Here is a 57671-nt window from a genome sequence, read left to right as displayed (position 1 = left end):
TAAAAATAGCAGTACCACGGAGAAGACCATGGATATGACCGACAATACCCTGGCAGCCACGCTGTCGCAACAAAAAGCCGCCTACCTGGCCCAGCCCGCCCCCACCCTGGCCGAACGCCGGCGCGACCTGCTGGCCCTGCAGCGCTTTATCCGCGACCACAAGGTGGCCCTGTGCGAGGCGATCAGCGCCGACTATGGCAACCGCTCCAGCCACGAAACCTTGCTGACGGAAATCTTTCCCGCCATCGATGGCATCGACCATGTCTTGAAGCATTTACGGAGCTGGATGAAGCCGCAGCGGCGGGCCGTGGACTGGCGCAACTTTTTGGGCGCGCGCAACCGCGTGATACCGCAGGCGCTGGGCGTGGTGGGCGTGATCGTGCCATGGAATTTCCCGCTGAACCTGAGCTTGATACCGCTGACCTACATCTTTGCCGCAGGCAACCGCGCCATGGTCAAGATGAGCGAGAATTCGCGCCACCTGGCCAGGCTGCTGATCGACAAAATGCCAGCCTACTTTCCACCGGAAAAGCTGCAATTTTTCGATGAAACGGGCGGCGTGGGCATTGCGTTTTCGCAACTACCGTTCGATCACTTATTATTTACTGGCTCGGGCCAGACGGGCCGCGCCGTGATGGCGGCCGCGGCGCGCAATCTGTGCCCCGTCACCCTGGAGCTGGGCGGCAAGGCGCCGGCCATCGTCTGTGATGACTTCCCGCTGCGCACGGCTGCCGAACGCATCCTGTTCGTCAAGTATTTGAATGCCGGCCAGATCTGCACCACCGTCGATCACGCCTGGCTGCCGGCAGGCAGCATCGATGAATTTGTGCGGCATGCGCGCGAGATCGTGCCGGCCCGCTATCCGCAGCTGGAGACGCCAGATTACACGTCCATCATCGACCAGCCTTCGTTCGAGCGGCTGCTGCAGGCGCTGGACGATGCACGCGAACGTGGGGCGCGAGTGATTTCCTTGCTGCCGGGAGCGGCGTTTGACCATGCCAGCCGCAAGATCGCACCGCATATCGTGATCGACGCCCCGCCAGACAGCGTGCTGCTGACGCGTGAAATCTTTGGCCCGATCTTGCCGCTACGCAGCTATACGGCCATGGAAACAGTGATCGACAGTATCAATGCCGGGCCGCGTCCGCTGGCCATCTATCCGTTCAGCAACAAGCAAGAGACGGTGCAGACCTTGATCACGCGCGTGATGTCGGGCGGCGTATCCGTCAACGACGCCCTGTTCCATGTCGGCCAGCACGACTTGCCGTTCGGCGGCGTGGGCGATTCCGGCATGGGCCATTATCACGGCCGCGAAGGGTTTATCACCTTCTCCAAGCTGCGGCCCGTGTTTTACCAGGCCCGCTTTAGTACCTTGAAATTCCTGTGGCCGCCGTATGGCAAGCTGGCCAGCCGTGTGCTGGCCTTCCTGACCCGCTGATTAAAAGGGCTCTGTCCTCATTAAATAGGGGAACCTGCCTGCAAGGCTGAGGTCTGACTGATCAGAGCAGTCAACCAGGGAGGCCGCCATGCTACAACCGCAATGGCAGATATTGATCGCGCAGTTCGCCAAGCTTTCTCGACATCAACGCCTGGAGGGAATAAAACTGCTGGGCGGCGCGCCGCCCGGGCAGGAAGCCGCCGCGCTGATCGAACGCACGGCCCAGGCACGCCTATGTTGCCCGGCGTGCCACTCGCGGCATCTGCACCTGCACGGCCGCGCCAACGATCTGCAGCGTTATCGCTGTGTGCCTTGCGGCAAGACATTCAATGCGCTGACGGGCACGCCCCTGGCGCATCTGCGTCACAAAGCCTTGTGGCTGCAGTATGCCGATTGCCTGTTGAACTCGGATTCTGTGCGCAAGGCTGCGCAGCAACTGGGCATTCACCGCAATACCAGCTTTCGCTGGCGCCACCGTTTTTTAGCATTGGCAAAAACCGACCGCCCGCGCTGCCTGCATGGCATCACCGAGGCCGATGAGCTGTATCTGCTGGAATCGGAGAAAGGGGCGCGGCATTTGCGGCGTCCGGCACGCCGGCGTGGTGGATCTGCCCGCCAACGCGGCATTTCCAGCGAACAGGTCTGCATCCTGGTGGCGCGCGACCGCACCGGGCAAACCATCGACTTCGTCACCGGCAAGGGCCAACTGACGAAGAAGCAACTTTTACATTGCTTGCCGCCCGTGATCGACCGCGACATCCTGCTGGTGACCGATGGCCATGCTGCCTACGCCGCGTTTGCCCGGGAAACGGGCATCAGCCATCAGGCAGTCAACTTGCGCGCTGGCATCCGCGTGCGCGGCGCGGTCCACGTACAGAACGTGAACGCTTATCACAGCCGCTTGCGCGGATGGCTGCGCATCTTTCATGGCGTGGCCACGCGTTATCTACCGAATTACCTGGGCTGGCGCTGGATACTCGATGCCAGGCGCATCCTGTCCGCTGAAACATTATTGAAGGCAACCTTGGGAGAGTTCCCACACCTGACGGTGACATAGCCATTAAAAGAACAGTGAAGCGGCAATCGCCCACATCACCAGCGCAATAATGCCGTCCAGCACGCGCCAGGCCATGGGCTTGGCGAACACGGGCGCCAGGTAGCGCGCGCCAAAACCCAGCAGGAAGAACCACAGGGCCGACGCCATGATCGCGCCGCCGGCAAAGTAGAAACGGCCGATGCCTTCATGCTGGCCACCGATGGAGCCCAGCAGGATTACCGTATCGAGGAAGGCGTGCGGGTTCAGCAGGCTGAACGCCAGCGCCGCGCCGATCACGGCCCAGTAACCTTCCGGCGCCTTGGCGGCCGAGGCCGTCAGGGACGAGGGACGCCAGGCCGATTTGGCGGCGCGCAAGCCATAGGCAATCAGGAAGGTGGCGCCGCCAGCCTTGGCCCATAGCAAGAAGTTGGGATTGTCGGCAATCACGCTCCCCATGCCGGCCACGCCGGCCGTAATCAGCATGGCGTCGCACAGCAGGCACACCAGGATGCAGGTGAGCACGTAATGGCGCTTCAAGCCCTGTTTCAGCAAGAAGGCGTTTTGTGTGCCAATGGCAACGATCAAGCTCGCGCCCAGACCCATGCCTTTCAAGAAAATTGTACTGTCCATATCGATTCCTTTATTGTTGCTTTCCAGATTGCGCACGGCCGCCCGCTCTCGGCCGGCAAACGCTCGGCAGAGCAATAAGAAGAAGGTGTGGACGGTACGGCGGAACCTGGTCGTCCAGGCTGCGCGGCAATGTGGAGTGGTTATCCTATGACGCTAGTGTAAAGAAAATGTAAATATAAGTATAATGAATGATTCTAACCATACATAAGAGAAACTTATGCGCCTAGTAGATTACCGGGGCCTCGCTGCACTCGACGCCGTGATCGGCCTGGGCAGCTTTGAAAAGGCGGCCCAAGCGTTGATGATCAGCCAGCCGGCCGTGTCGCAACGCATCCGCACCCTGGAAAACCTGGAAGGCACTTTATTGATCATCCGCAGCCAGCCACCCACCCCGACCGAGGCGGGCCAGCGCCTGATCGCCCATTACCGGCAAGTCAAGCTGCTCGAAGCGGCGCTGGACGCCCAACCCGGTCCCACCACGCAATTGCCGGAACTGGCTATCGCCGTCAACGCCGACAGCGCCGCCACCTGGATTCCGGAAGCGCTGGGGCCGCTGCTGACGCCGCCGTCCTGCCTGCTCGACATCCGCCTCGACGACCAGGACCATACCTTGAGCCAACTGCGCGAAGGCCGCGTGTTTGCCTGCGTCACCAGCGCTTCCGACCTGGTGGCGGGCACGACCGCGACACCACTGGGCGCCATGCGCTACCTGTGCGTGGCGTCGCCCGCATTTGCCGCGCAATGGTTTCCCGATGGTTTTACGGTCGAGGCCGTCAGCCAGGCGCCCGCCATCACCTTCGGCAGCAAGGATGCGCTGCACGAACGCTACCTGGAGCACCGGCTGGGCTACACGGGCCGCTACCCGCACCACGTGCTCGGTTCGGCGCGCGACTTCGTGCGCTTTATCGAGGCTGGCTATGCCTATGGCATGGTGCCGCTGCTGCAGGCGGAAACCGCGCTGGCCAGCGGACGACTGATGGACGTGGCGGCCGGCCAGGCGCTGGACGTGCCGTTGACCTGGCATGCCTGGGATATCCAGACACCGCTCACGCGCACCTTGTCAGACGCCGTCATTGCCACGGCGCGCAAATGGCTGCTGCAAAATGGCTCCACCTTGACGGGACTGGCAGGGGTGACCGAGACGGATGCGGGACAAGCCTGAATGCATCTAGCCATACACAAGTCTGCGCATGCTAATCGATGCATATCCACATCATTTTTACGGCACCCCGCGAATACTTTACCACGCCTAACAAAACCGTAACGAGCGGATGGAAGTTGTGGCTGAGAAGCGGAGCTGTGCTTGCACGGGGCCGCCGAGGTAGTGAGCATCGCAGGCCGCAAATCGCGACGCGCAGTAGGTTTTGATAGGCGTTCTTAGTTCGAGCCAGATAGTCTTCACGCCAAGTGTAGCATCGCCTTGCGCGCTTGAAAATCTGAGAGCCATGCACTTTGAAGCAGCACTTTGAAATGAAAATTACATGCATTTCATAACCAGTTCGTCATCAGCGAAGCACTGATTACTTCAGTCCCGGGAAGTTCGCTGCCATAAAAATCAAAAAACTTCCGTGACACTCAAGTGGAAATTCGAATTAATCGGCAGTTCTCAGCACTTAAATTATCAAAAAATTTCATTTGAGATAAAGTATCAACTCCATGAACTAAAACTACGCACCCCCAGGTTTTTTTCTACGTTCGACGCGAATAGTGGCATTGTCCGAATAGACATCCTTAGATGTCAATAGATAATCCCATTTAATCATATGGATAAGAAGTTGATGTCTTGATTGAATACGGATTTTATTCTCAGGCGGCAACAAGTTAGTCTCTAACAAAACATCGCCATCATCTATTCCAATGAGCTTTAAAGTTAATTCACTTTCTTTACTAGCCCATTTTCCTCGCCCTTGCCTACCATCTTGGGTTGAAAATGTACCATCCACAAAGAAGTCTAGAGTGTCTATTGGAAACCATATTGCAGCAGCCTGGCGAAGTCGGTCTTCCTGCTGTGAAATGAGCACCATATTTTCTTCTTTTAGCTTTAAGTTTTCTTTTTTTGCTTCCACCAGCAATTGTTGCATTTGGTCGAGATTCCTGGATGATTCTTCGCGGAAAGTCTTAAGTTCGGCAGTCACTTTTCTCAACTCGTCCGAACCAAATCCAAATTCTTTCCCATAAATGGTAAATGGCTGATTACGCAAATAGCTAATTCCAAACAGCGCTACCATGAGCAAAAAAATGATCAGCAAAATAGCTATGATAGTTTTTTCTGATAACCTACCAAGAACAAACACTATATCTCTCTCCTATGATTTAACACTTGCATCATCCAAGTCACCGGATGATTTATGATGTTATCGTGCCACAAAAAATATATTTATTCAATGTTAATTGTCAATATGAAATATTATTATACCTATGCATTATAGATAATGTATATTTAAGCAATATTGTGCATATTCTCACGCACGGCGATACAACTTCAATCGGCATCAATTTCACTATTCAAGCTCTACACAGAGTCACCTACACCAAACTCTTAATTCAGCAGAAAAGTAGAAACACCTTTGCCTCAAACTGAGTAGATCAAATTTCGCAACATCAACCGCTAGGCCATACACCAATAGCAGAACTTGGAAAATACTCATAACTCATCTTGAATAAAATTTCCTGCGCAATCAATCTGCAGTCGGTCTTATACATAAAGGGGGCACTTAAATGAACACACATCCACAGCGCGCACCAAGGCAGGAAAATCATAACTGTCTTACACTAGCGCAACCATCCTACGCCGGAGAACACCATGACGATCGCGCACACCGCCCTGTTCTCCCTGCTGGCCATGATCCCGCTGGCGGGCGGCCTGATCGCCTGTTCGCCACTGACGGCGATTAACGCCCTGTCATCGGGCCGCGCCTCGCGCGTCACGCCCGACCTGGCGTATGGACCGCTGCCACGGCAAAAACTCGATATCTATGCACCGAAAAACCATGCCGGGCCAGTCCCCGTGGTGGTCTTTTTCTATGGCGGCAACTGGGTGTCGGGCGAGCGCAAGGATTACGCCTTCGTCGGCCATGCGCTGGCATCGCGCGGCTATCTTGCCGTAATCGCCGACTATCGCTTATATCCGGACGTGCATTATCCCGAGGTTTTGCAGGATGCCGCCAGGGCCGTTGCCTGGGCCGCCATGGAAGCGGGCCGCTACGGCGGCGACACGACACGGCTATTTGTAATGGGGCATAGTGCGGGCGCCTACAACGCCGCCATGGTGGCGCTTGATCCCAGCCTGCTGGCCCGGCACGGCATGCGCCCGCAAGACTTGCGCGGCTGGATAGGCCTGGCCGGTCCCTACGATTTCCTGCCGATCGAAAACCCCACCACCCGCCCGGTATTCTTTTTTCCGGAGACGCCCGCCTCGTCGCAACCGATCCACCATGTGACGGCCGACGCGCCGCCCGCCCTGCTGATCGCACCGCAGCCCGGCAAGGACAAGCTGGTCAATCCGCAGCGCAATACCGGCGGCCTGGCAGCCGCCCTGCGCGCCCAGCAACGCCCCGTCACGGAAATCTACCTGGACGGCGTCAGCCATACCACCCTGGTCGCCTCGCTGGCTGGCCCCTTGCGCATGCTGGCGCCCACCCTGGACCGGGTCAGCGCCTTTATCGATCAGCTTAGCCACCTGCCCGCTGCAAAGGAGCCGCAAGATGCCCAGGGTGTGCAACAGCAGATTCCAGCACCAGTACAAGCTGCGACAAACGCGGCCTATAACGTAAAAACGCCCATCCGGTAAGGGATAGGCGTCGTATTGCAGTCAAAACAAGCGTTACGCATCTGACTTGACCAGCCCATCCGGGTCTCGGTCCCCGGGCAGGCTCAGCAAGCCAAGCCGCGAAGCTCTTGCTTCTTGGAGATTACTCCTTGCGGCTGGCGCTACCGCTGGTTTTGCTTTGCGCTGCGCTAGCGGCAGTCTGCCCGGCGCCCGATTCAGCGCTGCCCGACTGCTGGCTACCCTGGTGGCTGGCGCTTTGCAGGCTTTCGCCAGCGCGGCTTTGCGCTTGGCCCTGCGCACCGCGCTGGTCACGGCTGGTGCCGTTATGGAAGGCCTGGAACGGTTCAGAAATGCGCTGAATCGCGTCTTGCTGTTTGCGCACGTTTTTCTCCGTTTCCTCGGAAGCCGTGCGCGCTACTTCTTCGGCCAGTGCTTTGGCCGTGCGGCTCGTTTCAGAGACATGCTTCTCTGCCACGCTGGCCAGGTCAACTTGCGCATCGGCCGCCAGGCGCGATGCCTGCTGCTGATAAATACGCAATTGTTCGGCCACCGGCTGGCTTGACGCGGCCGCCGCCTGGAAGAGATCTTCCGCGCGATCGACCGTGATCAGATGCTGGCCAGCAATCGTGGACTCCTCCAGCAAGCCTTGCGCAAATTGCAGATTCAGGTCGCTGAATTGCTGCACCGAACGGAACAGCGATTTCGAGATACCGTTGAAAAACGACAGTTGCGCTTCCAGATGGCTTTTGGCAGCAGGGCTGACACTACGTGAATATGGATACATAGAATTTCCTCATGAAAATGCGGTGGAATGAAAGACCTGTACGGCCAGGCACTGCATCGATGTGACACTAACTATCCATCCCATATCCATCAAACAGGCCAGGCCGCGCTACGCGAAGAACATATCCGTTTTGCCGAGAGATGCTTTGCAACGCGAGTTTCAAGGCTACGTGAGCATCGATCTGGAGGGATGATATGGATCAAAGGTGTGAGAGGTGGCGGACAAAATAAGGCGCCTGCCCTGAAGAGGCCCGGCACAGGCTGCTTTCACAAAGAAAGTCGATGCGCTTATGCAGTATCAGGCAACGCGTGCGTAACCACGGCGCCGCAGCGACGCCACCAGCCAGCGGTTGCCATACCAGCCGCGCAGCAGGAAATAGCCCAGTTCGGCAACCAGCACCAGCAGCATCAAGGGAAAGATGCGCAGGTTGACGGCCAGCTGGCTGCCAAACCACAGGCACGCCTCCACCGCCAGCATGGGCAGCAAAAACCACCAGCGGCGCTTGGCGACGGCCCACAGGGGCCCCAGAAAGAAGGCCGGCCAGGAAAAGCCTTCATGCACATAGGCATAATGACCGGCGGCATCCATCAACAAAGCGGGATTGCGTTTCATCGGTTCAGGTTTTTTCAGGCTTCCGGGGCGTGGCAGACGGCTTCGATATTGTGACCATCGGGGCCGATCACGAAAGCGCCGTAATAATCGGGGTGATAGATGGCGCGGATGCCGGGCGGGCCATTGTCCTGGCCGCCGGCGGCCAGTGCGGCCGCATAAAAGTCGCGCACCTGGGCCCGGTTGGCGGCCTTGAACGCCAGATGCATGGGCGCATGTGCCTGGGCGCCGGCGCCGAACCAGAAGTCGGGCTTGCCATCCTTGCCGTAGCCCACCCAGCCATGCACTTCCGTCACCAGGGCCACGCCCAAGGGGGCCAGTGCAGCCGAAAAAAACGCCTTGCTCGCTTGCGTATCGCTGACGTTCACACCGATATGATCGAAAATCATGATGAATATTTTGCAGTGGCTCAAGAAGAACTGCAGTATGCCGCAAGCTTATACAACAGACAAGCAAATGCGGCAGGCCCGATACAAAAAACAGGCCTGCCGCACGCCGCGAGTTAACGCAGATTACCCGTATGACCCAGCGAGTAGCGGCCCGGTTGCGGCCAGACGGTCAAACCGTGCGGCTCCTGGCCGACTTTCACTTGCGTTACGGAACCGTTGTTCGTGTCGATGCGGTAAACCACGTCGTCGAAACGGCCCGACAGCCACAGATACTTGCCATCGGCGCTGACGTTGCCCATGTCGGGGCTGCCGCCGCCCGGGATCGGCCATTGCGCGACCACTTTTTCGGTGGCGAAATCGATCACGCTGACGCTGCCCTTGCCCTTGCGCTTGCCGTGGATGCGGTGCGTGCCGCGGTTGGCGACATACAGCTTCTTGCCATCGCGGCTGGGGTACAGGCCGTGCGTGCCCACGCCCGTCTGGATGAAGCCGATTTCCTTGAGGGTGGCGCCATCGACCACGTGCACGCCATCGGCGTCCATGTCGGCGATATAGAACTTCTTGCCGTCCGGCGAAATGCGTATGTCTTGCGGCATGCCCTTCTTGACGCTGCAGATTTCATCGGCAGGGCCGCCCACGGGACCGGACTCGGCGAAACGTTTATTCGGCATCTGCAGTTTCAGATAACCATCGACCTTGCGGTTCACCATGTCGATCTTGGCGATGGTGCCGTCGAATTCGCAGGTAAAGATGGCGTAGCGGCCATCGTTCGAGAAATCGGCGTGGTTGATGCCGCCGCACTGCGGCGTATCGATCGAATACTGCACCGTCATCGTCTTCGGATCCCTGAAGTCCAGGCGATGGCGCGCTTCGGCCACCACGATGGCCGACTTGCCGTCCGGCGTGTAATACATATTATAAGGATCATCGACCGGCACTTCCTTGCCCGGCTTGCCCGTCAGGGGATCGATCGGGGTCAGACTGCCCTTGTTGGTGCGCTCGGCGTTATTCGCCACCCACAGGGTGGACAGGTCCCACGATGGCACGACGTGCTGCGGGCCGCTGCCGACCTTGAACTTGTCGACCACTTTCAGGCTTTCCTGGTCGATCACATACACGTCGTTCGAACGCAGATTGGGCACATACACGCGGTGCAGATGGTCCTTGACCACCGGGCTCATATTGCTGCTGCCGATGCTGCCATACACGTTTTTCGGATCGACCAGCGGCGGCATGCCCGGCAGTGGCGAGTACGCAGCGGCGGCGGGCGCGGCCGGGGCGCTGGCGCCGATGACCTGGCTGGCCACGCCGAGGCCGGCAGCGGCCGCGGCAATGGCGGATAAGGTGACGATAGTGCGTCGTTGAGGTTTTTTCATGGATTTTCGCATGTTTTCGTTGCAAATACCGGCACGTTGACAAACGGCCGGCGTGGTATCAGTGTCGAGGGTATTAACGTTGCAGCAATTTCTTGATGGCCGCCACCGAGGTATCGACCTGCAGCTTGACGCCGATCTCGCCCAGCTCGGCCGTGGCGCGCGTCGCATCGCCGCGCACGCCATCGGCCACGCCAGGCTTGGGCCCGTGCGCCATGGCGTCGCTGCGCACCAGCGACGGGTCGGTCGCCAGCATCAGCGCAGCGTCTGCCAGGCCTGCGTGCAGGCCGATCTCGGCCGTGCTATAGCCGCGCTTCTGCAATTCGGCAATATACGCCGTTTGCGTAATGTCATAGTAATCGAGCAAGGCGTGCGCGCGCGCATCCGCCGCCGCTGGCTTGCTTACGCTGGACTTGCTCCAGGCATGATTGAGCTTGTTGGCCACGTTTTGTTCATTCTTTTGGTAGCCGCCATGGTCGCCCACGAAAACGATGTCGCGGAAACCATGCTGGCGCAGGCTGGACGCCGTGCCTTCCAGGATCGCTTCGAAAGCGGCGGGCGGGATCGAAATCGTGCCCGCATGGCGCATATGGCCGGCCGGTGGATTAATACTGCCTTCCGGCACGTAGGAAACGACGGGGGCGACAATGGTATTGCCCAGCTTTTGCGCGATCTGGCGCGCCAGGATGCCGGCGCGCACATTGTGCTTGCCCAGCGCAATATACGGGCCGCTTTGCTCCACCCCGCCGATCGGCACGATCACCGTGGTGGCGCCGTGGTCGATACGGCTGCGCAATTCGGTGCTGGTCAAGTCTTCCAGCATCACGCTATTGCCGGCAGAGGCCGCCATCACGGGCGCGCTGGCGATCAGGCAAGACAAGCCCAGGGCCAGCATGGCGCCCACGGCTTTGAACGGCATACGGGGCGCGGATGGCGCAAGGGTAGCGGGGGGCGCGATGCGCAGAGGCAACTGCTGTGTCATAGGCAAACATCTTTCCGTGATCATCAAGGGTGACGCCGTGCCTGGACTAACCAGGCAAGCTGGCTGCCACGCGGGAATTGTATTCCATCGAGACAGGATCGGCACGTTAATTTGTCGCGCTACTTGATTACGGGAAATTGTTTTGCAAGGACGATAAAACAAGGGGCCGGCATGCTGTGGCATCCGGCCCCTGGCTTCACGCTGTCAAGTCATCAACCGAGCATGCGGCGGGCAGGCGCCGGCAGGCGGCGCGAGGAAGCCGAGGCTGCAGGCAAGCCGCCAGCCGCTTTCAGGTTCGCCTGTTTCGCTTCGCCACGCAGGCGGAACACGGCCACCACATCGACCAGCTCCACTGCGCGGTCTTGCAGCGAGGCAGCGGCGGCGGCCGCCTCTTCCACCAGCGCCGCGTTTTGCTGCGTGACCTGGTCCATCTGCGAAATCGCCTGGTTGACTTGCTCGATGCCGGCGCTTTGCTCGTGGCTGGCGTTGGCGATGTCACCCATGATGTCGGTCACGCGCTTGATGCTGGCGACGATTTCTTCCATCGTCGCGCCCGCTTCATCGACCAGCACCGTACCGGCATTGACCTTGTCGACCGAATCGCCGATCAAGTCCTTGATTTCCTTGGCCGCTGCGGCAGAGCGTTGCGCCAGGTTGCGCACCTCGGTTGCCACCACGGCAAAACCACGGCCCTGCTCACCGGCACGGGCTGCTTCCACGGCCGCGTTCAGCGCCAGGATATTGGTCTGGAAGGCGATGCCGTCGATCACGCCGATGATGTCGGCAATCTTCTTGGCCGATTCATTGATCGAGCCCATGGTGCCCACCACTTGCGCCACCACCGCGCCGCCCTTGCGGGCCACGTCCGAGGCGGACACGGCCAGGGTATTGGCCTGGCGCGCATTGTCCGTATTCTGGCGCACGGCCGAGGTCAGCTCTTCCAGGCTGGAGGCGGTTTCTTCCAGCGACGAAGCCTGCTGTTCGGTACGCACGGACAGGTCCGCATTGCCGGCCGAAATCTGTGCGGCCGCCACGCTGACCGTATCGGCCGAAGCGCGCACGGTGGCGATCACTTCCACGATGCGGTCGAGGAATTTATTGAAGGCGGTCGCCGTGCGGCCCACTTCATCCATATTGGCGACCGGCATGGCCGCCGACAGGTCCAGCGAGACGCTGACTTTTTCCAGCGTATGCTGGATATTGCCCAGGCCGCCGCTGATGGTGCGGTAGATATGCAGCGCCAGCGCGCCCGTCAGCAGCACCGCCACGCCCAGCACGGCCAGCATGGTGTTGAAGGCCGTATCATAGGCGGCCAGGCTTTCTGCCTTCACGTCATCGACCAGCTTGTTGTTATAGGCCAGGTGGTCGTCCATGCTTTTCTTGGCGGCGGCGGCCGTGATGGCCAGCGGCGTGCCAGCGAGCAAGGTGGCGCGCACGCCATCCATGTCGCCCGCATAGGCGGCGGCAAAGAACGGTTTCAGTGCCTGGCGATACGCTTCCATGGCGGCCTGGTCGGCGTCGAGCATCTTGCGGTCGGTTTCGTCATAGATGCGCTCGGCGCGGTACTTGGCGATGATGTCGTCGAAATCCTTGTTGGCGGCAGCCAGCGCGTTATCGAGCGCCGTCTTGTCGGCCAGGTTGGAAAACACGGACAAACGGTAGCCGGCCAGGCGCGAATCGGCCAGCGAAGCCTTGGCGGCATGCAGCCCCTGGATACTCGGGATGATGCGGTTCTGCACGGTGTCAAAGCGCTCTTGCGAGCGCTGCAGCTGCCATGCGCCGCCGGCGCCCAGCAATAGCAAGGCCAGCAAGGCGATGGTCAGGGTCAGTATAAGTTGCTTGGTGATATTCATTGATGTACTCAGCAAATGGAAAAAGCAGCCCGCAGCGTCATGCCGGGCTGCAGGGCCTGGCAAGGCCAGGTACTACATACGGTAGGCTGTCAGGCAGCCAGGGGAGCGGCGTCCTCGGCTTTCGGGCGGCGCAGCAAGTCGCCATGTTCGCGGGCAAAGGTGATACCCGCCTTGTAGCCCACGTCGAACAGCAGTTGCATGTTCGAACTGGACCAGTCGAGCGTATCGGGCCAATGCTCTTCCGGAATCCCGCCCATCAGGTCGAGCTTCAGCAGGCGGCGCTTGGGCTGGCCCGTCGCCGCATCCGTGTTGTGCTCGAGTTCGAACAGGCGCATCTCGCTCTTGGAAATTTTCACCAGCGGCGTGATGATGGAGCGCACCCAGGCGTCATACAGGTTGCGCGGCTTGCGCAGCAGGCGCTCGTCGCCCAGGATATCGAGGATGACCAGGGTATCGGCGTCGTGATGCTCGCCCTTGCCTTCGATAAAGGGATCGAAATTGAGCGTATCGAGCGCCGCGCCCTCGATGTAATCGCTGCCATTGATGGTGGTCGGCGCGTACAGGAAGGGGAACGACAGGGCCGCGCGCACGTGCTCGGGGCCGATTTCATGCTTGCCCCAGTTTTGCATGCGATGCTCGCTGAGGTTGTAGGCATTGATGTAGAACTGGGGACGCATGCGCGCCACGCCGGAAAAATCCACGGCTTTTTCCAGGAACGGCAAATGCGCGCACAGGCCCAGGCTTTTCATCGACAGGTCCGACGGCGACAGCGAGGACATCATCAATTTTCCCCAGTCCGACCAGACGCCAGGCGCGCTCGCAAACGTTTGCTGTATCGCCTGAAAAAAAGGATTGTTGGCCGGTGGCTGGAAGGCGTCGCGGAACGTGCTCGCCTGCATGCCCGGTTTCTGGAAAATCTTGTAATTGATCGGAATCATCTTGTAGATGCTGTCGGCCACCCCCGTATCGGCCCAGCTTTGCAGCGCCTGGCGCGGCGTGGCGGCGTGCGGCGTGGTGTAAAGCAAACCCATCAATACACCGGCGCCGGACGCCGAAATGACATCAAAATCGATGTCCTCGTCGACAAAAGCGGCCAATGCACCGGCAATCAAGGTCGAATTTGGTGCACCGCCACCTAATAGCAAACCTGTCTTGCGTGCTACTTCCTGGCGTGGCGCCTTGGGCGGCGTCATCGTTACTGTTTTCATGCATTCTCCCTGAGCAGTGGCCCCTGGCTGGCACCCGTGATCGACGGTTACCATACTGGTTACTGCTGCTGTATTTTCACTTTTATACGACCTTGCGGCGGCGACGCGCGCCAGTGTTCCCACAAGAATAATGTTGCCGAAACAGATATGAAATTAACATAAATAAATTCCATATGGCAATTTAATTAATGTATAAGTGATATTCAGGAAGGCCATAAGTCGACGCTGCGCGGCTTGGCGTGGTGCGACGCAGCAAAACTAAATCGGGTAGCAGTAGGAAAATTCCTCATCATGTAGGAAATTTCCCCGGTGTTATGTCGAGGCCGAGGCAGCGCCAGAGGGAAAACCGGGCGTCATCGGGCTGCGCGGCGGGCCGGAAAAGTGCAGGTGCAGCGACAGGAAGTCAACAAACACGCGTAACTTGGGTGAGAGATGGCGGCTCGATGGCCACAGTATCCAGAACTTGCTGGCATGCCGCAGATACTCTTTCAACACGGCTTGCAACTGACCGCGGGCGATCGCCTCTTTCACCAGAAAATCAGGCAGGTAAGCCAGGCCCACACCCTGCATGGCGGCGCCGATCAGGGCCTCGATATTATTGCAGGTCAGCACCGTGCGCAAGCGCAGGTCGCCCTCCTGTCCCGGCGTACGGAACAACTGCCACTCCTGCAATTTACCCGTGCTGGGAAATTTATAGCGCACGCAGCCGTGCTGTTCCAGGTCACGCGGCACGGCCGGCACGCCGTGGCGCGCAAAATACGCGGGCGCGCTGACGATGGAAAAGGCAAACGGCCCCAGTTCACGCGCCATCAGGCGTGAATCGCTGAGCACGCCGCTGCGCACGGCCACGTCGATGCCTTCCGCCACCACGTCGACCAGGCGGTCATTGAAATCGAGGTCCAGCTCGATTTCCGGGTAGCGCTGCGTAAATTCGGCCAGCAGTGGCAAGATGAAACGGTAGCCGATCACGGGCAGGCTGACGCGCAGCTTGCCGCGCGGCGCCTCGGCCAGGTGCGACAGTTCCGCCTCGGCATCGCCCAGGTCGGCCAGGATGCGCTGGCAGCGCTCGAAGAAAAGCGCCCCTTCATTGCTGAGGCTAATGCGGCGCGTGCTGCGGTTCAGCAGGCGCACGCCCAACTTTTCTTCCAGCCGCGCCACGCTCTTGCCCACGGCGGAGGCCGACACGCCGAGCAGCCGGCCAGCGGCCACAAAACTGCAGGTTTCCGCCGCGCGCACAAAGGCGGCTATGCCGTTCAGATTATCCATTTATCCACCATTCGAGATTATTTGTCCGTTATGACTGGATTTTCAGCCACTTTTTCCCCGATTAGAGCCAGATTATCATAGTTATTCCCTCTTACTGGAATTGTTCCCATGAACCTGAACCTCGCCAAAACCTCCGCTGCGCGGCGCACCCTGGTGCTGGCCGCCGTCTGCCTGGCGGCGCTGTGCATGCCGCTCAGTTTTACCGGACCGGCCATCGCCATCCCCGCCATCGCGGCCGAACTGCAGGGCAGCCCCCTGGCGCTGGCCTGGATCTCGAATGCCTTCATGCTCAGCTTTGGCGGCTGCCTGATGGTGGCCGGCACCCTGGCTGACCGCTATGGCCGCAAACGCGTCTTTATATCAGGCATGAGTTTGTTCGGCGCGACCACGCTGGCGCTGGCGGCAGCACCCGGCATCGCCCTGCTGGACATCTTGCGCGCCGTGCAGGGCCTGGCTTGCGCCATGGCCTTGTCCAGCGGCCTGGCGGCGCTGGCGCAGGAATTCGACGGAAGCAGCCGCGCCCGGGCCTTCAGCCTGATCGGCACCTCATTCGGCGCCGGCCTGGCCTTCGGTCCCTTCCTGGCCGGCAGCGTGATCGACCATGGCGGCTGGCGCAGCCTGTTCGTCATCACGGCCGCCGCCGGCCTGGTCGCCCTGCTGATTGCCACGCGCAGCATGGTTGAATCGCGCGACCCGCAGGCGGGCAAGGTGGACTGGCCCGGCGCGGTGAGCTTCACCAGCGCCTTGTCGCTGTTTACCTATGCCTTGCTGCAAGCGCCGCACAGCGGCTGGAGCAGCCCTGCCAGCCTGGGCCTGCTCGCTGGCGCCGCTTTCTTGTTGGTCGCCTTTGTCGCCATCGAACGCCGCAGCGCGCGGCCCATGCTGGACCTGTCCTTATTCCGCCTGCCCGCCTTCGCCGGCGTGCAACTGCTGGCCGCCGCACCCGCGTTTTCCTTCGTGGTGCTGCTGGTGCTGCTGCCGGCGCGCCTGATCGGCATCGAAGGCTACAGCTCGTTCCAGGCAGGCGGCATGATGGTGGCGCTGTCGGCCCCCATGCTGGTGCTGCCCATGCTGGCCAGCCTGGCTACCCGGCGTTTCGCCGCCGCGCACATTTGCTGTTGCGGCTTGCTGCTGACGGCCGCCGGCCTGCTGTGGCTGTCGCAATGCGCGCCGGGCCTGCCGGCCACCAGCCTGCTGCCGCCCTTGCTGCTGATCGGCTGCGGCATCAGCCTGCCGTGGGGCTTGATGGATGGCCTGGCCGTCAGCGTGGTGCCGACCGAGCGCGCAGGCATGGCGGCCGGCATCTTCAATACGACGCGAGTGGCGGGCGAAGGTATCGCGCTGGCCATCGTCAGCGCCCTGCTGGCCGCGCTGGTGCTGGCCGCCCTGCTCGCCGTGCCAGGCATCGATGCCCGCCAAGCCGTGCAGGCCGCGCCTTTCCTGGCGATCGGCGAACTGCAGCACGCCGGCGCACTGCTGCCGCAACTCGATACGGCGGCACTGGCGCAAGCCTACGGCGTGGCGTTCCGCCACCTTTTATATGTGCTGGCCGCCATTACCATGACCTCGAGCTTGCTGCTGCTGGCGTTCCTGCGCCATCCGGCCCCTGCGCTTATACCGGCTGAGAACTACGATATGACTTAAAATTCTATCAAGCATGGTAACTTGGTAACGACCTCATGGCACAATGGCTGCGCACCTCACCCGGAACACCACCGCAGACCATAGCAAACGGAGACACCATGAGAATTGAAACCCTGGCCGTGCATGCCGGCTACAGCCCCGATCCGACCACCAAGGCGGCCGCCGTCCCGATCTACCAGACGGTGGCCTACGCCTTCGACAACGCCCAGCATGGCGCCGACCTGTTCGACCTGAAGGTGGCCGGCAATATCTATACGCGCATCATGAATCCCACCCAGGACGTGCTGGAAAAGCGCGTGGCGGCGCTCGAAGGCGGCGTGGCCGCGCTGGCCGTCGCCTCGGGCATGGCGGCCATCACCTACGCGATCCAGACCATCGCCGAAGCGGGCGACAATTTCATCTCTGCCAGCCAGCTGTATGGCGGCACGTATAACCTGTTTGCGCACACCCTGCCGCAGATCGGCATCGAAGTGCGCTTCGCCGATGCGCGCCAGCCCGAGACCTTTGCCGCCCTGATCGATGCGCGCACCAAGGCCATCTTTTGCGAATCGATCGGCAACCCGCTGGGCAATGTGACGGACGTGGCCAAGCTGGCCGAGATCGCGCACGCGCACGGCATTCCGCTGATCGTCGACAACACGGTGCCCAGTCCGTATCTGTTCCGTCCGATCGAGCATGGCGCCGATATCGTGGTGCACTCGCTGACCAAATACCTGGGCGGCCACGGCACCACCGTGGGCGGCGCCATCGTCGACAGCGGCAACTTCCCTTGGGCCGAGCACAAGCAGCGCTTCAAGCGCCTGAACGAGCCGGATGTGTCGTACCACGGCGTGGTCTACACGGAAGCGTTTGGCCCGGCCGCCTTCATCGGCCGCGCGCGCGTGGTACCGCTGCGCAATATGGGCGCGGCCATTTCGCCGCTGTCGGCCTTCCAGCTGCTGCAGGGCATAGAGACGCTGGCCCTGCGCATGGACCGCATCTGCGACAATACCCTGGCGCTGGCCAAATACCTGAAACAGCACCCGAAAGTCGCCTGGGTCAACTACGCGGGCCTGGAAGACCACCCGGACCACGCGCTGGTGAAGAAATACCTGAACGGCCGCGCCTCGGGCATTCTCTCCTTCGGCCTGAAGCTGAAGGATGGAACGAACGACCCAGACCCGCGCGCCGCGGGCGCCCGCGTGCTCGACGCGCTGCAGCTGTTCACGCGCCTGGTCAATATCGGCGACGCCAAATCGCTGGCCACCCACCCGGCCTCCACCACGCACCGCCAGCTCAATGCGGAAGAACTGGCCAAGGCCGGCGTCTCCGAAGACATGCTGCGCCTGTCCGTCGGCATCGAGCATATCGATGATTTGCGCGCAGACCTGGAACAGGCTTTGAACGCTGCCTGATTTGCCGCTTAAGCGCTCGACTTGACGTGGTAGCGCGAGGCAGGCTTGCCGCTACGGCCGCCGGCAAACAGGGCCAGGCGGGCTGTATCGAACTGTTCCCACAAGGCCTTGTCTTCCACCGAAGGCAAGGTCACCAGTTCGCCCTGGTCCAGTCCCGCCAGCGCCGCATCGACGCAGTCTTCCGCACTCATCACGGTGGCCTGGTCCAGCTGCGCCAGCGGCACGCCGCTCAAGTCCCAGATTTCGGTTGCCGTCGAGGCAGGCAGCACCAGTTGCACGACGATGCCCGTGCCCGCCAATTCCTGCTGCAAGCCGCGCGTGAAATTCATCACATACCCTTTGGTGCCGCTATAAACCGTGCTGATCGGCAAGATGTGGAAGGACAGCACGGAGCCGATATTGATGATGGTGCCGTGATTGCGCTGCTTGAATTGCGGCAGCACGGCGTGCGTCAGCTCCGTCAGCGCCGTGACATTGACCTTGTCCATGGCGTCAACCTTGTCCTTGGCCGTATCGAGCACCGGCGCCAGGGTCGATGCGCCCGCGTTATTGACCAGCATGGTGATCGAAGGATTGGTTGCCAGCTCCTTGGCCACGCGCGACACATCCTCAGGCACGGACAGGTCGGCGGCAATCGCGCGCACGGCCACGCCATATTTTTCCGCCAGCGACTTGGCCAGCACGCCCAGGCGTTCCACGCGGCGCGCCACCAGGATCAAGTCATGGCCACGGCGGGCCAGGCGGTCCGCATAGACGGCGCCCAGGCCTGACGAAGCGCCCGTGACAACGGCGGCACCCAGTGTATTGGCTGCTGCAGTAACTGAACTCATGATGCTTCCTTTCAAAATTTTCAAAAAGTTAAGCATGATAACCATCATGCTTTGATGCGATAAACATGACAATCATCATGCTTAATGTCGCAAGCATGACGCACATAATGTATGATGTCAACAGAAATCATGTCATTACCGGGAGGACGATATGCGATACCCAGCAGCCGAGACGGCCGAAAAACACCAGCGCATCCTGACGCAGGCGGCGCGCCTGTTCCGCGAAAAAGGCTTTGACGGCGTCAGCGTCGGCGAAATCATGAAGGCGACGGGACTGACCCACGGCCCTTTCTACAACCACTTCGCCTCGAAAGAAGCACTGATGGCGGAAAGCACCCTGCACGGCTCTGCCCATTCGCGCGAAGGACTGGCAGCGGCCACGGCCAGCCCGGAAGCCATGCGCGACTACGTGCGCCAGTATGTGAGCACGGAGCACCGCGATGGCCCCGGCGACGGCTGCGTGCTGGCCGCCCTGGCTGGCGAAGCGCGCAAGCAGCCTACCGTGCGCCCCGCGTTCACCTTTCACCTGAAGAACGTGATCGGCAAGTTCACGACGCATTTCCCGTGGCCGAAAAAAAGCCATCCCCGGCAAGACGCCATCGTCATGATGTCGGCCATGGTGGGCGCCGTGGCGCTGGCGCGGGCAGTCGATGACGCAGCGTTTTCGGAAGAGATACTGGCAGCCGTGAGAAACGCGTTTACAGAGTAGCCGCCAGCAACCGGGCCACCTGCCCCACCCTGTCCGCCACCGTACCACTGACTTCAACATAGGCGATGCCGCGCCGCTCCAGTTCGGCCCGGTACCAGGCGTGCTGACGCAGGCGAAAGCCGTCGTCGCGGCGCGTGCCATCCTGGATAAACGGGAAATCGGGCGCGCACAGCAGCACCAGGTCGTAGCGATGACCAGCCGCTTCGGCCAGTTCGGCCAGTTCCGCTTGCGCCTTGCCGAACATCTCGATGCAGTAAAAATAGGTGGTCAGCGGCGAGGTGTCGCAAAACAGCCAGCGCCGCGCCTCGCGGGCGGCCACCGCTTCGCGCCGCACCTGCTCGCGGCCGATCTTCAGCAAGTCATCGTAGCCCAGTTCTCCATCCTGGCTTTCCCACAGTTCGCGGCCATATTCGGCTACCCAGCGGGTATCAAAATGCTGTGCCAGGGCCGCAGCCAGGGTGGTCTTGCCACTCGATTCGCCGCCCAGCAGGCAGACTCTTTTTATAAAGCTGGCATAGACTGGCGGCGACAAGAATGCGCTATGCGCATGCGGGTCTTGCCGCACCTGCGTACCCGACACGAGCACCAGCGTCCTCGCCTGGTCGACGCTGACATGGGCCACCTCGCCAGGCGCATAATGCTCGCTCAGCACGCGGGCAAACCCGGGGCCATACTCTTCGCTGGTGAAGACGGCATCCACGGGTGTATCGAGCACCGTCCAGCACAGCCAGCCCATGAAGTGGCGGTGCACGTCGCCATCTTCATCATTGTGGGGCAGCTGGCGCGGCGCCACACCGCGCGCGGCACATAGCCGGGCCAGCCGTTCGTCATCGAGCACGACAACCGTCGCCTGCGGAAACTGCGCCCGCAGCCAGCCTTCCCTGCGCGCCGGCTCATAACCTGGAAATTCCGGCTTGGTGTAGCTGACGATCAGCAGCGCTGCGCAAGCGGCTTGCGCGCGTTCTATCAACAGTTCGTGTCCCCGGTGCAGCGGGCAGAATTTGCCGACCACCAGGCCGCGTGTGTACCTGTGCAAACCTGATGTACTCATGCGTAAGCGTCCTGCAAATCCGAGGTGTATTGAATGATCTTGTCTTCCGCCAGCAAGACTTCAATGGTGATGGCAGCAAAAAAAGGCGCCAGCAAGGCCCGTGCCTGGCCGGCTTGCGGCATGGCGCCCGGCGACAGACGCAGTGCGACGGCGCCATCGGCATATTGATGCACCCCAAACAGGGCGATGGCCAGCGGTTTCAAGGCGTGCGTGATATCGATATTGTTGATCCACGCGCCTGATTGCGTCCGATAGCGCAGGGGGCTGCGTCCGGCCAGGCCGACCAGCACGGGGCCATGCGGCCCATGGGCCAGCGAGGCGTAATCGCCGGTGCGGTAGCGCACCAGCGGCAGGCAAAAGTTAAAGCCGCCCGTGACCGTGATTTCGCCCCGTTCCCCATCGGGCACAGACCGGCCATCGGCATCGAGGATTTCCACGTATAGCCGGTGCTGCAGCAGCACATGGCCGCCCGCCCGCTCATCGAAGACGGCCACCGGCCCCACTTCATTGAGCGAATAGATATCGAGCACGGGGCAGCCGAACCGTTCTTCCAGCCGCGTCCGCATGCCGGGCAAGAGCATCATCGAGACGGACAGCAGCGCGGCTGGCTTATGCGTCATCGGCAAGGTCAATAGCTCGGCAAACGAAATCGGGTCGCCCGCCAGCAGCTCCGGCGCCATGGCGTCCAGATAGCGTGCGCGGTCGTCAGGATGGCGCCAGTCGTCCACATGCAGGTTGATCTTCGCCAGGCCGGACTCACCCATCGTGGGCGTGACGGAGACATAGGTAAAACAGCGGCGCTGGTGCCCCAGCAGCATCACGCCCACCTGCCCCGCGCCATGGCGCAGGGTCACGCCGAAGCGCTGCAAGGCCCGTTTGTGGTAAGCCAGGTAACGCCCCGCCACCAGCGGGTGCGAGGCGATCAGCAGCGGGTGGCCGGTGGTTCCCGTCGTCTGGAAATTGATCATGCGCGCCAGCTCGACATTGTCCGGCACGAAGGCGGCGATATCGTGCGCCAGCTCGGCGCGGCTGATCGGCGCCACATCCATCAGGCGCGCGGGTGGCGAGCCGCACGCCTGGTAGTACGGCACCGTGGCATAGGCCTGGGCGAGAAAAGCGGCCAGCCAGGCTGGCGGCGCATCCATGCTCCAGGCGATCGCCGCATCCAGCACCTCGCGTTCATATTCCCGCAACGCTTGCACTTCCTGGGCCAGCAGCTTGTTGCCGCTGCGGTTGCGGTACACGGGCGCCGATGGATGGCCGCGCAGCCGCGCCAGCATCTGCGCGCCCGCCTGCGTGAGGGTGGGGCAGTAATCGCGGTCGAATTCCCAAGCGCCGACCGGTAAATTCCATTCCCCGCTCATTCGCGCGACCATTTGTCGGCCGATTCCTCGGCCGCCTTCTTCGCCAGCGCCTCGCGTATCTCGCGTGCGCGCTGCTCGGCCAACCGGCTCGCTTCGAGCAGGCGGCGCCGCTCGCTGCCGCTGATGGCCGACAATCTATCCGTCGCCTGGGCCAGGCTTTCATCGCGCGGCCGAAAACCGAGGCGCGCCAGCACGATACGGGCCAGTTCTTCGCGCCGCTCCGGGTCTTGCGTGTACTGGTGGGCCGGCGTGGCCGCCGCCAGCTCGCGCACCGCCTCGCCCAGCACCTGCAGCAAGGCAGGCTGCGCCAGCCGTTGCGCGATAAACCAGTCATCGGCCAGCAGCCAGCACGCGATCATGGCCAGCGCCAGCCGGTTGCGGTCGACCTTCACTTGCGCGCCCACGAAGCCCTGCAAGGAGGCGGCAGGCGCGCGGGCGCCATGCAATAGCAGAATATCGTTGACCAGCGCGGCCACGGACACCGCCTGCGCGTTGGCCACGCCGGCGATGCGCGGCTCGGCCAGGAATTCGACAGGGGTGTCGGCCAGGCGGTGGGTGAGGGTTTCGAGGTGGGGACCTGTTTGCATCATGGTGGCGTTACCTCGACCCAATAGCCAATACTGGGGTCAGACCCGCCGGGTCTGACCCCGGATTTTTGCTGCGCATAGTCATCCTCTTTAACGCTACACATAATGCCTGCGACTAAACACCCTTGCAAATTCCAGCAAGTCCTCGAAGCGCTCGACGGCATGGATGTCCCAGCCCTGTTCGCGGCGCGCGCGTTTCAAGTCGCCGTAGATCTTTTGCATCCATTGATGCCCGCCAGCGCCATCCCAGTCGCGGGCCAGGTTCAGCGCCATGGTGCCGCCCGCCCCGCCCTGTTCCAGCGCTTTTGCTGCGATATCCCAGCCGCTGTTGCCCAGTTCATCGTCGTCGAACATGGTGGTGATGCCATCGTCGGAAATCATCAGGATATGCGCGGGACGTTCGCGACGGGCAGTATAGGTCTGGCGCAGGCAGTGGATGGGAAAGCAGGTAGCGCCGCCGAAAAAACCCGTCAGCACGCCCAGGATGGCGTCTTCATCGCGCACGAAACCGGGCGTCTGCAGCACTTCGCGCTTGCCGCTCCACAAGGTCACTTGTACTTTGGCGCCCGCGCGCAGCGCAGACAGGGCGATCACGGCGCCGGCCAGGGCCAGGAACGAGGTGTGCTGCTGCGGATTCGGCATGGAACCGGAACTGTCCACGTACATGTCCAGGTCGATGGGCACGGCGTCCATCGCGCGCGCCGGTTCGCGCCCGTAGATGCGGCGCACGGTCGTCACTCCAGGCACGGGACGGGGCGACACCATCAGCGACTGCAGCCAGTCGATTTCATCGATCGGGTCGCCGATATCCCACGCTTCCAGCCCCTCCATCTGCGGTTCCGGCGATTCCGGTGCGGGGCGCGTGGGGAAGGCCACCAGGTGCGGCAAGGCCCGTTCGCGGTAGTAGCGGATGGCGATCTCATGGTCGCTCAGGTGTATGCCCGACGCCTTCAGGATCTCGCCCAGCTCGAACGGTTCGCGCAACTGTCCACCTCCAGTGTTAGCTGGCACATCAGGGGCAGGCGCTTCATCATCGAGCCCGGAAATGCGCCGGTCGTGCACGGGGTGGATGGCGCCGCCCTCTTCATCATCCTCGATCTGCTGCGCGCCATAAGTCTGGCAGCCACGCGCCGCGTCGCGCGTATCGTGCAAATAGCGGCCGGGGTGCAGGGCATCCGTGTCGTCCACCAGGTAAGGCAGCAGCAAGGTGGCGAAGCGGCCCGCCGCCAGCATCCAGTCATACGCGTACACGCGTATCAGGCGCGCGCCCAGCCAGGCATCCGTTTCCAGGCGCTCGTCATCGCTGGCGCCACCGAGCTCACCTTTTTCCAGCTGCCACAGCTGTTCATAGATGCGCATGTACAGCGTCCATACGCTGCTGGTCTTTTCAGTTTCTTCCTCGTTTTGCTTCAGCTTGCGGTAGATATCGGCCATGCGCAGTTTCGCCTGGCGCTGCAGCCGGTCGTTGATGAACAGGTCCGTGTACAGGTTCGCCACCATGGGCGCATGGTGCTCCAGCGTCGGCAAGGCGCGGCGCATGCGGGCCAGCAGGCGGAACTGGTCGCTGGCGCTGCCGGGCGCCAGGATATGGTGACCGATTTCATGGGCGAGGATTTCCACGGCATAGTCGTCCAGCCCCAGCTTGCTCACCAGCGGCAAGTCCACCACCACGCTCTGGTCCAGCAAACGTATCATGGCAAAGCTGCCGGACAAGCCCTGCTTGCTGGCTTCGACATGGCTGGCGCATAAACTCGGGTCGCGCAAACGCGTAAATTTGCTCCACACGGCCAGCGCTTGCGGCCATGCGGCGCGCCAGCTGGCTATCAAGGTAGTGTCGGCCAGCGTCTTCATGCCAGCGGCAGCAGGCGGACCGCATGCGTGCAGGACGAAGTAATCGCCAAGGTGTGCTCATTGGCGGCCAGCGCGATCTCACCGGGCGGCAAGTCGAGCGCCATGCTGCGCGCACCGATCTGCACGGTAGCGCCATCGAGGCGCACCGACGCTGGCAGTTGCATGGACGCTTGTACATACTCGTCTGGCGTGGCGCCATGCAGTACGGCGCCGTGGGCATCGGCCACCAGCAGGTAATGGCGCTCGCCGCTGAACACGATAAAACCATCGTGCGTGGCGCGCAGCTGCGGCGGCGTGGCAAAGTCGCCGCCCAGGCCCGTAAAGGCGCCAAACTCCCTGCCCTGCCCATTGCCGCGCCACGGATTTTCCAATAATTGTGTCCGCAGCTGCGGCCAGTCTGCGCACGGTTCGCCAAAGGCAGCCAGGGCCAGATGCGGCGGCAAGCTATCGGCGGCCGCGATGGCGCCCAGGCGGAAATGCGCGATACCGGCGCGCCACGCCAATATTTGCCCCACGGCGCGCAGTTCGGCCACGCTGGCGAGCTGCGGCGCGATGGTCGCCATCTCGTCACGCCACTGCGCCGGCCGCGCACCGGCCACGCCACTCACGTGGATGGCAGCGTTACTGAGCATGCCCAGCACGGGCACCGGCGCGCTTGCCAGCAGCGGTGCAAAGCATGGCGCCAGTTCGCGCCAGACGGTGTTCAGGAAGGGATTTTTTGCGGCCGGCCCGGCCAGGCCATGCGCCACCAGTTCCAGCGCCATGTCATAGGCGGCCACAGTAAAGCTGCCGGCGCGCTCGGGCGCCGCCGCTGCCACGGCCACCGCCAGCGGATCGAGGCCATCGTGCAAGAAGGCGCTGAACTGGGCCATGTCGAGCGCAGGAAAACGCCGGCGCGCATCGAGCGCGCGCAAGTTGAACTGCGCGCGGCCACTGGCCAGGAGGGAAGTGAAGACGGCAGAAATCATCGTACTTATTGCGACCGCAACCAACTGCGGTAATTGGTATAGCGCTGGTGCAGATACTTCAGTTTCAGCAGGTCGTCGTACAGGGGACCATACAGCTTGCGGCCCCTGGTGCGCTCGCCAATCAGCTTTTCGATGCGGTTCAGGCGGGCCAGGGTTTCGCGCTCGCTGAGACCATCGAGGCCCTGGTCGAATTCGGCCGACAGTACGCCGACCGGGTCGTCGCGGTCCAGGTCCAGGCGGTTGAATTCATCGTTCGACAGGTCGAACAGGCGGCGCAGCCAGCCCAGCCTGTCGCTGCGGTAGGCGGCATTTTCAGGCAGCGCAAAGAATGGCGCATCGGGGTCTGGCTGCAGCTTGTTGTGCAAGACAAAAGGCAGCACCTGGCGCACATCTTCCAGCGCCACCTCGCCATTGCCCCGGAAGTAAGCCATGGCCTTGGCGTAGATCAGCAGCGCCATCAGGGTGCGCACGGAAATGCCGTTCAAGGTCTGGCAGCCCAGGTCCTTCAGGCGGTCGCGCCCATTGTCGGCCGCCTGCGCAGCGCCGCGGTCGGCACCGGACAGGCGGGCCGTATCCTTGGTCATGTATTCGAACTGGCCGCCGGCCGTCTCGAACAGTTCGAACTGGCTGGCGAAAAACTCCAGCCGGCGGCGCACGGCGTCGGGCACGGCCACCTGGCGGATCGCCTGGCCTATCTGGTCCACCTCGGCTTCCGTGAAGATGATTTCGGGCGGCACCAGCTCTTCGGGCCGCAGGTTTTCTTCCACCCGCAGCAGCAGCTCGTTCAAAAAGCGTGGATTGAAGGCCAGCGCCTGCACGGTGACGTCGACCCGGTCGCGCAGCGCTTCGATCACTTGATACGTGCCGCCGCCCTGGTCATCATTGGCCGTCAGATACCAGGCCGCTTCCGGGCATTCGTAAATGTGGTTCAGCACTTCCGCATAATTGTCGCCCATCACGGTCAGCAGCGCACTTTGCGTGCGCGTGGGGATGCGGTTGTATTCGTCGACGATCTTTACGCGCATGCCCAGCCAGGCGCGCCAGGCGATGCGGATATCGTCCATGCTTTGCGCGTTGACCAGGTCCGCCGGCAGCGGGTTGCCCAGCAAATCGGCCACCGTCATTTGCGGGTGGCCGTGCTGCATGGCGCGCTTGACTTCTTTCACGGACGACCCGGCCAGCACGCCCATCAGCAAGGCGCTGGCCGTCTTGCCGCGCCCCGGTCCGCCGACGAACAGGCATTTGCGGCGCGTGGCAAAGGTCAGCAGGGGCAGCAGGATAAAACTGGAATAACTTTGCGCCGATGGCAGGTTCAGGGTGCGCCGGCTGTCGCCCACGGAATACGTTTGCGACGGCCCGTCGTTGTACTCGATGTCGTAATGGGGGCTGATGATGGCGTGGTTGACGATCCAGAAATACGCCTGGCGCAGCTTTTCATCGAAGGGCCGCGCAGCGCCCTCGCCCTCGTCTCCCAGCCCGATCGGGCCTTGATACAGGTCTGCCACATCGAACTGCCGCGCAGCCGGCGCCGCCTTCGGTTTGGTGGGGGCTTGGGACAGGCGCTGGAACAGGTTGAAGGAAGGCATGGTTTGTTTGCTTAAATATGGGAGCGATCGCGGCTCAAGGCCGGGGTCAGACCCGACGGGTCTGACCCCACTCGAAATTATTGCATATCGTCTCTATGACGCCTTGTTCAAATCGACAACTGTCGTATCCACCTTCCGCCAGCGCCACCAGCCCAGCGCCACGCAAACGATCAGCAAGGCCAGCAAGCCGGCCACTTCATGGCGGATTTCGTATAAGGACGCGCCCAGCTGGTTCAGCGCAATAAAGCCCTGGATGCCGGCTGTGGAGGGCAGCAGCCAGCGCAGCCACTGCAGTACGACAGGCATCGACGAAACAGGCCAGGTCAGGCCCGCCAGGAACAAGACCGGCATCGAAGTGGCGATCATCAGCTGCGTGCCCCGCTCGCGCGTGCGGAACAACATGCCCAGCAGCATGCCAAACGCTGCCTCGGCCAGCGAGAATAGTAGTAACAGCAACAGCAAGCCGCCAAAATTGCCGCCACGCGGGTAATCCTGGAACCAGAACACAAAACCAAAGAAGTAACAACAGTTGAGGAAAGCTACCGAGGCAAACGCCAGCAGCATGCCAACATAACCGCCCGCCGTGCGCGGCCCGGCCAGGGGAAAACGCTTGCGCTGATACCAGGTGCCGAACAGCATGGTCATGCCAATCAGCAAGGTCTGCTGCACGATCAGGGTCGCCACGCCGGGCACGACATACGCGCCATAGCCTTCCGTCACATTGAACAGGGGCACGGCTTCAAAGGCAATCGGCGAGCGCTGCTGGCCCGCCTGGATGGTCGACGGCGTGGTGGCGCCCAGGCGTTTCAGCTCGATGCCGGCCGACACCGTGCCCACCACTTCCGCCAGGCCATTCAAGGCTGCCTTGTTCAGCATCAAATACAAGCCATTGCCGGCCACCTGGACATGCGCGGCGCGGCCGGCCAGCACATCGGCCTGCAAGCCTTCGGGAATGATCAGCACGCCCATCACCTGATTGCTCCACAACAAATCCTGCGCCACGGGCAGCGCGGGCGTGACGGCCACCACCTGCAGCGAAGGATGGGCCATGGCAAAGCGGGTCAGCTGGCGCGACATGGCGCTGCGGTCCTGGTCCACCACGGCCACGGGCACGTGCTGGACGATTTCCTTGCTGTAGGGCAGCGGATAAAAAAAGGAATACAGCACGCCGCCCACGAACAGCAGGGTCAGCGCGCCCTTGTCCGTCAGCATCGCGCGCCAGGTGGCCAGAAAAGCGGTCCACATCATGTACGCCCCCAGGCGGCGGGCGTATTGGCGCGACGGACCAGCAGCAACAGGCCCAGCGCGCCGCAGACGATGGCGAATGCAGCCAGTATCAGCATTTGCTGCCAGCCATAATGGATGGGCGCACCGGCCAGCCAGTAGCCGGTTTGCAACTGTAGATAATGCGTGAGCGGCAAGGCTTCGGCCCAGGCCCGCGCCAGCGGCGGCATGGCCATCAGGGGAAACGCCTGGCCGGCAAACGCAAACGCCGGTGCAGTAATGAACGCCGCGCCCGACAGCGACAGCCGCAAGGACAAGGTAGCGGCGATCAGCAGCAAGGCCAGGCCACAATACGCCAGCACCAGCAGGAGCATGCTCAACAGCAATCCCGCCAGGCTGCCCGCCACGGCCCAGTCGCGCACCAGGCTGAAAAACAGCAGATACAGCAGCGCCAGCGCGCAGTAGGCGATCAAGGGAAACACCAGCTTGGCGGCCACGGCGCGCAGCCAGCTGCCTTTGGCCGAGGCTAGCCACAAAGGTACCGTGCCGTCGCGCAATTCGCGGCCGATGGTGGTGACGACAGCGACCACGATAAAGATTTGCAGCATCGATGGCATCAGCGCCAAAGTCAGAAACGCTTCATAGCTGATGTTTTCGTTGTACAAGCTGTTTAATTGCGTGCGTATCGGTTCGAACTGGGCGGCAGCCTGGATGGTGGAAACACCCTGCTTGGCCCGCGCCGTCATCTCGATGCCTGCCGACAAGGTGGTCGTCACCGTGCGCACATCGCGCGACAAGGCGCCTGCATGCGAGGAAAACTGGGCGTTGTACAGCCATTGCACGGTGGCTTGCCGGCCACCCAGCAACTGTCTTTCAAAATCGTCGGGGATGACCAGGTAGCCAAACACTTTGCGTTCGCGCAATAGCTGCAGCGCCTGCTCGTTCGATGCAATATGCGCCTGCACCTGGATGCCGGGCGAGGCATCGAGCCAGCGTATCAGCTGGCGCGACAGGCTGGAACCGTCTTTGTCGATCACGGCGATCGGCAAGTCGCGCGCAATGCCGGCGGAAAAGATCAGCCACAGCATGCCGCACAGCAGCACGGGTATCCAGCTGAGCATACCCATATCCCAGAAGTCGGCCCGCAGCCGCGCCCACTCGCGGGCGACAGGTCCTGGCTGCTGTGACTTGTCTGTCATGAAATTCAGAGTGGCGGAAACACGACCGACATGCCAGGGCGCAAGCCATCGACCTTGATGGCGGGGCGCAAGCGGATTTCAAACGTGCGCAAATCCGTGCCGCCCGGACGCGCAGCGCGCCAGGTGGCAAAATCGGGCATCACGGCCACCGAACTGACCTTGAAACTCAGTTGCTGTTTTAAAGCCGGCACATTGGCCGTGTGCGTGCTGCCCATGGTAAATGCGCCCATTTCATCTTCGCGCACTTGCAGCACGGCCCAGGCGTCATCGAGATTGACCAGGGTAATCACGGGGAAACCTTGCGGCGCCAGTTCGCCGGGCTGTATCTGGATCTTGCTGACCTGGCCGGTGACGGGCGCGGCTATCCTGGTTTCCGACAAGGCGATCTGCGCTTCCGTCAGCACGGCGCCCACCTGGCGCGCCTGGGCGGCAGCGGCCGTCTTGTCTTCCGGACGGGCGCCCCTGCTGGCCATATCGTACTGGGCGCGGGCCGCCTGCGCCAATTGATCGGCGGCCTGCCATTGCGCCTGCGCCTCGTCGCGCTTCTGGCGCGCAATCACGCCCTCGATAAACATATTATTGACGCGCTCATAGGTAGTCTTGGCAATGACCGCCCCCGTCTGCGCGCGTTCCCAATTGGCTTTCGCGGCGCGGATTTCCTCGGGGCGGGCGCCCGCTTGCGCCTTTTGGGCCACCGCGTCGGCCGCCTGCGTGGCGGCCGTGGCCTGGACGATCTTGGCATCGACTTCAGGGCTGGTCAGCTGGAACAGCAACTCCCCTTTCGGCACCGTCTGGCCTAATTTGACGTACAGCTCGCCCACCCGGCCAGGTACTTTTGACGAGACATTGACTTCCTGCGCATCCATCTGGCCCTGCAAGGGCAGGCGCTGCGGCTGGAAAGCCTGGTACAAGCCCCAGCCCACGAAGCCCAGCACAATCACGCCTGCCAGCAGGACCAACGGTTTTTTGGAAGAAATACTCATGGCGTGGTGTCCAGTGGTAATTGAATATCGGCCGCTGCCGCCAGGCTGCCCAGGCGCTGCGTCTCGCCCGTGGCTTCCAGCAATTGCGCCAGGCCCATCACATAGTTATAAGCCGTTTGCGCGCGCTGGGTCTCAATCTTGGCCAGGTTCAGGCGCGCATCGATCACTTCCAGCGACGTCACTTGCCCCTGCTTGAAGGCTACTGTTTGCAAACGGATATTTTCACGCGCCAGTTCCACCGACGAAGCGGTAGATAAAAACTGGATACGGGCATTTTCCAGCGCGCGCCAATTCTTTTCGATCAGGGTGGGAATATCGCGCTCGGCCTGGCGCGCCGTCACTTCCACCCTTTCCTGGTCCAGTTTGGCGGCGGAAATCATCTTGCTGGTGTTGATGCGATGCACCAACGGCACGGCCACCACCACGCCGATGGCCCAGTTCGAGCGCACCAGTTTTTCGCTGCCCCGGTTCAGGTTGTAGTTACCGACGGCAAACACGCTGGGACTGAATTCCTTGCCCTGCAGGCGCAAGGCCTGTTCCGTCTGGTAACGCTTGCTATCGATCTTTTTCCAGGCCGCATTCTCGCGCATGCCCGTGCTGATAAACGATTGCAAGCTGCCTACCGGCAAGCTGTTGACGAACAGGGGCGTGCCGGGAAGCACTTGCCCGCGCGCATCGAGCAGGCGGTCGAGCGCCACCTGGGCCACTTCTGCATCGCTGCGGGCCTGGGCTTCCTCGCTGCGGGCGCTGTCGAGCGCCACGTCGGCGCGCAAGCGTTCGGCGCGCGAAATCAGCCCGCCCTTTTCCAGCTTGGCCGCGTCGCGCTGGTGCTCCGTCACGCCGGCCGTCACTTCGGCCCGCACCGCCACCACTCTTTTCGCCAGCAACAGCTGGAAATAGCGCTGCGCCACCAGCGTGGCCAGCTTTTCTTCCGCTTCGATGCGCTCGGCCTCCGCTTCCCTGGTCATGCCGGACGCCAGGCCCTTGACGGCGTCGAGCCGCCCGCCCGTGTAGACAGGCCACATGCCGATCAGGCCGAACGAACTCAGATTGGTGACCACGTCGCGGTTCAGGGAATTGGGAATGTCCGGTATCGGCAAGCCCGGCAGCGCTGCCTCGACACCGCCTGCGATGCCAGACAAGCGGCTGGTATCGATATTCAAGTCGGTCGACAGGCGGCCGCGAAACGCCGTCAAGTCCACCGACGGGCCATCGATATTCGACAGCGCTTCCGCTTTCAGGGTCTTGGCGCGCACATCGAGTACGGCCCCCTGCACCTGGCCTGAAGCGGACGCCGCCTGTTGCAGCGCTTCATTGAACGTCAGCGGCATGCCGGCCTGGGTCTGCGCTTGCGCGGCGGCAGGCAACACTAGAGTCAGCAGCAATATGATTGCGCGTGGCGCTACATCCATGGGGTGTCCTGTCTAAACATGAGGGGAAAGCACGGCAGGCTTGTTTGTACTTTCGCAATGGCAATTATAGCCACGGATAGTGCAGGCGGCCTGCACTGTTGGAATGCGGAAACACCCAGCCTGACTGCCGCATACCTGAAGAAAAATTCTTTTAGGCAATTGTTTCCTGTGATATTAAAATCACCAGTGCACTACTCACGCCGGGCGCAGACCAGGCTTACCTGGCAAAACGCCATCGCCATTCCACCACCATAGGGTAATGATCATGCAAAAACTCGCACCACATCCTGGCCTGCCCCGCGCAGCCGTCTTGCTTGCCATCCTGGCACTAAGCGCTTGCGGCGGCGGAGGGCAGCCCGGCGGCGATGCCGGCAATGTCTTGATTTCAAATAGCAGCGCGAGCCAGCCTGGGGCAAACGCCGCTGCGGCGGACGGCTTGAGCGCGCCGGCAAAAAAAGAAATCGCCATGCAACTGGTGTCGAGTTCGGAAAATTCCTCGCTGGACTGGAAGGCGCAATATGCCTACATCGAGGACATCGGCGATGGTCGTGGCTACACGGGCGGCATCATCGGCTTTACTTCCGGCACCAGCGACATGCTGGAACTGGTCACGGCCTATGACAAGAGCAAACCCGGCAACCTGCTCAGCCCTTACTTGCCGGCCTTGCGCAAAGTCAATGGCAGCGCTTCGCATGCGGGTCTCGACCCGAATTTCGTCACGGATTGGCAAAAGGCGGCCAAAGACCCCGTGTTCCAGCAAAGCCAGGACACCGTGCGCGACAATGAGTATTTCAATCCGGCCGTCAGCCTGGCCAAGCAGGATGGCTTGCGCACCCTGGGCCAATTCATTTATTACGACGCGATCGTCATGCATGGCCCCGGCACGGATGCGCAACGCAACAGTTTCCAGGGCATCCGCGCCCAGGCCCAGCTGCGCGCCTTGCCGCCATCGAGGGGCGGCAATGAAACGGCCTACCTGAACGCCTTCCTCGATGTGCGGCGCGCACTGATGCAAAGCGAGCCTGACCATGCGGGCAATCTCGACCGCCTCGACACGCAGCAACGGCTGTTCCTGCAAAACGGCAACCTGGACTTGAATACGCCGCTGAACTGGAAAGTCAACGGCGATTCCTACCAGATCAAGTAAATCGGCCAGGCCGGCGTCAGCCTTTCTTGCCGCCGGCCTTGACCGCTTTGCCCTTCACCGGCTTGGCGGGCACTTTCGTGGCAGCCTTGCCGCCCTTCTCTTTCTCGAACAGCGCAAAAAATTCCGACGCCATGCCACGGATGGCGCGGCCGATATTGGCGTAATCGTATTCGTTCAGGTTGGCCAGCGAGACCCGTCCTGAAGGATGCGTGGTGCCGAAACCCTTGCCCGGCAACAGGATCACGCCCGTTTCTTCGGCCAGGCGGAACAGCGCCTCGTTCGGTTTCAGCTTTTTCAGCAGCCACTGCGAAAATTCCACGCCATGCATTTGCGCAGACAGCGATTCCATGTCCAGCAAATGGTAGTAGCGCACGGAATTGGCGTCGTGCACCATCGGCAAGCCCAGTTCGCGGTACAGCGCTTCCTTGCGGCGCAGCACGATGCGCTGCATGGACTGCTTGTACTTCTGCTCTTCATCCATCAGTGAAAACAAGGAGAACAAGGTCATCTGCGCCTGCACGGGCGTGGACAGGCCGGCCGTGTGGTTGAGCGCCACGGTGCGGCTGTCCGCCACCAGGCGGTCGATGAATTTCAGTTTGCGCGGCTCGGTGGTGATCGAATGGTAGCGCGCATCGAGCTGCTTGCGCACGGTTTCCGGCAGCCTGGCAATCTTCTCGTCGAGCACGTTGGTTTCGTGCGTGGCGACCACCCCCATGCGCCAGCCGGTGGCGCCGAAATATTTCGAGAACGAGTACACGAGAATCGTGTTGTACGGGCACATGGCAAACAGCGACACGAAATTGTCGGCAAAGGTGCCGTACACGTCATCGGTCAGGATGATCAGGTCCGGGCGTTTTTTGATAATGCCGGCGATGTATTCCAGCGTCTCGTCGTCGATCTTGACGGATGGCGGGTTGCTGGGATTGACCAGGAAGAAAGCCTTGACCTTCGGGTCCAGCAGCTTGTCCAGCTCTTTCTTCGTGAATTGCCAATTATTCGATTGCGGTGCATCAATGTGCACCGTGTTGAGCTTGTAGTCATTCAGTTGCGGGATCTCGATATACGGCGTAAAGATGGGCATGCCCAGCGCAATCGTGTCGCCCTCCTGGATGATATGGTTCGATTTCAGGCTGGAAAACAGATACGTCATGGCCGCCGTGCCCCCTTCGACGGCATACATGTCGAAGTGCCCCACGAAAGGATGGGTGCCCACCATTTCACGGTGGATATATTGGCCGACGATTTTCTCGGACAGGCGCAGCATGCGGTCCGGCACGGGATAGTTACATCCCAGAATCGCCTCGCACATTTCATAAATAAAATCGCCCGCGTCCAGGCCCAGCTGGTCGCGCACATACGACACGGCCGCTTCGATGAAATGCACGCCCGGCGTGGCGGCATGCTGGCGCACGAAAATTTCAAAGCGCGCCTCGATGCCGTCGCGCGTGGGGAAGCCGCCCACGTCGTCCATGTAGACGTAGGAGCGTTCCGCCTCCGTCATGGCGAACTGGCCGAACTGGAAAAAGCCGTGGCGTGGCGTGGTCGCCAGGAAATTCGGATTGCCGCGTCCCGCATTGAGCATCAGCCGGTTGCTTTGCTGGGCCGTCTGGATCAGCGCATCTTTCAATTCAAATGGGCTCAACAGGGCGAGTTTGGCTGGGTTACTGAAATCCATGTAAACAACTCCTTATCAACAGCGTTGGTAAAGGCCCCCAGCGAGGGGCCAGGCAGGGCAATTCAGACGAAGGCCACGACGAGCGGGCCCAGCAAGGTCAGGAAAACATTCGCCAGCGCATAGGTAATGGCAAACGGTACGGTGGGTATCGAGTTTTGCGCCGCATTCAGCACTTCGCCAAACGCGGGATTGGCGCTGCGCGAACCGGACAAGGCGCCCGCCAGGATGGCCACATTGTCGTAGCGCAAAATGTAGCGGCCGATCAGCATGGTCAACAGCATCGGCACGATGGTCACCACCACGCCCACGCCAAACAGGGTCAGGCCATGTTCGCGCACGGTTTGCACCGCTTGCAGGCCGGACGTGAGTCCCACCACGGCGACAAAGCCGGCCAGGCCCAGGTCTTTCAATATCTGCACGGCGCCATTCGGCATCCAGCCAAAGCTCTGGCGCTTGGCGCGAAACCAGCCAAAGACCAGGCCAGACAGCAGCACGCCGCCGCCACTGCCCAGTGTCAGCGGTATCGAACCGATACGCGCCACCAGCAGTCCCAGCAGCAAGCCGACCACCAGGCCCGCGCCCATGTAGACGAAGTCGGTCTTGGCGCTGGGCACGATCATGTAGCCCACTTCAGCCGCCACCCGCTTGACATCCTGCTCGGCGCCATAAATGGTGACCACGTCACCCGTCTGCACCACGGTGTCCGGCTGCAGCGGCAACACCTTGCCCATGCGGCTCAGTTGCACCACAAAAATGCCGTGCCGCACGCCCGGCGCCGTGCCGTTGCGGATTTCGCCCACCGTCTTGTTGTGATACGCCTTGTTGGTCAGCACCATCTCGCGGCGCTGCATCACCAGCTCCATGCCGTCCTCGGCATGTACTTCCTTGCCCAGTTGCGAAGACACGCTGAGCATGGCTTCGCGGCGGCCCACCAGCAGCACGATATCGTCGGCCGCCAGCAGCAGGTCGGGACTGACGTCGATAATCTGGCCATTACGCTTGACACGCTCGATGGTGATGGCAATCGAAGGATTGGCGCTTTCAATCTCGCTCACCGTGCGGCCAGCGCCCGTGCCGACCTGGTAAATGCGGCCGATCAGGTCGGGCGCGGCCGGCGTCTGGCCCGGCCCCAGCACTTGCACGCCCGCCTGCAGCGCCGTTTCCGCCTTGATCGCATCTTCGCGGATGCTGCGCCCCATCAGCTTGGGCAGGATATTCATGCACACGATGATGGCGCCGAACGAGCCGAACACATAGGTGACGGCATAACCGACGGCCACGTTGCCTTGCAGGCGCGCCACTTCATCGGCCGCCAGGCCCAGCTTGGCGATCGCGTCGCCAGCCGTGCCGATGATGGCCGACTGCGTCAGGCCGCCCGCCGCCACGCCGGCCGCCAAGCCCTTGTCGAGGCCGAACAGGCGTGCCATGATGACCACCGTCAACAGCGCCGTCACCGCCAGCACCACCGCCAGGATGATTTCGCGCACCGACTGGCGCCCCAGCGAGTTGAAGAATTGCGGCCCGCTTTCATAACCGACCGCATAAATGAACAAGGCAAACAGCACCGACTTCACGCCAGGGTCGATTTCCACGCCCACCTGGCTGACCAGCACGGCCACCAGCAAGGAACCGGCCACGCCACCCAGCTGGAACTTGCCAAACTGAATCTTGCCGATGTAATAGCCCACCGCCAGCGACAGGAACAAGGCAATTTCAGGCGACTTTTTAAAAAGCTCGTGCAACCAATCCATACTGACCGCCTTTCATCTTAAAAAAATCTTACAGTGACGCCCTTTGCACGGATCCGGCCAGCGCCACGATCAGGGGCCCCATCAGGGGCAGCACCACATTCGATATCGCATAGGTAATCGTGTAGCCCAGCAAGGGCGTGGAATTGCCGGCCGCGTTTTGCACGGCGGACAGCGCCGGCGTGCTGCATTGCTGGCCGGCGATGGCGCCCAGCAAGATCGGCGCTTCCAGCTTCAGCAAGAAGTGCCCTACTAATAAAGAGATCGAGGCGGGGATCACGGCGATCAGCACGCCCATCAGCGGCAGCGACACGCCGTACTGGCGTATCAGGTCGATTGCCTGCGGCCCCGACGCCAGCCCCACGCAGGCGATAAAGGTGGCCAGGCCGATATCCTTGAGCATGTCGAGCGCATTCGGATGGATGCCGGGCAGTCCCGGTTTTTTCGACTGGTACCAGCCAAATACCAGGCCCGTCAGCAAGGCGCCGCCGCCCGTGCCCAGCGAAAACGGTATGCCGCCCAGCTTTGCCGCAAAGGTGCCGAGATACACGCCCAGCACGATGCCGATGCTGGCATACACGATATTGCTGCGGTCGCCCGTGGGCACGCGCTTGCCGATGGCGGCAATCGCCGTATTGAGTTCCTGGCCTTCGTTGGCGCCGTACAGGCGCAGCACGTCATTGTGCTGCAAGGACAGATCCGGCAAGGGCGGCATGCTGTGTTCGCCGCGCACCACGGCTGCCACGTGCACGCCATGCGGCAAGGCCAGCTGGCGCAAGGGCTGGCCTACCAGGGATGCTTGCTGCAGCACCACTTCAATGGCGGACACGGCCATGTTCACATTTTGCGTGTCGGCAAATTCCTGGCCCAGTATGGCCTCGGCCGCCACCAGCGCGGGCCGGTGGCCGATCACCAGTACTTCATCGTTATTGCGCAAGCGCAGTTCCGGGCTCAGAGGCAAGACTTTGCCATGCCGGCGCACGCGCGTGATGCTGGCGCGGCCAGCGAAGATATGTTGCAGGGAATCGAGACGCCGCCCTGCCCCCGTGCTGATGCGGTAGGCGCGGCCGACCATTTCCGGGGTGGCCGACAAGGCGTCGGCATCGGCGTCGGCGCCGCCCATCTGCGCCCACAATTTGTCCGCTTCTTCGCGCAGGTTGATACGCAACAGCAAGGGAAAAATCTGGCTGGTGACGATCACGATGGCGATCAGGCCAAAGATATAGGTGATGGAATACGCCGTCACCACATTCGCCTGCAGGGTGTGGATGCGTTCGGGCGACAGCGCCAGCTTGGAAATGGCGTCTGTGGCCGTGCCGACGACGGCCGACTCGGTGGCCGCCCCCGCCATCATGCCGGCCGCCGTGCCCTGGTCCAGCCCCAGGAAATAAGTCGCCAGCAACACCAGCGCCAGTACGGCCACCACTTCGATCAGGCACAAAATACCCAGGCGCAAACCCTTGGCATTCAGGTTGGCAAAAAACTGGGGCCCGCCCGCGTAGCCGAGGGCAAAGATGAACAGCATGAAAAACACGTTCTTGACACTGGCGTCCAGGGTCACGCCCAGCTGGCCGATCAGCAGCGCCGCAATCAGCGTACCGCACACGCCGCCGAGCTGGATGGGACCAAACCGTATCTGGCCGACCGCGTAGCCCAGGCCCAGGGCCAGGAACAAGGCCAGTTCCGGCACCTGATGCAATACCGCCGCGATCATATCAAGCATACGCACCTTTTAGACAAGGGTAAGCAGGAGGCAAAATAACGGGAAAAGCGGAAATACAGGGGAAATAGCGTCGGCTCGCCGGCAATACAGAACATGCAATACCACTGGTGAGAGAGTATTGATGTAGAAGCATGTTCGATCAAAATTTTCCGTGTGTCAACAGCTGTTCTGTTGAACTCGCCTTGAGTTTGATCAAGGTTTGCACATGACTTTATTTCGAAGATTTGACACAGATCAATCGTGTCTACAGGCCGGCTAAAAGTGGGCGGGATGGAACCACAATTCTTTTCGGTGCAGCGGCGTTTCCGGCGGCAGCCCGGCATTGTGCAGTTCCAGCACGCGGCGCTGGTCCAGGCGCAGGCGCTGGATGACCTTGCCGAAATGCTGGAGGAACAGTTGCCGGAAACTGCCATCGGCCAGCGCCTTTTCCAGCCCCGTTTCCAGGTCGCGCGCCAGTTCCGGGCGCTGCTTGCTGACAAAAAAATACATGGCCGAGGGATAGCGCATCACCAGGTAGGGATCGATCGCCAGCGGCAAGTGGGCATGGCTGGCCAGTTCCTGTTCCGCCTCGATCACGGAGCGGGGGAAATAATCGATGCGCCCGATGGCCAGTTGCTGGAACAGGCCTTCATAATTGCTCGACGCCTCCACCCGCAAGCCATTGTCCTGCAAGATGGCCGTGTCGGGCCAGTCGCGCATCTGCCCCGCCGACAGCGTCCGCAGGTCGGCCAGGGTGCGCGCATGGCGCAGCAGTTGCGGCTGCGCGGCGCCCACCAGCGCCACCCGCCAGCCCAGCAAGCCCCGGTCGAGGGGAATGCGCACCGGCAGCAATTGCGCCTCGCGTGCGCGGCTGGTCATGGTCCAGACGATATCGGCACTGCCCGTGCCCAGTTCAATTTCCAGCATGGCGCGCGTTTGCACCATGCGCTGGCCGGAGCCGCGCAAGGCATAGACCTTGCCCGAACGCTGCAAAGCCAGGCGCAGCAAGGCCAGCACATACTCCAGATGGGGATCATCTTCACCCTGATGGCGTGGATAGATCAGCGTGCTGGCACGCTCCGCAGAGACGGCTGGCATGCGCGACCCGGCGCCTGCCAGCATGGGCCAGGTGCAGCACAACGCAAGGAAGGGACGGCGCAGCATCAGACGGTTTCCGGTTACGGCTTGGTTGAATTATCAGAAAGACAGTATCTCGCAGCCAACTCAACTTGTCGAATGGAATGTAAACATCCGCGCCACGCTCACCGTCCCCGCTTTACACACGCGACGAACAGTCCGAATGGATCTGGATCAAGAAAGCATGAAATAGCAAAAAAATACCGTGTGCGGCTAGACGGCATGCCCCAGCCTCGCCTACACTGCTTTTTTACATAAAAAGCAAGGAGAAACGATGCAAACAGCACGACTGAGTATTACCGGCATGGATCACGAAGGCTGCGCCGACACCCTGACGGGTCTCCTGGAAGCTATCGATGGCGTACGCACCGTGCGCGTCTCGCTGGCGCACAACGACGCCACCGTGCAATACGACGAACATCTGGCCACGCAAGAACACTTGTTGTCGGCCGTCAATGACGCAGGTTTTATTGGCGAAGTGCAACTCGAAGCGGCCGTCTGAGTCCCTGCATGACAGGATGGGGGACAACTGATGCGGCCATGCGCGTGAGCCATCCACTGTAAAATGCGCCACCGCCATTGCCAGACACCCGCACCGCCATGACCCGCACACCGCTGTTGATTTTCCTGCTGACACTTTTCCTCACCACCCTGCAAGTGCAGTGGGCCAGCCCCGCCGATGGCGCCGGCTACGATGCGGGCACGCTCGGCGTACTGTCGCCGGAAGTGCTGGGGGCTTATCCAGGCGTATTGCTGCTATTCCTGCTGGCCGTCTTCGCGCGCCGGCAAATGCCGCTGGTGCGCCAGGCTGCGATCGGCACGGGCTTGCTGGCCATCTACTGGCTGCTGGCGAACTACGTCACGTTTGACGCGCGCGTGGCCAGCTGGAGCACCTATACCGCGCTGGAAATCTGGGCCCAGGTGCTGCCCGCTTCCCTGTTCAGCATCGCCGTGTGCGGCCTGGCCCATTTCAGTGCCAGCTGGCTGATCTTGCGCCAGGCGCGCGGCAAGAAAAATCACTGAATCTCACCATGTATCCCGGTTTTTACATACTGTCATGGCGACGGCGGGCGCAGCACTGCCAATTCAGCAAAAAAATTATTCAAAAGCCATATAAATCCCCTGTTTCGCAACGTGAATCCCTGCAGACCAGCCCCCGCTTGCTGTAAGGTATAGCTTGCGCTGGAGACACGCGACGATACCGTTCGCCACACCCGGCGCAGGCAACCCGATTCCTTTTAGCGACACCAACAAGCATCACCCATGAACGATTCCACCCCAGCCAGCCCAGCTTCTTCCTCGCCCACCCACGCGGACATCCTGTACGGTCCGCCGCGCCCCGATCTGCTGCGCGACGAAGTGCTGGCCGATCTGCTGGAGGCGACGGCCCGTCGCTGCCCCGAACACATCGCCCTGATCGACGGCGAACGCCGCCTCACTTACGCCGAACTCGATGCGCAGGCGGGACTGGCAGCAAGCCGCCTGGTCGCCGCCGGCGTGCGGCCCGGCGATATCGTGGGCCTGTGGCTGCCGCGCGGCGCAAATTTGCTCTTGATGCAAGCGGCCATCGCCAAGGCGGGCGCCGCCTGGCTGCCCGTCGATGAAGACACGCCCGTCGAACGGCTGCAAGTGTGCCTCGACGACGCCAACGGCGCTGGCGTGGTCAGCTGCGCCGCATTCGCCTCGCGCCTGGCCGATGCCGGCATCGAACGCCCGGTGTGGACGGCGGAACAGCTGCTGGCGCCGGCCGCGCCGGGCGAAACGCTGCCTGCACGCGGCGAGGTGCGCGGCGAGCATCCGGCGTATGTCATTTATACCTCCGGTTCCACCGGCAAGCCGAAAGGCATCCTGATCAACCAGCGCAGCATCTGCCATTTCCTGCGCAGCGAAAACGCGGTGCTGGAAATACGCCAGGACGACACCGTCTACCAGGGTTTTTCCGTCGCCTTCGACATGTCGTTCGAGGAAATCTGGATCGCCTACCTGGTGGGCGCCACCCTGTGGCTGGGGCCGAAGGAAATCTCGGGCGACCCGGAAGCGCTGCCGCGCGCGCTGGCCGCCAACCAGGTCACCGTGCTGCACGCCGTGCCGACCCTGCTGGCGCTGTTCGCCGAAGACGTGCCAGGCCTGCGCCTGATCAACCTGGGCGGCGAGATGTGCCCAGAGTCCCTGGTCGAGCGCTGGTCGCGCCCGGGCCGGAGCATGTTCAATACCTATGGCCCCACGGAGGCGACCGTGTCGTGCAGCCTGGCGCGCTTGCAGCCGGGGCAGCCCGTCACCATCGGCACGCCGCTGCCCAATTATGGCTTGCTGGTGATAGCCGTCACCGAACCCGGTGAAGTGCGCCCCTTGAGCCTGCTTGCGCGTGGTGAAACGGGCGAACTATGCATCATCGGCCCCGGCCTGGCCGAAGGCTACCTGGGCCGCCCCGACCTGACGCTGGAAAAATTCCTGCCCAATCCCTGGAGCACGGGCCTCGATGACGCGCGCCTGTACCGCACCGGCGACCTGGCCCGCATCGATGCCGACGGCCAGGTACTGTGCCTGGGCCGCGCCGACGACCAGGTCAAGATCCGCGGTTTCCGCGTGGAGCTGGGCGAGATCGAAGCCGTGCTGGCGCAGCAGCCGGGCGTGGGCACGGTGGCCGTCCTGCTGCGCAAGGATGACGGCATCGACCAGCTGGTGGCGTATATCGTCGGCAGCGACGAGGCAACAGACGACGCCTTGACAGCGAAAACCCTGCGAAGCGCGCTGAACCTGCATCTGCCGCCGTACATGGTGCCGGGCCGCTTTGAACTGCTGCCGCTGATGCCGCGCCTGACGTCCGGCAAGATCGACAGGAAGGCGTTAAAGGCCATGCCGCTGTCGGCCCCGCCGGCCGGCGAGGCGGGTGAATCGGATTTGCCGGAAACACCGGCCGAAGCCGCCCTGTTTGCGGCGCTGGCGCAGCTATTCCCGGGCCAGCCGATCCTGCGCCATGCCGATTTCTTTACGGACCTGGGCGGCCACTCCTTCCTGGCCGCGCGGCTGGCGTCCAGCCTGCGCGCCAACCCTGCCTATGCGCACGTGACGGTGCGCGATATTTATCACAACCGCCAGATCGGCAAGATCGCCGCCGTACTCGGTGAAGCGCCCGCCATGGCCACGCCGGAAGCGGACTGGACGCCGCCATCGAATACCCGGCGCTGGATTTGCGGCGCTGCGCAGGCAGCCGCCGTGCCGCTGCTGGTCACCCTGCGCATGGCGCAGTGGATGGCGCCCTTCTTCACCTATCACTTCTTCACGGGCGACCCTGGCGACACGGTGGCGCGCGCCATCGCCGCCTCGATCGGCGTGTTCCTGCTGGCCACCCTGGCCGAATTTGCCATCGCCATCGGCGGCAAATGGCTGATCGCCGGCCGCCTGAAGCCAGGCAGCTATCCCTTGTGGGGCCTGACCTACTACCGCTGGTGGCTGGCCGACCGCCTGGTCGAATCGGCGCCCGCCTACCTGCTGAGCGGCTCCTCGCTCAATAGCTGGTGGTTGCGCGCACTGGGCGCCAAGGTGGGCAAGGAAGTGGTGATCGGTTCGATGACCCTGCGCGCGCACGACTTGCTGGAAATCGGCGACAACGTCAGCGTGGGCAACGCCGTCAACTTTGAAAATGCGCGCGTCGAACGGGGCCGTCTGCTGCTGGGGAAAATCGCCATCGGCAACGATGCCAGCATCAGTTCCTACGCCATCATGGAAGGCAATACCAGCATCGGCGCCTACGGCCACCTGGAAGGCCAGTCGGCGCTGGCCGATGGCGCCAGCGTGCCGGACGGCCGCATCTACACCGGTTCGCCCGCGCGCGACGCCGGCGCCTTCGACATCGCCGGCCAGCGGCCGCGCCCGGCCGTCTCGCGGCTGCGCCTGACGGGTGAAGCCGTGTTCTTTTGCTTCGGCATGATCCTGATCGCCGTGCTGTTCTTCATGCCCGTGTTCCCGACATTTGTGCTGATCGACTGGTTCGACGAGCGCGAAATGATGCCGTGGCTGCAGGGCCGCGACGTGACGACGCAGCTGGCGCGCTACTTCCTGCTGTCCTTCCCCGCCAGCGGCGTGCTGATCATCCTCACGGCCCTGCTGTCGGCCGCCATCCGCTGGGGCGCCATGCCGCGCTTGAAACCGGGCAGCTCGCCCGTGCACAGCAATGTGTATTGCGCCAAGTGGCTGGTCAGCCATATCCAGGAATCGAGCCTGAACGTCCTGCACGGCATTTACGCCACCGTCTTCGCGCCATACTGGTACCGCCTGCTGGGCGCCAAGGTCGGCAAGGGCGCCGAGATTTCCACCGCGCTGGGCGTGGTGCCCGACATGCTGACCCTGGGCGACGACACCTTCATCGCCGACGCCGTCATGCTGGGCGACGAACATATCGACGGCGGCTGGATGACCATGCGCGCCACCGTCATTTCGCACCGCAGCTTTGTCGGCAATGGCAGTTATATCCCCGACGGCACGGTGCTGCCCGAACACGTGCTGATCGGCGTGCACACGCTGGCGCCGCGCAATGAGCAAATGAAGAGCGGCGACACCTGGCTCGGTTCGCCGCCGATGCACCTGCCCGCACGCGAACAGGTCAGCGGCTACGCCGAACACCTGACGTTCAAGCCGTCGCCGCTGCGCCGCCTGGGCCGCAGCCTGATCGAAGCGTTCCGCATCATCTCGCCGCACGCGGTAGTGATCGCCGTCGGCTACACCTTGGTGCTCGACATCATGCCGATGGCGGGCGCCGGCCGCTGGGGCGAAGTGGTGGCCGACCTGGCGATTGCCGGCGTCGCTTACGGCATCGGCAATTTCCTTGTCGTCGTGCTGTTCAAATGGCTGCTGATGGGCCGCTACCGCAAGCATGCAGCGCCCATGTGGACGCCGTTCGTGTGGGTTTCGGAAGGCGTGACGAACCTGTATGAAGGCATCGCCGTACCGAACTTCATGCGCTACCTGCGCGGCACGCCATGGCTGCCGCTGGCCTTCCGCCTGCTGGGCTGCAAGATCGGCCGCGGCGTCTACATGGACACCACCGACATCACGGAATTCGATTGCGTGCACATCGGCGACTATAGCGAATTGAACGCGCTGACCTGCCCGCAAACGCATCTGTTCGAAGACCGCGTGATGAAGATCGACCACGTGGAAATCGGCAAGCGCGTCTACATGGGCCCGCGCAGCTCCGTGCTGTACAGCGCCAAGGTGGGCGACAATGCGCGCCTGGGCCCCCTGACCCTGGTGATGAAGGGCGAGCACATCCCCGCCGGCAGCAACTGGGCCGGCTGCCCTGCGGCGCCGCTGCGCAGCTGATGCCGTTCAACACCATCTGGTCGGCAGATGGCGTGCTGGTGATCGCCATCGCCGCCCCGCCTTCCCGCGTGGAAGCGCGTGCCCGCGTGCGGCAAGCCGTGCGCGAGGCAGCGGCGCAGTGGCTGTCGATGGATGTCGATGCGATTTCCGTACAGGCTGTCCCCGGCCAGGCGCCTAATCTGCTGCTGGCTGGCGACACGGTGGGACTGTCGTTCAGCCATGAGGAAGGCCTTTCGCTGGCCGCCATCCACCTGCATGGCAAGATAGGACTCGATCTAATGCGGGTGGCGTCGATTCCCGACTGGGAAATCGTCGCGCGCGATTACCTGGGACCGCAGGTGTCACAGGCATTGGCGGCCTGTTCCGCGATGGCGCGTCCATTGGCCCTGGCGCAGGCGTGGACGGCGCGCGAAGCGTCTCTCAAGTACGCGGGCTTGCCGCTGGCGGAGTGGGACGGCGTGGCCATCGATTGCCGCCTGCAGGCGCTGCCCGTGGCGCTGCCCTACGTCGCCAGCCTGGCCTGTTAATCTTCCCGCCCTTCGTCAGCCCTTCCGATCTGGACGAAAATCAGTTTTGCGATAATACTGACGAACAGTCCCAATATCCCGATCAATTCCAGCATGGTCTTTCCTTTGCAGTGAGAGCGAACGAATCCACTGTAACGTGGACGTCATTGCAAAGCTAATATCAAATAGGGCGGTCAGCGATCTCGAAATGGCATACGAATGATATCCATCAAACAGTTTAAATACTTTGTCGAAGTCGTCGACGCGGGCAGCTATTCGCGGGCGGCGGAAAAACTGTATATCGCCCAGTCCGCGCTGAGCCGGCAAATCAAGGAACTTGAAAACGAAGTGCAGGCGCTGCTGCTGACGCGCGATGCGCGCCATATCGAACTGACGCCAGCCGGCCAGGTCTTTTATGAACGCAGCAAGCGTATTCTGGAGGAGATCGATGAAACGGTGCGCCAGACACGCCACGTGGGCCAGGGCGCGCAAGGCATCATCCGCTTGCTGCATTCCAGTTCCGTGCCCCTGACACCCGCCATCGCTCCCCTGCTCAACCGCCTGCTGGCGCAGTTTCCCGGCGTATCGCTCGATATCTCGAGGGACTCGTCGGAAAACCAGGCGCTCGACATCGAGGAAGGCCGGGCCGACGTGGGCCTGGTGCGCCTGCCCACCTTGCGCAAGCATGCCAACGTCATCGTGCGCGAACTGTACCAGGAAAAGCTGGTGGTGGCCGTGTCGCAGCATTCGCCCCTGGCGGCGCAGGCCAGCACCACCATCGCCGCCCTGCGCAACGAAGCCTTCGTCTCGATTCCGCACAAGGACCGCGGCGGCCTGAGCTACCTGGTGGCGGGCATGTGCCTGGCGCAGGGATTTTTCCCGAAGGCGGCGCGCGCCCTGTCGCGCAAGACCACCCAGCTGCACCTGATCGAAGCGAACCTGGGCATCGCCATCGTCCCCGACAGCATGCGCCTGATCGCGCCGCCCGGCGTGCGTTTCCTCAGCCTGCCCGAAGAAGAATCGCAGTCGACCGTGGCCCTGGTCTCGCCGCGCGCAGCCAGCGGCATGGTGGCGGCCTTCGCCGATGCGTTCGTGCGCGAGATGACGGCCGGCGGCAGTCTGTAACGGACGCGGCTCCGGCCTGTTCCATGCCAGAATAAGGCCAACGCTCACTTCCAGAGGCCTCCATGGCAGACTACAAGAATCCCAGCTTCGTGGCACGCTCCATGCATCCCCGCTTCGACGAACTGACTTCGCCCGGCGAAGCCGTGCCCTACTCGGGCATCTACCGCTGCGACGGCTGCGCGCATGAAATCGTCTCGACGGAAGGCCACGTCATGCCGCCGCAAAACCACCACCAGCACAGCAGCGACCAGGGCCCGATACGCTGGCGCCTGATCGTTTGCCCGCGCTGATTGACAGCATCCGCTCAGCGGCCGATACTTGAGAGACATTCAACGGCCAGTGGAAGTCCCGCATGCCCATGCCCGATTTTGAGCTCCGCAAGGAGTGTCCGCCGCAGCTGTGCGACTGCGCGCGCGACGATCTGCTGCGCGATCCGCAGGCGGACATCGCCATCCTGCGGCTGACGCAGATGGAAGAAAAACGCTTGCTGGCGCATATCGAGGGCATCGCCAGCCATGCGCAGCTAAAAACCTTGCAGCAGCGGCTGCGGCACAACCTGGGGGTGGTCCTGCAAATTGCGCCGGGCAGCAATGAAGTGCGCACCGTGCGCGGCTTTCATATCGAGCTGCTGGAACGGCCTGGCCTGTGCCGCAAGACGCGTGCAACGATACCCGCCGCCGTGCGCCGCTGCCTGGCGACGCATCCGGAAATTGCGTTTGCGATTTTGAATGAAAACGATTTGCTGGGTGGCGCTTAAACCTGAACGGCGCGTATGGCGATAGTCTTGCCCTTGGCCGCCCGCGCCCGCAACTGCCCGCAGCCGCCCTCCACGTCCTGCCCGGCAGAATCGCGCAGCTTGGTCAGCACGCCACGCTCATGCAGGGCGCTAGCAATCGCGCGCGCCTTGTCCCAGCTGGGGCGCTGGAATGGCAGGTCGTCGATGGTGTTATACGGGATCATGTTGAGCACCGCGTACTTGCCCTTCAGGAGCGCGACGATGCCATCCATTTCATCCTCGCCATCGTTGACGCCTTCCATCAAGGTCCATTGATACTGCACCGGGTAGCCGGTCAGGCGCGCATAGCTGTCGCCGAAATCCACCAGTTCCTGCGGACTCAAGCGGGGCGCACGGGGCAGCAGCTGTTCGCGCAGGTCGCGTTTGGTGGTGTGCAAGGACAGGGCCAGTGCCGGCTTGACCCGCCCTTGCGGCAGGCGCTCGAAGGCGCGTGGGTCGCCGACGGTGGAAAACACCAGGTTCTTGTGGCCGATATTGCCTTCCGTGCCCAGCAAGTCGATCGCTTCCATCACATTGTTCAGGTTATGCGCCGGTTCGCCCATGCCCATGAAGACGACTTTTTTCACGGGACGCATGGTCCGCGCCAGCACCACCTGCGCCACGATCTCGCCGCTGGTGACTTGCCGTATCAAGCCGTCGCGGCCCGTCATGCAGAACTGGCAGCCGACAGCGCAGCCGACCTGGCTCGACACGCACAGGCCGTCGCGCGGCAGCAGCACGCTTTCCACCGTCTGGCCATCGTGCAGGCCCACCAGCAGGCGCGCCGAACCATCCGCGCCGGGATGGGTGCTGAGCAGTTTCAGCATGCCTTGTAACTCGGCGTCCAGCGCCGGCAAGGCTTCGCGCACAGGCAGCGGCAAAAAATCTTCGGCGCGGCGCCGGCCCTGGTCATGCGGCTGCGCCTGTATCCAGTCGCGCAGCACGCGCTGTTCGTGCAAAGGCTTGGCGCCCAGCGCGCGCAGGCGCTGGCGGAGGTGATCGATTTGCATGCGGGCGGAAAGCTTAAACCTTCTTGACGAACTCGGTCTTCAGGCTCATCGAGCCGAAACCATCGATCTTGCAGTCGATATCGTGGTCGGCATCGACCAGGCGGATGTTCTTGACCTTGGTGCCCATCTTGACGACACCGCCGCCGCCCTTCAGTTTCAAGTCCTTGATGACGCTGACCGTGTCGCCGTCCTGCAGGAGATTGCCGGCCGCATCGCGGTAGACTCTGGCGCCCTCTTCCACCGCTTCGCCCGCCGTGGCCGACCACTCATGCGCGCATTCAGGGCATACCAGCTGGCTTCCATCTTCGTAGGTGAATTCGGAGTTGCATTGCGGGCAGGGTGGTAATGTGCTCATGGTTGTTTCTGTTCTCTGTCTGGTGAACGGCGCCTGGCCGCAAAAGGCGACAGTATACTGCCTACGCCGGGCATCAGCGGGCTTTTTTGCCCATGATGCCCGGCGCAGCTTCACCAGGATCAAGAACGGCGCACTATCTCGATGGTGCTGTGGACGATCTCTTCATGGATGGCGATGCGCGCGCGCAGCTCGCCCGCCGTCAAGCCAGGATCGCGGCTGACCACCGACAGCGCGCACGAATACAGCTGCTTGCCTACCCGCCAGACGTGCAGGTCGACGATGCGTGGCGTGTCGCCGCCATTTGCCACCTCCACCGCTTCGCGGATTTCCGCCACCACCGGGTGATCCATCTCGCGGTCCAGCAAGACCTTGGCCGTGTCGCGCATCAGCTTTTTCGCCCACAGCGCCACCAGCACGGCGCCCAGGATGCCCATCACGGGGTCGAGCCAGCTCCAGCCATAGGCCCAGGCGCCAGCCAGCGCGACGATGGCCAGCACCGAGGTGGCGGCGTCGGCCAGCACGTGCACATAGGCGGCCTTCATGTTCAGGTCTTCGCCATGCCCCGCGTGCGCATGGTGGTCGTGATGATCATGATCATGGCCGTGCTCATGATCGTGCTTCCCGCCCAGCAGCAGCGCGCACACCAGGTTGACAGCCAGGCCGAAGGCGGCCACCGCCATCGCTTCCGGATAATGAATCGGTTGTGGCGAAAACAGGCGTTCCAGCGAGGCGGCCACCATCAGCACGGCCACTACCAGCAGCAAGATAGCGCTGGTGTAGCCGGCCAGGATCTCGATCTTCCAGGTGCCGAAGGCAAAGCGTGGGTCGCGCGCATAACGGCGCGCGGCGGCATAGGCAAAGGCGGTCAGGCCGATCGCCACCGCATGCGAACTCATATGCCAGCCGTCCGCCTGCAGCGCCATCGAGTTGTACCACCAGCCGGCGATGATTTCCAGCACCATGGTGGCCAGCGTAATCCACATGACGATGCGCGCGCGGCTTTCCGCCCTGGTGCTGGCGCTGCCAAACACATGTTCGTGCTGCCAGGCGGAGAGGTCTTCCGTTGTAGCGTGATATTGCATCATAACTCCCTGTTTTATTTTAAATACGTGCGCAGGATGCCGACGATTTCATCGGCCCCCTTGGCCCGCTCTGCATCGCTGGCGATCGCGGGACTGGCCACGTGTTCACGCAAATGCTCTTCGATGACTTCAGCCATCAAGCCATTGACTGCCCCGCGCACGGCCGCGATCAGCTGCAGCACTTCGCCGCATTCGCGCCCCTCGTCCAGCCCCCGCGCGATGCCTTCCACCTGCCCCTGGATGCGCTTGACCCGGTTCAGCAACTTGACTTTGTTTTTCGATGTATGCCCCATGCCACCTCCTGTTAAATACTATAGGGGGGTATACTATCAGCAAAAATCCGGACGGTGTAAACATAAAAAAAGCCGCACATCGCGATGATGTGCGGCTTCCGTTGGCAGCGGTCCCGTGAACCCGCTGTTAGCGTTCCCAGTGGCCGCGCGACCATTCCCATTCATTGTGCGCCCAGCGCCAGTGGCCAGGCACCCAGAAGTGGGCGGGGCTGGGGGCGACGGTGATCTGTTCCACGATCACTGCCGGCATCGGGCGCGCTGCGCCCTGGTACCAGTGGCCGGGCTGCCATTGCCAGCCATGGTCGCGCCAGGCCCAGTGACCCTGTATCCACGCGTAGCCCGGCGCCGGCGCCGGTGGGATCACTTCCTGTATCAGCGCTGGCGCCTGGCGCACCACTGGCGGATGGTCATGCACCACCACCCGTTCCTTGACCACGGTGGTGCAGCCACTTAAGGCGATGGCAAAAGCCGCCGCATAGATGATTTTATGTTTCATTTTAGACATCCTTGAACTCAACGTTATGGAAAATCAGAGCGATTTCCCCGACCGGCGGCGGTGTGGGGAATATGTCTCCCTGCCGCCTCATGCCATTAACGGTTTAGCCCGCATGTGAGGTGTATGCAAGGCGTTTCTACGGTAAGCAGATGTAACTGTCACAACGCATCGTTCTGGATATCAGGAAACCAATGTTTCCTTGCGCACAAAATGCATGGCTTGCGGCTGGTCTACCAGCACGCATTGCTTGCCGGTGCGCCTGCAATGGTCATGCACGCGCCAATAGGCATCGTGGCTGACGCAGCCTGTCTGGCAGATCACCAGATCGGCCGCCACCAGGCTCGCTTCCAGTTCGGCGACGTCTTCGGCACCTTCGCCAGCGCCCGCATGATGCAGGAAGCGGCCACCGGCTTGCTCGATGGCCTGCTGCGCGACATTGGCGCCACCGGCAGCGTGGCCCAGGTCCTGGCCCACGCACTGTACGGCTTTTTCGCGCAATTGCGCCAGCAGTTCGGGCTGCAACGACGTTTGCTGCCGTGGCACGGCCGATGGCGCCGGCACCCATTGCATCCGCAGCAGTTCGCGCATCAAATCCTGCACCCGCTCGCTGAGCCACTCGACCCGCCGCGCCAGCCTGGCGCGCGTGGGCAAGCCGGGCGCCGCAGCGGCCAGGGCCGCCAATTCCTCGCGCACCAGCGCCAGCTGCGTGTCGCGCACGACCACTTTAGCCTGCGTGCGCATCAGTTGCGCTTCCAGCTGCGCGATGCGCGCCGCCTGCTGCGCCAGTTGCGCACTGCAACGCGCCTGGACGCGCCCATACGCGTCCAGCAGCACGCGATGCTCATGCGCAATCAAAATCTCTGTCTCTGTCAGACTGCTCATCCTGCCCTCCTCTGCCACGCCAGACGCAGCAACTCAGCCGTTACACCTCACTGATAGTTATTATAAATGAGAATCATTACTATTTGTGTATGGTCCGTGCGGGCTGTGTGGGTATGGCGAAGGCGCATCAGGCGCCAGCGCCTTTTGCCGCGACGCCAGCACGGCGCCGATCAGCAAGGCGGCCGCCGACACCATCAAGCCCCGCTCCAGGCCAGCCGGACCATCGGCAATCGCCCCCACCACGATGGGGCCCGCGATCTGGCCCAGCGCAAACACGGTGGTAAAGGCGCTGATGCCAGCCGACCAGGATGCGGGCGGCAGGTTATGCCGCACCAGGGCCGTGGTCGACGCCACCACCGACAGGAATACGGCGCCAAACACCAGGCCCGAGAGGAAGACGATGGGCACGGCGCTGCTCAGGGCGGGCAGGATGACGGCGCCAGCCAACAGGGTATTGAGGATCGCCAGCGGCTGGCCGCCACGGTAACGGTCGAGCAAACCCGCCCAGATGCGTGCAGAAGCGACCACGGCCAGGCCCAGCATGGTGTAGAACACGGTGATCAGGCCGGCGCTCATGCCCTGCTGTTTCAGCAAGGCCACCACAAAAGTCATGTAGCCGATATAACCGACACCAAACAGGCAATAGCCGCCCAGGCCAAACACAAAATCTTTCAAGGCAAAACCCTGCGCCGCGCCGTGCACGGGCTGCGCCTCCCCTATCGCCCTGGCGGGCCACGCCATGATGGCGCTGGCCAGCAGGCAAGCGCTACCCAGCGCCAGCCAGGCCGATTGCCATGCATGGGACACGCCCTGTGCATGTGCAATGGCCAGCGCGGCCGGCACCAGCAGCGCCGACAGCACGATGCCTACGCCCGTGCCGCCGTAGTACAGGCCGATATACAAACCGGCGCGCTCGCTATGCAGCGAAGCCAGCCGCGCCGCCAGCACGCCGCCGGCGATGAAAATGCAGGCGCTGGCCAGCCCCGCGCCCACGCGCAGCGCGAACAGGGCCTTAGTATCGCTCACCAGGCCGGGCACCAGCATGAACAGGCTCGCCAGCAAGGATCCTGCAACCAGCAAGCGCCACACACCTACGCGGCGCATCAGCAAGGGCGTGACCAGGGCGCCCAGGAAATAGCCGAGCGCATTGTAAGTATTCATCGAACCGGCCAGCAGATACGACCAGCCCAGGTCGTCACGCATGGGCGGCAGCAGCAAACCATAGGAAAAGCGCGTCAGGCCCAGTGCAATCGCGGCGGCCAGCGACAGGGCCAGCGCGGTGGCCAGGGGATGGGGCAATCGGCGGTCTGGCATGGACATGTCAGGGGGCTTCCTTCATGGCTGGGCGCATGCTGTTGGCAAGCGCTATCGTATGCAGCAACACGGTATCGACGCCGGCGGCGGCATCGGCAGCATCCTGGGGCAGCACGATATCAGGCGTGATGCTGCTGAACCTGCTTCCATCCTGGCGCAAGGCGCGCATCCCGGTCCAGTATGCCTGGTAGCCGCCCGGCAAGGCCACGCCGGCGACATCGCCCGTGGTCCCTGCCGTGGCTTCACCGATAAAAGTGCCCAGGCCGGCAAAACGCGCCGTTTGCAAATAGGTTTCCACGGCGCTGATGCTGTCGCCGCCAGTCATGAAAAACAAGCGTGCCGCGATATAGGGTTCCAGCGGCGCTATCGTGCGCTGCGAACGCTGCCAGCTCCAGCGATCGTGCCCGGGGGCACTCAGCACCGGTATCAGCATGGGCGGGCCAGGCAATGGCAGGCGCGTAAAGTGGCCAAGAAACTGCTGCGATGAGGCAATATAATGCCGCGCATCGAGAATGATGGCGTGCGCCGCCTGCAATTGCGGCAACGCCATGGCCAGCATGTCGTCGGTCGCCATGTCCAGATTGATCAGCATCATGCCGGGCGCAATCTCGGCTACCGGCGCTGCGACTGCATCACAGTCCAGCGCATAGGCAGCGATGGTGCGCTGCAAGCGTATTTCCTGGCGCGCGCCGCCGGGCATACGGTACACAATCTCTGCCATGCTGTCGGGCGGCCCGGCCAGCACCAGCTGCTCATCGGCCCTATCCTGCGTGGACGCACTGGCCAGCTTGCTCTCGTATTGCAATTGCTGGCGGCGCTGCGCGATACTTTTGCCATCGATTTCCAGCACTTCGCTACCCGGTGTGAGTGCAGAAGCAGGGCAAGCGGCATCATTGCCCCGTTTTGCAATATAGGCGTGCCCATCGGCAAGCAACAGCCGCGCGGCCGGCACATAATCCTTGCGCAGATGCGGCCCCTGCACCCAGGCATGGCCATCCTCCAGATAGCTGAGCATATGCTGCAAAACGCGATGCAGCGACTCGCCATCGGGACTGGTCGCGGCGGCATCGAGCGCCTCGGCCAGCATGGCTTGCCACATCGCTTCACCGCGCACGTCAGGATAAAAATAATACAGCACGCCCCACAGTTGCATTACCGCCAGCAAGCGCGTGGCTCGATCGCTGACCGCATGGCGTGGCGCGGTGTGCTCGGCGTGTAAAGCAGGCGCTGGCGGGACATCCTCCCTGCCACCGGGCAACATCACCGACAAGCCATTGTACGCCAGCGGAATCGCCAGGCTGGCTGTAGTATGCGGCAACGCTTGCCAGCTGACGTCATACCAGTTGTCCCCGGAACCAAAACCCCGGTAAACCTGGTGCACGCCCCAGCGCGCCTGCACCTTGCCATCGCCGGCGCTATTGCCGGACAAGCGCGCGAGCAAACGGGCGGACGAGCGCCAGCGCACCTCGGGAGCGAGGCTGGCAAAAGCCTGACTCAGCAACAGGCGCTGTTGCGCTGGTGATGCCGGCCGTTCCAGGCGCATGACGAGCGGCCGCAACCGGGTTTCCCAAAGCGCATCGTTCTGTTCTGCCGTTTGCCCGAAATAGCGCGCCAGGGCCATCGCCCGCGCCAAGGCCTGCAGGCGCACACTGGCCCCGGCCGACAAGCCCGCACGACCACCCTCACCCGGCAAGTCGGGCGCTGCCGCCAGCGCGGTAGCCTGCACCTCTTTCAACACCAGTACGGCGCCTGGCGCCAGCCGTATTTCCGCGCGCAAGCTGATCGCTGCCCGGTCCACCCGCAAGCGCAGCCGGAAGGCGCCCTCCTCACCGGGCCCGACGAGCATATTGCTGCCCACCTGGCGCAACGGTGCATCGAAAGCTTGCGTGCTGGCCATCACGGTGACAAGCGACTTGCCTTGCGTTGCCGTAGCGAGCGTGCCTTCAAGTTCGACCATCTTGCCGGCATAAGGTTCCAGCTTCATGCGGCGCCTGACTACGCTGCCGCTGGCGCCGCCCTTCAGCAGCAAACCGGCCGGGGTCGATTCAACGCTGTCCGCGTCGCCATGCCAGGCGGCTGGCTGCAGCAGATTAATCGAGCCCGCCGGTGCTGCTGCAGCGGCCAGCACTGGCGACAGCATGCACGCGATCAGGATGCCGCGCCCGATAATCACGCTATTCATCATGGGCAGCTGCATTCAATTCCACGATCAGCTCGCGCACCCAGCGCTGCCCGGCGTGGCCATGGCTGCGCTCGTGCCACAGCAGGCTGACCTCGAATTGCTCGGCCAGCCATGGCAGCGCGACGATGGAGAGCCGGGCAGATTCCCCCTGCAGCAAGCGCCGCGGCGCCAGCGCCACCAGGCCGCTGCTTGCCACTATGCGGGGCAGCAACAAAAAGGAGGCGGCCGACATCACGACCTTGCGCCGATGGCCGAATGCCGCCAGCGCCTCGTCTATCGGCGTCGTGAAACTGCCGCCGGCTGGCGACACCACCACATGCTCCAGCCGCACGAAATCGTCCATGCCGACACTGCCTTGCAGGGAGGGATGGCCGCGCCGCCCGATCAGCACATAGCTTTCATCAAACAAATGGCGGCTTCGCAAATGTCCATGATCGGTGCCGGGCGTGGCCAGCGCGATATCGACCTCGCCGCTTTGCAACTGCTGCTCCAGCTGCGCCGGCTGGTAATGGCGCACCGCGATGCGCAGACCAGGCGCCCTCGACCGCAAGGCCAGCGCCAGCGGCGCCACGATGGCCGCTTCGATATAGTCGGTGCAAGCGATGGTGACCGTCATCTCGGCCCGTTCGGGATAAAAATCCCGGTGGTCGTGCAGGGTGCTGCGCAATTGATCGAGCGATGCCCGCAAGGGCGCCAGCAAGTCCAGCGCCTTGGCCGTGGGCGTCATGCCCCGGCGGCCAGGCAACAGCAAGGGATCGTCAAACAGCTCGCGCAAACGGTTCAGCTGCGCGCTGACAGCAGGCTGGCTCAGATGCAGCCGGTTAGCGGCCTTGGTCACATTAAGCTCCGACAGCAAGGCTTCCAACGTCAGCAGCAAATTCAAATCCACGCGCGTGGTATCCATGTAATGGATTCCTTCATATAAAACATTCGATTTCAGTTATTCCTGGCCCTTGATCATAATCCAGATTCCCATCCATGTATCAGCAGGAGCATCCAAATGTTATTGACTACCAAACCCTTGATCACCGTTGTGGGCGCCACCAGCAAGCAAGGGCGCAGCGTGGTGCGCAGCTTGCTGGCAAGCCAGCGCTACCGCGTACGCGCCCTGACCCGGCGCACCGACTCGCCAGCAGCGCAGGCACTGGCGCAGCAGGGAGCGGAACTCGTCGCCGTGCCTTTGGCGCTGGGACACGAGCAAGACTTCGTCCAGGCATTCACAGGATCGCATGGCGTGTTCCTGATGACGCCACCGATCACGCCCGATGCGGACCACGCCGAGACGCCAGAAGCCCCATTGGGCAAACAGCTGGCCGACGCCGCCGTCGCTGCCGGCGTGCAGCATATCGTGTTCACCAGTCTGGAAAACGTGGAGAAAATTACCGAGGGTAAAAAATGGGTGCCGCACTTCAGCGACAAGGCAAAAGTGGAAGACTATATCCGCACACTGCCAGTGACCAGCTCGTTTATCCAGATGGCGTTTTTCTACACCAATCTGCTCGAGTACTACCAGCCGCGCCAGCAAGGCAACACGCTGGTCTTCCCGATTTATTTGCCGGAAGACTTCCGCGCCCCGTTTGTCGATCCATTGACGGCGACTGGCCCGGCCGTGCTGGAAATGTTTGACCATCCGCAAACTTACGCTGGCCGCACATTGCCGGTGATCGGCGAGATTCTTTCCCCCCGTGAAATGGTGGAGACATTTGCCAGGGTGACGGGCAAGAAAGCCGTCTACAGCTCGGCCTATACGCGCGAGGAATTGCTGGCCCACTTCCCTGCCTTTGCCGGCATGGGCAGCTTTGTGGATGAGGCGACAGGCATGGTCGAGTATGCGGTGGAATACGGCTACTTTGGCCAGGGGCGCGATGTGTTGTGGAGCCGGGAAATCAATCCGCAAAGTCTGACGTGGGAAGAGTTTTTGCGGGTGAGTGGATGGCGGGGAGAGGCCGTGACGTTTGGGGCTGGGGCTGGTGCTTGAGGTGGGCTGGACGTTGTTGCCCGCTGTGCGGCCGATAGGCAATTCGGAGTACCTTGCGCAAAGTACACGCAAGGCTTCGAATACCACCATCTCCACCGGCAGATCAGCAAAAAGGGCTTGAATTTTCCTTCCTATACCCAGCGCTTATCCTGGATTTCGTTGGACAAACTGGTACGTAAGGCCTTGGCGCAGTAGAAGGCGTCGAAACCATGGCGCTGATTGATTTGAGACAGTCCATGAAAGAAACGAATAACGGTTTCCTTGGTCGGCGGGTCGCAGTCAAGCCGGCTGCCTTCGTCGACGTGCAGCACATTGGCGCTCGATACGATGCCATGGCCTGCCAGTTCCTCGCATAGCGCCAGCAATTCATCCACTGGCTCCAGGCCAAGCACGAAATTGGTCCAGGACTTGCCACGACCAAATACGGTGGCGGCATGTTTGAGTCGCTCGATAAAGAACTCTCGACCAAGCGCACTTTTGCCAGGGCAGTACTTACTGAACCAGGGATCGTTGCCCACCTCCAGGTTGAAAACGACGATTGCCACGCCAGCCTGCCTGAGTTTATCCAGTCGGCCCAAGTCGTGCGGCGGCGTGATGACGGCGACGATACCCTCGGTACTCTTTGATGCCACCTGGTCCTTGATGTGCGCGGCAATCTCGCAATAAATATCGGCTTGCTGGTCGAGCTGTTCATCGGGCAAATTGCCCGATATCAGGATGACGTGCATGTGCTCCGAATAGCACTCTGCCTGCAACGCCAGATCGATCGATTCCGACAAGTTCGCAAGATAGGATGTGCGTAC

General features: G+C 62.2%; 51 protein-coding genes (1 of these 51 running past the window's edge). 16 read left to right on the top strand and 35 right to left on the bottom strand.

Features of this window, described 5'->3' with window-relative positions; all coding sequences use genetic code 11:
• Nucleotides 1-28 precede the first annotated feature (28 nt).
• Nucleotides 29-1438, top strand: coding sequence for a coniferyl aldehyde dehydrogenase (locus ACL9RI_RS05870; protein ID WP_422725636.1), 1410 nt, complete (start codon nt 29-31; stop codon nt 1436-1438).
• An 88-nt stretch (nt 1439-1526) separates the two neighbouring features.
• Entirely contained in the window at nt 1527-2495 is a 969-nt protein-coding gene (locus ACL9RI_RS05865; protein ID WP_422725635.1) for an IS1595 family transposase, read from the top strand.
• 3 nt (nt 2496-2498) lie between these two features.
• Here the strand turns inward: ACL9RI_RS05865 and ACL9RI_RS05860 are convergent, their stop codons facing one another.
• Nucleotides 2499-3104: a LysE/ArgO family amino acid transporter gene (locus ACL9RI_RS05860; RefSeq protein WP_422725634.1), complete on the bottom strand. Its 606-nt coding sequence runs from the start codon at nt 3102-3104 to the stop codon at nt 2499-2501.
• Between the two features lie 217 nt (nt 3105-3321).
• On the opposite strand from ACL9RI_RS05860, the gene ACL9RI_RS05855 reads away from it, so the two are divergent.
• Nucleotides 3322-4266, top strand: a complete 945-nt coding sequence (locus ACL9RI_RS05855; RefSeq protein WP_422725633.1) for a LysR family transcriptional regulator ArgP — start codon at nt 3322-3324, stop codon at nt 4264-4266.
• A gap of 505 nt (nt 4267-4771) precedes the next feature.
• Here the strand turns inward: ACL9RI_RS05855 and ACL9RI_RS05850 are convergent.
• Entirely contained in the window at nt 4772-5398 is a 627-nt protein-coding gene (locus ACL9RI_RS05850; protein WP_422725632.1) for a hypothetical protein, read from the bottom strand.
• A gap of 509 nt (nt 5399-5907) precedes the next feature.
• Between ACL9RI_RS05850 and ACL9RI_RS05845 the strand changes: the two genes are divergently transcribed.
• The gene (locus tag ACL9RI_RS05845; RefSeq protein ID WP_422725631.1) at nt 5908-6894 is read left to right on the top strand and encodes an alpha/beta hydrolase; all 987 of its coding nucleotides are present in this window, start codon (nt 5908-5910) and stop codon (nt 6892-6894) included.
• Between the two features lie 121 nt (nt 6895-7015).
• On the opposite strand, the gene ACL9RI_RS05840 is transcribed toward ACL9RI_RS05845, so the two are convergent.
• The 8 genes from ACL9RI_RS05840 to ACL9RI_RS05805 all read right to left on the bottom strand — a co-directional run bounded on the left by ACL9RI_RS05840 (nt 7016) and on the right by ACL9RI_RS05805 (nt 15337).
• A complete protein-coding gene (locus tag ACL9RI_RS05840; RefSeq protein WP_422725630.1) occupies nt 7016-7657 on the bottom strand; it encodes a phasin family protein in 642 nt (213 codons plus the stop codon).
• 297 nt (nt 7658-7954) lie between these two features.
• Nucleotides 7955-8269 (bottom strand): hypothetical protein, encoded by a 315-nt coding sequence (locus tag ACL9RI_RS05835; RefSeq protein ID WP_422725629.1) that lies wholly within the window; start codon nt 8267-8269, stop codon nt 7955-7957.
• 14 nt (nt 8270-8283) lie between these two features.
• Nucleotides 8284-8655 (bottom strand): VOC family protein, encoded by a 372-nt coding sequence (locus ACL9RI_RS05830; RefSeq protein ID WP_422725628.1) that lies wholly within the window; start codon nt 8653-8655, stop codon nt 8284-8286.
• Between the two features lie 113 nt (nt 8656-8768).
• Entirely contained in the window at nt 8769-10031 is a 1263-nt protein-coding gene (locus ACL9RI_RS05825) for a YncE family protein (RefSeq protein WP_422725627.1), read from the bottom strand.
• Nucleotides 10032-10104: 73 nt separating this feature from the next.
• Entirely contained in the window at nt 10105-10947 is an 843-nt protein-coding gene (locus ACL9RI_RS05820) for a creatininase family protein (RefSeq protein ID WP_422725626.1), read from the bottom strand.
• A gap of 275 nt (nt 10948-11222) precedes the next feature.
• Complete coding sequence (locus ACL9RI_RS05815) at nt 11223-12863, bottom strand: methyl-accepting chemotaxis protein (protein ID WP_422725625.1); 1641 nt, start codon at nt 12861-12863, stop codon at nt 11223-11225.
• 89 nt (nt 12864-12952) lie between these two features.
• On the bottom strand, nt 12953-14071 hold the full coding sequence (locus tag ACL9RI_RS05810) for a patatin-like phospholipase family protein (protein WP_422725624.1): 1119 nt from the start codon (nt 14069-14071) through the stop codon (nt 12953-12955).
• Between the two features lie 312 nt (nt 14072-14383).
• A complete protein-coding gene (locus ACL9RI_RS05805) occupies nt 14384-15337 on the bottom strand; it encodes a LysR family transcriptional regulator (RefSeq protein ID WP_422725623.1) in 954 nt (317 codons plus the stop codon).
• 108 nt (nt 15338-15445) lie between these two features.
• On the opposite strand from ACL9RI_RS05805, the gene ACL9RI_RS05800 reads away from it, so the two are divergent.
• Nucleotides 15446-16981 (top strand): MFS transporter, encoded by a 1536-nt coding sequence (locus ACL9RI_RS05800; protein WP_422725622.1) that lies wholly within the window; start codon nt 15446-15448, stop codon nt 16979-16981.
• Between the two features lie 98 nt (nt 16982-17079).
• Nucleotides 17080-18375 (top strand): O-acetylhomoserine aminocarboxypropyltransferase/cysteine synthase family protein, encoded by a 1296-nt coding sequence (locus tag ACL9RI_RS05795; RefSeq protein ID WP_422725621.1) that lies wholly within the window; start codon nt 17080-17082, stop codon nt 18373-18375.
• A gap of 8 nt (nt 18376-18383) precedes the next feature.
• Here the strand turns inward: ACL9RI_RS05795 and ACL9RI_RS05790 are convergent, their stop codons facing one another.
• Entirely contained in the window at nt 18384-19205 is an 822-nt protein-coding gene (locus ACL9RI_RS05790) for an SDR family NAD(P)-dependent oxidoreductase (protein WP_422725620.1), read from the bottom strand.
• A gap of 151 nt (nt 19206-19356) precedes the next feature.
• Between ACL9RI_RS05790 and ACL9RI_RS05785 the strand changes: the two genes are divergently transcribed.
• Complete coding sequence (locus ACL9RI_RS05785; protein ID WP_422725619.1) at nt 19357-19914, top strand: TetR/AcrR family transcriptional regulator; 558 nt, start codon at nt 19357-19359, stop codon at nt 19912-19914.
• Here ACL9RI_RS05785 and ACL9RI_RS05780 read toward each other — a convergent pair.
• From ACL9RI_RS05780 to ACL9RI_RS05735, 10 genes are all read right to left on the bottom strand, one after another.
• Nucleotides 19904-20965: an AAA family ATPase gene (locus tag ACL9RI_RS05780; protein WP_422725618.1), complete on the bottom strand. Its 1062-nt coding sequence runs from the start codon at nt 20963-20965 to the stop codon at nt 19904-19906. The genes ACL9RI_RS05785 and ACL9RI_RS05780 overlap by 11 nt on opposite strands.
• On the bottom strand, nt 20962-22341 hold the full coding sequence (locus tag ACL9RI_RS05775; RefSeq protein ID WP_422725617.1) for an AMP-binding protein: 1380 nt from the start codon (nt 22339-22341) through the stop codon (nt 20962-20964). The genes ACL9RI_RS05780 and ACL9RI_RS05775 overlap by 4 nt, the downstream gene beginning before the upstream one ends.
• Nucleotides 22326-22919 carry a hypothetical protein gene (locus ACL9RI_RS05770; RefSeq protein WP_422725616.1) on the bottom strand — a complete coding sequence of 198 codons (594 nt, stop codon included), beginning with the start codon at nt 22917-22919 and terminating at the stop codon, nt 22326-22328. Before ACL9RI_RS05770 ends, ACL9RI_RS05775 begins: the two co-directional genes overlap by 16 nt.
• 93 nt (nt 22920-23012) lie before the next feature.
• Nucleotides 23013-24767 carry a vWA domain-containing protein gene (locus ACL9RI_RS05765; protein ID WP_422725615.1) on the bottom strand — a complete coding sequence of 585 codons (1755 nt, stop codon included), beginning with the start codon at nt 24765-24767 and terminating at the stop codon, nt 23013-23015.
• Nucleotides 24764-25735 (bottom strand): hypothetical protein, encoded by a 972-nt coding sequence (locus ACL9RI_RS05760; protein ID WP_422725614.1) that lies wholly within the window; start codon nt 25733-25735, stop codon nt 24764-24766. The genes ACL9RI_RS05765 and ACL9RI_RS05760 overlap by 4 nt, the downstream gene beginning before the upstream one ends.
• Before the next feature lie 5 nt (nt 25736-25740).
• Nucleotides 25741-27321, bottom strand: coding sequence for an AAA family ATPase (locus tag ACL9RI_RS05755; protein ID WP_422725613.1), 1581 nt, complete (start codon nt 27319-27321; stop codon nt 25741-25743).
• A gap of 93 nt (nt 27322-27414) precedes the next feature.
• Nucleotides 27415-28569: an ABC transporter permease gene (locus ACL9RI_RS05750; RefSeq protein WP_422725612.1), complete on the bottom strand. Its 1155-nt coding sequence runs from the start codon at nt 28567-28569 to the stop codon at nt 27415-27417.
• A complete protein-coding gene (locus ACL9RI_RS05745; protein WP_422725611.1) occupies nt 28566-29744 on the bottom strand; it encodes an ABC transporter permease in 1179 nt (392 codons plus the stop codon). The genes ACL9RI_RS05750 and ACL9RI_RS05745 overlap by 4 nt, the downstream gene beginning before the upstream one ends.
• Nucleotides 29745-29749: 5 nt before the next feature.
• Nucleotides 29750-30727: an HlyD family secretion protein gene (locus ACL9RI_RS05740; RefSeq protein ID WP_422725610.1), complete on the bottom strand. Its 978-nt coding sequence runs from the start codon at nt 30725-30727 to the stop codon at nt 29750-29752.
• Nucleotides 30724-32139, bottom strand: a complete 1416-nt coding sequence (locus ACL9RI_RS05735) for a TolC family protein (RefSeq protein WP_422725609.1) — start codon at nt 32137-32139, stop codon at nt 30724-30726. The genes ACL9RI_RS05740 and ACL9RI_RS05735 overlap by 4 nt, the downstream gene beginning before the upstream one ends.
• Before the next feature lie 265 nt (nt 32140-32404).
• Here ACL9RI_RS05735 and ACL9RI_RS05730 point away from each other — a divergent pair, with 265 nt between their 5' ends.
• Nucleotides 32405-33286 carry a chitosanase gene (locus ACL9RI_RS05730; protein WP_422725608.1) on the top strand — a complete coding sequence of 294 codons (882 nt, stop codon included), beginning with the start codon at nt 32405-32407 and terminating at the stop codon, nt 33284-33286.
• A gap of 16 nt (nt 33287-33302) precedes the next feature.
• Here the strand turns inward: ACL9RI_RS05730 and ACL9RI_RS05725 are convergent, their stop codons facing one another.
• The 4 genes from ACL9RI_RS05725 to ACL9RI_RS05710 form a co-directional block, all read right to left on the bottom strand.
• Nucleotides 33303-34961, bottom strand: coding sequence for a bifunctional aspartate transaminase/aspartate 4-decarboxylase (locus ACL9RI_RS05725; protein ID WP_422725607.1), 1659 nt, complete (start codon nt 34959-34961; stop codon nt 33303-33305).
• Nucleotides 34962-35023: 62 nt separating this feature from the next.
• The gene (aspT, locus tag ACL9RI_RS05720; RefSeq protein ID WP_422725606.1) at nt 35024-36712 is read right to left on the bottom strand and encodes an aspartate-alanine antiporter; all 1689 of its coding nucleotides are present in this window, start codon (nt 36710-36712) and stop codon (nt 35024-35026) included.
• Nucleotides 36713-36740: 28 nt separating this feature from the next.
• A complete protein-coding gene (aspT, locus tag ACL9RI_RS05715; protein ID WP_422725605.1) occupies nt 36741-38432 on the bottom strand; it encodes an aspartate-alanine antiporter in 1692 nt (563 codons plus the stop codon).
• Nucleotides 38433-38687: 255 nt separating this feature from the next.
• A complete protein-coding gene (locus tag ACL9RI_RS05710; RefSeq protein ID WP_422725604.1) occupies nt 38688-39575 on the bottom strand; it encodes a substrate-binding periplasmic protein in 888 nt (295 codons plus the stop codon).
• 247 nt (nt 39576-39822) lie between these two features.
• Between ACL9RI_RS05710 and ACL9RI_RS05705 the strand changes: the two genes are divergently transcribed.
• The 7 genes from ACL9RI_RS05705 (at nt 39823) to ACL9RI_RS05675 (ending at nt 47258) form a co-directional block, all read left to right on the top strand.
• Entirely contained in the window at nt 39823-40050 is a 228-nt protein-coding gene (locus ACL9RI_RS05705) for a heavy-metal-associated domain-containing protein (protein ID WP_422725603.1), read from the top strand.
• A 98-nt stretch (nt 40051-40148) separates the two neighbouring features.
• Entirely contained in the window at nt 40149-40571 is a 423-nt protein-coding gene (locus ACL9RI_RS05700) for a hypothetical protein (protein ID WP_422725602.1), read from the top strand.
• A 240-nt stretch (nt 40572-40811) separates the two neighbouring features.
• Nucleotides 40812-44870: a Pls/PosA family non-ribosomal peptide synthetase gene (locus tag ACL9RI_RS05695; RefSeq protein ID WP_422725601.1), complete on the top strand. Its 4059-nt coding sequence runs from the start codon at nt 40812-40814 to the stop codon at nt 44868-44870.
• Entirely contained in the window at nt 44870-45397 is a 528-nt protein-coding gene (locus tag ACL9RI_RS05690) for a 4'-phosphopantetheinyl transferase family protein (RefSeq protein WP_422725600.1), read from the top strand. The genes ACL9RI_RS05695 and ACL9RI_RS05690 overlap by 1 nt, the downstream gene beginning before the upstream one ends.
• Before the next feature lie 198 nt (nt 45398-45595).
• Entirely contained in the window at nt 45596-46501 is a 906-nt protein-coding gene (locus tag ACL9RI_RS05685) for a LysR family transcriptional regulator (protein ID WP_422725599.1), read from the top strand.
• Between the two features lie 62 nt (nt 46502-46563).
• Nucleotides 46564-46791: a protein L gene (locus ACL9RI_RS05680; protein ID WP_422725598.1), complete on the top strand. Its 228-nt coding sequence runs from the start codon at nt 46564-46566 to the stop codon at nt 46789-46791.
• Nucleotides 46792-46853: 62 nt separating this feature from the next.
• Nucleotides 46854-47258: a hypothetical protein gene (locus tag ACL9RI_RS05675; protein WP_422725597.1), complete on the top strand. Its 405-nt coding sequence runs from the start codon at nt 46854-46856 to the stop codon at nt 47256-47258.
• Here the strand turns inward: ACL9RI_RS05675 and ACL9RI_RS05670 are convergent.
• From ACL9RI_RS05670 to ACL9RI_RS05630, 9 genes are all read right to left on the bottom strand, one after another.
• Nucleotides 47255-48286, bottom strand: a complete 1032-nt coding sequence (locus ACL9RI_RS05670; RefSeq protein WP_422725596.1) for an RNA methyltransferase — start codon at nt 48284-48286, stop codon at nt 47255-47257. The two genes, ACL9RI_RS05675 and ACL9RI_RS05670, sit on opposite strands and share 4 nt — an antisense overlap.
• Nucleotides 48287-48299: 13 nt before the next feature.
• The gene (locus ACL9RI_RS05665; protein ID WP_422725595.1) at nt 48300-48641 is read right to left on the bottom strand and encodes a zinc ribbon domain-containing protein YjdM; all 342 of its coding nucleotides are present in this window, start codon (nt 48639-48641) and stop codon (nt 48300-48302) included.
• Between the two features lie 119 nt (nt 48642-48760).
• Entirely contained in the window at nt 48761-49723 is a 963-nt protein-coding gene (gene dmeF, locus ACL9RI_RS05660) for a CDF family Co(II)/Ni(II) efflux transporter DmeF (protein WP_422725594.1), read from the bottom strand.
• 14 nt (nt 49724-49737) lie between these two features.
• Entirely contained in the window at nt 49738-50016 is a 279-nt protein-coding gene (locus ACL9RI_RS05655) for a metal/formaldehyde-sensitive transcriptional repressor (RefSeq protein WP_422725593.1), read from the bottom strand.
• 127 nt (nt 50017-50143) lie between these two features.
• The gene (locus tag ACL9RI_RS05650; RefSeq protein ID WP_422725592.1) at nt 50144-50512 is read right to left on the bottom strand and encodes a YXWGXW repeat-containing protein; all 369 of its coding nucleotides are present in this window, start codon (nt 50510-50512) and stop codon (nt 50144-50146) included.
• Nucleotides 50513-50692: 180 nt separating this feature from the next.
• Nucleotides 50693-51394 (bottom strand): DUF2325 domain-containing protein, encoded by a 702-nt coding sequence (locus tag ACL9RI_RS05645; protein WP_422725591.1) that lies wholly within the window; start codon nt 51392-51394, stop codon nt 50693-50695.
• Nucleotides 51395-51454: 60 nt separating this feature from the next.
• The gene (locus tag ACL9RI_RS05640) at nt 51455-52708 is read right to left on the bottom strand and encodes a YbfB/YjiJ family MFS transporter (protein WP_422725733.1); all 1254 of its coding nucleotides are present in this window, start codon (nt 52706-52708) and stop codon (nt 51455-51457) included.
• A 7-nt stretch (nt 52709-52715) separates the two neighbouring features.
• A complete protein-coding gene (locus ACL9RI_RS05635) occupies nt 52716-54905 on the bottom strand; it encodes a hypothetical protein (RefSeq protein WP_422725590.1) in 2190 nt (729 codons plus the stop codon).
• Nucleotides 54883-55794, bottom strand: coding sequence for a LysR family transcriptional regulator (locus ACL9RI_RS05630; RefSeq protein ID WP_422725589.1), 912 nt, complete (start codon nt 55792-55794; stop codon nt 54883-54885). The genes ACL9RI_RS05635 and ACL9RI_RS05630 overlap by 23 nt, the downstream gene beginning before the upstream one ends.
• A gap of 96 nt (nt 55795-55890) precedes the next feature.
• On the opposite strand from ACL9RI_RS05630, the gene ACL9RI_RS05625 reads away from it, so the two are divergent.
• Complete coding sequence (locus tag ACL9RI_RS05625; RefSeq protein ID WP_422725588.1) at nt 55891-56868, top strand: NmrA/HSCARG family protein; 978 nt, start codon at nt 55891-55893, stop codon at nt 56866-56868.
• Nucleotides 56869-56999: 131 nt separating this feature from the next.
• Here the strand turns inward: ACL9RI_RS05625 and ACL9RI_RS05620 are convergent, their stop codons facing one another.
• A protein-coding gene (locus ACL9RI_RS05620; RefSeq protein ID WP_422725587.1) for a radical SAM protein crosses the window boundary here: on the bottom strand, nt 57000-57671 show its 3' portion. Its footprint extends 537 nt past the window's final position; the window shows 672 of its 1209 coding nt (coding positions 538-1209); its start codon lies off the right edge, out of view; it ends in the stop codon at nt 57000-57002.

It is taken from the genome of Janthinobacterium sp. Mn2066, from assembly GCF_049319705.1.
Classification (GTDB): domain Bacteria; phylum Pseudomonadota; class Gammaproteobacteria; order Burkholderiales; family Burkholderiaceae_D; genus Janthinobacterium.
The sequence above is the reverse complement of the archived record's forward strand: the minus strand, read 5'-3'. Positions and strand labels throughout refer to the sequence as shown.

Coding starts and splice junctions, on each gene's coding strand:
- ACL9RI_RS05870 (WP_422725636.1), top strand. CDS start 29: ATGGATATGACCGACAATACCCTGGCAGCCACGCTGTCGCAACAAAAA.
- ACL9RI_RS05865 (WP_422725635.1), top strand. CDS start 1,527: ATGCTACAACCGCAATGGCAGATATTGATCGCGCAGTTCGCCAAGCTT.
- ACL9RI_RS05860 (WP_422725634.1), bottom strand. CDS start 3,104: ATGGACAGTACAATTTTCTTGAAAGGCATGGGTCTGGGCGCGAGCTTG.
- ACL9RI_RS05855 (WP_422725633.1), top strand. CDS start 3,322: ATGCGCCTAGTAGATTACCGGGGCCTCGCTGCACTCGACGCCGTGATC.
- ACL9RI_RS05845 (WP_422725631.1), top strand. CDS start 5,908: ATGACGATCGCGCACACCGCCCTGTTCTCCCTGCTGGCCATGATCCCG.
- ACL9RI_RS05840 (WP_422725630.1), bottom strand. CDS start 7,657: ATGTATCCATATTCACGTAGTGTCAGCCCTGCTGCCAAAAGCCATCTG.
- ACL9RI_RS05835 (WP_422725629.1), bottom strand. CDS start 8,269: ATGAAACGCAATCCCGCTTTGTTGATGGATGCCGCCGGTCATTATGCC.
- ACL9RI_RS05830 (WP_422725628.1), bottom strand. CDS start 8,655: ATGATTTTCGATCATATCGGTGTGAACGTCAGCGATACGCAAGCGAGC.
- ACL9RI_RS05825 (WP_422725627.1), bottom strand. CDS start 10,031: ATGAAAAAACCTCAACGACGCACTATCGTCACCTTATCCGCCATTGCC.
- ACL9RI_RS05820 (WP_422725626.1), bottom strand. CDS start 10,947: ATGCCGTTCAAAGCCGTGGGCGCCATGCTGGCCCTGGGCTTGTCTTGC.
- ACL9RI_RS05815 (WP_422725625.1), bottom strand. CDS start 12,863: ATGAATATCACCAAGCAACTTATACTGACCCTGACCATCGCCTTGCTG.
- ACL9RI_RS05810 (WP_422725624.1), bottom strand. CDS start 14,071: ATGAAAACAGTAACGATGACGCCGCCCAAGGCGCCACGCCAGGAAGTA.
- ACL9RI_RS05805 (WP_422725623.1), bottom strand. CDS start 15,337: ATGGATAATCTGAACGGCATAGCCGCCTTTGTGCGCGCGGCGGAAACC.
- ACL9RI_RS05800 (WP_422725622.1), top strand. CDS start 15,446: ATGAACCTGAACCTCGCCAAAACCTCCGCTGCGCGGCGCACCCTGGTG.
- ACL9RI_RS05795 (WP_422725621.1), top strand. CDS start 17,080: ATGAGAATTGAAACCCTGGCCGTGCATGCCGGCTACAGCCCCGATCCG.
- ACL9RI_RS05790 (WP_422725620.1), bottom strand. CDS start 19,205: ATGAGTTCAGTTACTGCAGCAGCCAATACACTGGGTGCCGCCGTTGTC.
- ACL9RI_RS05785 (WP_422725619.1), top strand. CDS start 19,357: ATGCGATACCCAGCAGCCGAGACGGCCGAAAAACACCAGCGCATCCTG.
- ACL9RI_RS05780 (WP_422725618.1), bottom strand. CDS start 20,965: ATGAGTACATCAGGTTTGCACAGGTACACACGCGGCCTGGTGGTCGGC.
- ACL9RI_RS05775 (WP_422725617.1), bottom strand. CDS start 22,341: ATGGTCGCGCGAATGAGCGGGGAATGGAATTTACCGGTCGGCGCTTGG.
- ACL9RI_RS05770 (WP_422725616.1), bottom strand. CDS start 22,919: ATGATGCAAACAGGTCCCCACCTCGAAACCCTCACCCACCGCCTGGCC.
- ACL9RI_RS05765 (WP_422725615.1), bottom strand. CDS start 24,767: ATGAAGACGCTGGCCGACACTACCTTGATAGCCAGCTGGCGCGCCGCA.
- ACL9RI_RS05760 (WP_422725614.1), bottom strand. CDS start 25,735: ATGATTTCTGCCGTCTTCACTTCCCTCCTGGCCAGTGGCCGCGCGCAG.
- ACL9RI_RS05755 (WP_422725613.1), bottom strand. CDS start 27,321: ATGCCTTCCTTCAACCTGTTCCAGCGCCTGTCCCAAGCCCCCACCAAA.
- ACL9RI_RS05750 (WP_422725612.1), bottom strand. CDS start 28,569: ATGATGTGGACCGCTTTTCTGGCCACCTGGCGCGCGATGCTGACGGAC.
- ACL9RI_RS05745 (WP_422725611.1), bottom strand. CDS start 29,744: ATGACAGACAAGTCACAGCAGCCAGGACCTGTCGCCCGCGAGTGGGCG.
- ACL9RI_RS05740 (WP_422725610.1), bottom strand. CDS start 30,727: ATGAGTATTTCTTCCAAAAAACCGTTGGTCCTGCTGGCAGGCGTGATT.
- ACL9RI_RS05735 (WP_422725609.1), bottom strand. CDS start 32,139: ATGGATGTAGCGCCACGCGCAATCATATTGCTGCTGACTCTAGTGTTG.
- ACL9RI_RS05730 (WP_422725608.1), top strand. CDS start 32,405: ATGCAAAAACTCGCACCACATCCTGGCCTGCCCCGCGCAGCCGTCTTG.
- ACL9RI_RS05725 (WP_422725607.1), bottom strand. CDS start 34,961: ATGGATTTCAGTAACCCAGCCAAACTCGCCCTGTTGAGCCCATTTGAA.
- aspT (WP_422725606.1), bottom strand. CDS start 36,712: ATGGATTGGTTGCACGAGCTTTTTAAAAAGTCGCCTGAAATTGCCTTG.
- aspT (WP_422725605.1), bottom strand. CDS start 38,432: ATGCTTGATATGATCGCGGCGGTATTGCATCAGGTGCCGGAACTGGCC.
- ACL9RI_RS05710 (WP_422725604.1), bottom strand. CDS start 39,575: ATGCTGCGCCGTCCCTTCCTTGCGTTGTGCTGCACCTGGCCCATGCTG.
- ACL9RI_RS05705 (WP_422725603.1), top strand. CDS start 39,823: ATGCAAACAGCACGACTGAGTATTACCGGCATGGATCACGAAGGCTGC.
- ACL9RI_RS05700 (WP_422725602.1), top strand. CDS start 40,149: ATGACCCGCACACCGCTGTTGATTTTCCTGCTGACACTTTTCCTCACC.
- ACL9RI_RS05695 (WP_422725601.1), top strand. CDS start 40,812: ATGAACGATTCCACCCCAGCCAGCCCAGCTTCTTCCTCGCCCACCCAC.
- ACL9RI_RS05690 (WP_422725600.1), top strand. CDS start 44,870: ATGCCGTTCAACACCATCTGGTCGGCAGATGGCGTGCTGGTGATCGCC.
- ACL9RI_RS05685 (WP_422725599.1), top strand. CDS start 45,596: ATGATATCCATCAAACAGTTTAAATACTTTGTCGAAGTCGTCGACGCG.
- ACL9RI_RS05680 (WP_422725598.1), top strand. CDS start 46,564: ATGGCAGACTACAAGAATCCCAGCTTCGTGGCACGCTCCATGCATCCC.
- ACL9RI_RS05675 (WP_422725597.1), top strand. CDS start 46,854: ATGCCCATGCCCGATTTTGAGCTCCGCAAGGAGTGTCCGCCGCAGCTG.
- ACL9RI_RS05670 (WP_422725596.1), bottom strand. CDS start 48,286: ATGCAAATCGATCACCTCCGCCAGCGCCTGCGCGCGCTGGGCGCCAAG.
- ACL9RI_RS05665 (WP_422725595.1), bottom strand. CDS start 48,641: ATGAGCACATTACCACCCTGCCCGCAATGCAACTCCGAATTCACCTAC.
- dmeF (WP_422725594.1), bottom strand. CDS start 49,723: ATGCAATATCACGCTACAACGGAAGACCTCTCCGCCTGGCAGCACGAA.
- ACL9RI_RS05655 (WP_422725593.1), bottom strand. CDS start 50,016: ATGGGGCATACATCGAAAAACAAAGTCAAGTTGCTGAACCGGGTCAAG.
- ACL9RI_RS05650 (WP_422725592.1), bottom strand. CDS start 50,512: ATGAAACATAAAATCATCTATGCGGCGGCTTTTGCCATCGCCTTAAGT.
- ACL9RI_RS05645 (WP_422725591.1), bottom strand. CDS start 51,394: ATGAGCAGTCTGACAGAGACAGAGATTTTGATTGCGCATGAGCATCGC.
- ACL9RI_RS05640 (WP_422725733.1), bottom strand. CDS start 52,708: ATGCCAGACCGCCGATTGCCCCATCCCCTGGCCACCGCGCTGGCCCTG.
- ACL9RI_RS05635 (WP_422725590.1), bottom strand. CDS start 54,905: ATGCAGCTGCCCATGATGAATAGCGTGATTATCGGGCGCGGCATCCTG.
- ACL9RI_RS05630 (WP_422725589.1), bottom strand. CDS start 55,794: ATGGATACCACGCGCGTGGATTTGAATTTGCTGCTGACGTTGGAAGCC.
- ACL9RI_RS05625 (WP_422725588.1), top strand. CDS start 55,891: ATGTTATTGACTACCAAACCCTTGATCACCGTTGTGGGCGCCACCAGC.